The sequence below is a fragment of the Bacillus cereus group sp. MYBK222-1 genome, from assembly GCF_051916425.1.
Taxonomy (GTDB): Bacteria; Bacillota; Bacilli; order Bacillales; family Bacillaceae_G; genus Bacillus_A; species Bacillus_A paranthracis.
In genome coordinates this window covers 173015-230685 of sequence record NZ_JBQAGP010000004.1, presented here as the reverse complement: position 1 = coordinate 230685, position 57671 = coordinate 173015, and the positions used below count along the sequence as shown (strand labels likewise).

Below are 57671 nucleotides of genomic sequence, written 5' to 3'. Positions count from 1 at the left end.
GTCGTTACAATAAGCGTAAAAAATCCAATTAAAACTAGTACATATCCTATTTGCTTCTTAGATAACATAACGTACCTCCTTAAGGAAGTACATCCATTAATAAGCTAAAATCTTGCAGAGAAAAAGAACTATATTTCATAATCCCTTGTACAGCTAAAAGTAAAATAAGGCCGGTCACACACATATAATTAACGCTTTCTTCACTCTTTTTTTCAGCAACTACGCCGCCACTGATACATAGAATTCCTAACAAATGAAGCGCTAAATACATAAAGAAATAAGCTTCCTCCCAGCGAAGAATAACGTTGACTGTCGTTATTAGTACTATGCTAAGCACAATCAAATAAAAAAACTTATTTGATGATATTGTTTCATTCATATAATTTTATACATCCCTTTCAAATTTAGAATGAATGATGTTTCAAAGCTATAAAGTAAATGATTATTTTCATACTATAAAACAAAAGGAAAGACACTATTACTTTCTCGAATATTTTATGAATCCACATATACTTCTCTTCATTTTTTCTGAAGATGCGCTTCATCATTTCTTCTACAATTAGACCAAATAGTAGTAAAACCCCTAACACAATGAGAAGAGAAATAATATTTTCTTTTACATGCGTACTAGAAAATAAGTAATACTCCGGAAACACAATCGTATCTACTACAGGTTGCAGCCAATGACAAACGCTTTTATCACATATATCTGTAATAGACGTAGCATCTATAATATCTTTCAATATTTTTCAATCGTCTTTTTCATCTCATTTACTCCCCACTACGTCTGAAAAGCTTTTTTCCTGCTCTACATATATAGCGGGCATTTCTTTACTCCAATATTTGCGGTTAACAAATAAAAAGATGAGTACTAAGTTTAATCCTGTTATAAAAATAATAAGTCCTGGAAAGAACGTCGTATAATTTGAGAAATCTGTAAAACTCATTATCTCTTCTTTATTTATTAAAAAAGAAGCACCGATTACAAATGCATTGTTTAACATGTGAATAGCGATTGGCATGAGTAAACTATTCGTACGAATATATACGATTGATAGTACAACGCTAAATACAATTGCACCTAGGAAATCAACATGTAACAATGCAAACAATATTGCTACAACAATGATCGCTATACTCGTTCCCCATTTTGCTGCGAAGCGTTGCAGTAAAAATCCGCGAAAAACAAATTCCCCAATAATTGGTGCGATGAATACGACCATAATAACTTGATAAACGTATCCTCCAGTGCTATCCATAATCGGTTCGCGTAATGCGTTCATAATAAATGTCGGTGTAATCCATGCAAAGCTATACATGTACAAAATAAGATATCCATAACTAAACACGCATAACATGATCGTAATGTATAAAACTTGCACCAGGTTAAATGTTTCATTTCTATTAATAAATAATGAAAATGAAACACGGTGTTTTTTATACTCAAAATAAATCCACGTAATCGGCAGGATATAGAATATAAGAATATTTATAAAAGTAGAATTTTGCATATGAAATGTATTTTCTATCAATTCATTACTGGCTCTTGCAACTACAGTTAATAGTGCAAATACAATTAAAAAATATCTAGCTCGCATCGTTTGAAACGGATTCACACTCATCTCCTCCCCTATGTTACTTTTATCATATCATTTGATTCTTAATTTTTTGAGAAAGAAAACCTTAAAATTTCCTTAAAAATTCCATAAGTTACCGAAAGATGATATGATATTCGAGGAAATTAGGAGGGATTTTTTATGTATGAAGCAAATATTTTGCTCGTTGATGATGAAACAGCAATTTTACAATTACTAACTACCATTCTTGAAAAAGAAGGTTTTTCTCATATTACAACTGCAACATCCGCTGAAATAGCTTTATCTCTCACTCAGCAAAACGATTACGATTTAATTATTTTAGATGTCATGCTTCCTGGACAATCTGGTTTTGATATTTGTCCAATCATTCGTCAAAAAACAGATTGTCCTATCTTCTTCCTCACAGCTAAAACATCTGATTTAGATAAAATATCTGGATTTTCACACGGTGCAGATGATTATATTACGAAGCCATTTAATCCACTTGAAGTGGTAGCTCGTATGAAAGCACAACTCCGAAGACATATGAAGCAAGTTATGCCACACGAACAAAAAGCACAATCCAGTTCATTTGGTAGATTTGAAATTGATCGATATTCCGCAGAGCTTACAGTAAATGGGCGTGTTGTCGAATGTTCCGCCCAGCTATTTCAGCTATTACTCTTCTTTTGCGAGAATCCGAACTACGTATTTTCAAAAGAAGAAATATACGAGAAAGTTTGGGGAGCACCTGCCTATAATGGCGATGACAATACCGTTATGGTCCACATTCGAAAACTACGTGAAAAAATCGAACAAGACCCAAGTAAACCAGAATATATAAAAACCGTTCGCGGGCTTGGCTATAAGTTCATTACAAAGTAGGGTGACGATATGAACTTTAATAAACGACTTATTATCCAGTTTATCATGCAACACGTATTTGTTTTAGTTACATTACTGATTGCTGTAGTAGCTGCATTCACGTATTTAATTTTTCTTGTTACGAGTACTTCATACGAACCGAACATTCCAGATGCTGAAAATTTTATGATTGCAAGATACATCTCTTCAGAAGATGGCAATATTTCGTTAAAAGCTGAAGTAAAAGACTTAATTAAAGAGAAAAATGATTGGATTCAAGTTGTCGAGGAAAACGGAAAAGTTCTCTATCACTTTAATACGCCAAATGACGTACCGACATCTTATACGAAAACATCTTTATTCTCGTATATACAGAATCACATAGAAAGTCCTTATACATTTACATATTGGGAAATTGAATTAGAAGAAAAAAACGTACTTGTTATTTACGGCGGCATGTTAAAAAGCAATGCACTACTAAAAACAATTCAGAAAACGCACCCTTCTGTATCTACAGATTCATTCGCATTAACAGAAGAAGAAAAACAGTTACTTTCTAAAGAAAAGGCTACTCTTCAAATCTTTAATAGTGGCGGCGAAGAAGTATTCTCCTATCCAAACGGAAAGAAAAAAACGTTTTCTGTTATACAAGCTGCTCTTAATGAAAGGGAACCGTGGAATCATAAAGAAAACACGTCTAGCTTTTACGACACAAATAGCAATCATCTTCTCGTTGTAACTGCCAAAAATGAGTACTACTACCCAGATGATGAAATAGACGATGTATTTGCTAAAAAGTTTCTAATCGGATGCGGATTAATCCTTCTTATCGTATTTGTTTATTTAGTCATTCTTTCTATTTGGTACGGTAATAAATTTGGAAAACCGTTATTACATGCGATGCGCTGGCTTAAAAACATAGCTGGTGGAAAGTACGAAGAGCCTGTTAGTAAAAAAGGAAAACCTATCAGGTTCAGGAAATCTGGTAAAGAAAAATGGTCATTCCGCTTATTTAGTGATGTTACAAATTCACTAGAGCACCTTTCTATTACACTCAAAAAAAATGATGCGATGAGGCAAGTACTGCAGCAAACACGTGAAGAATGGATTACTGGTCTAACGCACGATTTAAAAACACCACTAAGTTCTATATACGGCTACGCATTATTACTAGAATCAAAACAGTATAACTGGACCGATCGTGACATTCAGCAATTTGGCAGCGTTATGAAAGAGAAATCTCAATATATGACCACACTAATTGATGACTTAAGCTTAACGTATCAATTAAAAAATAATAGTCTTCCTGCGCAGCATGTAAACATTGAAATGAATCAATTCGTCCAAAAAGTATTATTACAATTCATTAATAATCCGACACTTCAAAATCAAAATATTGAATTCGTACCAAGCTCAAATAAAATTCAATATTTCATTGAAGAAAAATGGTTCCAGCGTATTATTGAAAACTTACTCGTAAACGCTGTAAAACATAATAATGAAACAACTAATGTCATTGTAAAGCTTTCACAAAATGCTACTTCATTCACACTCTCTATTTCAGATAACGGAAAAGGAATGGATGATAAAACGAAAGAGCTTCTATTTGAGCGATATTACAGAGGAACAAATACAGAAGAAAGCAACATTGGAACTGGACTTGGCCTCGCTATTACAAAACAACTCGTTCATGCTCATAACGGAGCGATTTCTATTGATAGTGAACTAGGAAAAGGAACGACAATTATACTTGTGTTTCCGTTTCGTTCGTAGAAAAGGCGCTATGTGGCGTCTTTTCTTTTTTGGGAGAGTTTAGCGGCATATGAAATGATATAGACCATCTTTCTGAGTTGTTTTAGCAGTATATGAAATTATATCGGCGATTTTGCGAATATATCGGCGCAAATCAAAATATATCGGCTTATCGACAAAAAAACGACAACGCTAACCTACTTCCTCTACTATACAAAGTAAAAATAAAACTATTAACAAATACATTTCTAAACTGTTATACTATAAATAGAAGTATAAACTAACTAAGTTTTGCATAAAATGAAGTAGACGAGGTGCTTCCAACACCCCGTCACTGCAACTAATTACCGCAAGGTGGAAGGTTGCAACTAAAGCTTATTTGCGCTTAGAAGACTTCCCACGCTTCGCAGGCAGACGGGTGGTCTTCTTTTTGCGCTTTTTTGTCGTTAATTTCTTAAATCCCATAACTATACCTTCTCTAGCTATAGTTTTTGTGATTTCCAACAAAATTTGCAAAAGAAATTCCATACAATTACACCTCCTTTCTTCACCAAATGAAGAAAGGGCATAACCTTCCACCCGCAATATTTAATTGCTATTTTATTTTACCATTTTCAAATGTATTACATATAAAGCAATACAAATTTAACAATCCACTCATAAAAAATAACCTTTCATAACTCACTATGAAAGGTCACTCCATATTTCAGCTATTTTCCTACCAATACAAACACATTCTCATCAGGTGCTTCCATTACCGCAACATGTCCTGATTCTGTTGGAAATGGTTCGCGAATCCATTTTATATCTTTATTATCTTTTAAACTTTCATACGTTTGGTGCACATCTTCTACCAATACTTCGACTTCTATAAAATTAATATCCGGATGATTGCTTATTACTAACTCTGAACTTTTCTCATCTGGAAACTTCAATCCTATTAGCGTCCAAATAGCCCCTTCTTCTAATTCTCTTTCTATAACCCAGTTTTGCTCCATTCCCATTTCTTTATAAAAAGAAACGGATTTTTCTATATCCTTCGTATGTATAGATACACATTCTAGTTTTTGAAACATATCCCCACTCTCCCTTTATAAAAAAGCGAACCATTTCTCAATGACTCGCTCTCAATCTATTATTTCTTCTTCACCGGTATCCAAAGTTCAATTTGAGCGAACTCACTTTTATCTGCATGGGAACGCTCATCGTATAGCTCAAACTCATTAACGCCGCAATGTTCGTATCCTGAATGCGGGAACCACTCTGAGAATACTGCATTCCACGTTTGGTGAATAGACGATACCATTTCTTCATGAGGAACTTTCGGCGTTGTAAATACCGCATATGTTGCTGCCGGGAACGTGCGCTTTGCAATTTCATTTGGTACATTTTCAAAGTCTGTGACTTCCATTCCGATAATATAAGTGAAGTCCCCTGTTTCTAAATTAAAATCAGTACATAATCCAAGCTCTACCCATTGGCTCGTATCTTTACGATTCGGAATTGTCGTTCCAAGATCTTTTTGTAAATATTCTTGCCAAAATGCTGGAATGTCTTGATGGTTCTTCCCTTCTTTACTTGTCGTCTTCAGTTCATAACCCGCCACTAAAAATTCCGGTTTATTTACAATACGATATTCCATTTGTATGCCTCCTAAATACGGATTTAATTTTCTTTGCTTTACATTCACGCTGTAATACATCGGTGTTTCTATTTCCTGCTTTCGATATTCACTCGGTGTCATTTGAAACAATTTTTTAAAGGCTCTCGTGAACGTTTCGTGAGATTGAAAGCCATGTTCAAATGCGATATCAATAATTTTTTCATCCGTATGAGAAAGTTGATAAGCTGCCCGGGCTAACCTCCTCTTCCGAACATACTCCATTACCGTATCACCTACTAACGCCTGGAATACACGATGAAAATGCGACTCAGAAAAACCTGCAATGCGAGCTAACTTACGCAGCGTCTGTTTTTCCATTACATCTTCCTCGATATAATCAATGGACCTTTGAATTTGTGTTTCATAGCTTTCCATCTCTGTTCACCCGCCTTATATGTATTATGATAAAAGAGAATCTTATCCAATTCTTGACGTTTTTTACTATAATTCCATAAAAAATTGTAACTTTTTTATATGTTTTTCGTTGTTATGTGTGAAGGGAGGGAAATGTAGTGAAACGTAAACAATCATTAGAAGAAATTTATTCAGAACATATGCAAGATTTATTTCGCTATCTTCTCTCCCTAACCGGAGATTCCCATTTTGCTGAAGATCTCATGCAAGAAACCTTTTATCGCATGCTCGTCCATATTGACTATTATAAAGGCGAAGAAATTAGACCGTGGTTATTTACAATTGCCTACAACGCCTTTATCGATTGGTATCGAAAAGAAAAAAGATATAAAACGACGACAATTACAGAATTCCATTTACCAAACGTGCCAAGTACAGAGCACTCTTATTTCATAAAACATGAGATTGCTAGTTGGTTAGAAGGTTTATCTTCTCTTCCGCTTGAAAGACGAAATGTTCTGTTACTACGAGATTACTACGGATTCTCATATAAAGAAATAGCAGAGATGACCGGTCTCTCACTAGCGACAGTGAAAATTGAATTACACCGTGGTCGAAAAGAAATGAAAAGCATAAAGGAGTGATACGGATGGGTTGTACAGAATTTAAAAAACTATGGGAGAAGTACGCAAACGGAACGCTCACGCATGATGAACAGAAACTGTTAGAAAGTCATATTGAGACATGTGAAGAATGCGAGGCTTACTTAGATCAATTGCTTTCAAAAAGTGAAACAATAAAGAAAAAACTACCACCACAAAACCTGAAAGTTCCGTTTTGGAAAATAAAATGGAAACAACGTTGGCAAACCGTTAGCTTTGTCCTTGCCGTTTGTATTGCAATCTATTTTGTTGGTCATTTCTCATCTTCTTTTTACTTCTATAATATGAAAAAATTAGTTGAAGTAAATGAGATTCCAGCACTCGCACTAGAAGCAACAATTCCAAATAGTCGTTCCACTGGAGGCAGTACAAAGATTAAACCCTTTTTCCGTACAGAAATTGAAATGAATTTAGTTAAAACGGTCGGTAAAAAAGAAATGCCAATTGGTACAGTAACAACGCGTAGCTTCTTATCATCTGTAACTGACACAAATCAATCATGGGCAAATAAACCCTATTCCAACAAACTTTCCTTTGTTCATCCAAAAATAAAGCAAGATGATCATTTGAAAGAAATCTCTAAAAAAGTTTGGAGTACACTCGGAAAGATACATGAGGGCACCGTTGCAGAAGTAGCGATATCTTTTGACAAACCTTACACTTTACAAGAATTAGCATCCATTCTATATAGCACATTTGAAGCACAAGAAATGCCGCCCACTCCTATATGGTACGCTTTAGACACAGGGCAAGAAAGAATAGATGAAGAAGATTTCATTCTACATGGCGGAGAGGTTATCGGATTTTCAGAACATATAAATCTCCCTGATAATGAAGCAAAACGACCGAAGACAAAAGAAGATGAAGTAATCGAAATGATGCGTATTCTTTCTACACATAAAGAAACTGTAAGTAAAACTACTCGGATTTCTGAAAAAGAGCTGAACTTAGATAAACGTTATGAGTATGTAAAAGATAACGGCGTAAAAGTATATGGCATTGTCATTACTGGGCCGTCGAAAGAATTGTTAAAATTACAAAACTCACCTCACGTACGTTATGCGACTCTTGGAGATATTGAGGTTTGGAATTGGTTTGATCAGTGATGTGGAAAAAGGAGAGCATCTAGGAGTGATGCTCTCCTTTTTAATCCGAAATCACTTTCACATACATCCCTTTCACCGCTTTTTCATAAGCGCTATCACTCATCTGTCTTATGTTTTCTGACACAACAGACGACGGAACGACTTCCCCCTCACAAAGTAACGGTGGATCAATAAGACGTACTTTATTTTTCTGATACAAATCATAATCGTTTTTATCTTCTTTTACTTTTACATTCGGATGAACTTTGCTTAATAAAGCATGTACTTCTGAATCACTACATTGCTGCAATTTCGAAATTAGATCATCATCTTCAAGAAGAAAATCATCTGCATGAATAACCTTTTTGTGTAGAGCTAACTTTAGCGTTTTTGCTAACATATCATTTCCATAAATATTCATTGGTTGCATAAAGAAATCGATGACTTCTTTGTAATACGTTTCTGTAAACCATTCAGCTATTTCGATATTTTGAAGGACCATTCTCCCCTCTACTGCGATAATATCCTCTAAAAATCTATGAACCTCTTCTAAAGAAATATATCCGTATGTATACATATCTCGTAACGTATAATCCACTCGGTCTGCACATAATTCTGGCGCTGACCTTTCCAGTAACGTCCACTTCGAATCATCTAACAAAATCTCTTCATAGTTATAACCATACTTTGAAAGAATGGCTGGAATTTCTGAATTTTTCACGACAGAACTAAATATTTCTTCATGATAACTTTCATTTTTGTTATCAAAAACGTAATCAATCACATGAGAAAAAGCAGTATGTGATACATCATGCAGTAAACCTGCAATTTGTTCCTCTACTGAGCCACCGAGTTTCTTAATTAACAACATAACGCCAACTGAATGATCAAAGCGCGTTACATTCCATTTCTCATTTATTAAGTAGCTTGCGCCAGTTTGATGAATACCTTTTAACCTTTGCACAGACTTACTTACAATTAATTCTTCTACTACTGGATCCACTTCAAATTCTCCGTATAGCACATCTGATATGATCACTTATAATCCCCCTTTATCTTATAATCGTAACTCTTTTATGAAATCGACACCAACAAAAATATTAAATTAAAATATATTGATTTTAAATTATAAATATTGTATATTATACATGTCTGTTATTTGTTTTAATTCATTTATTTTTATTGAGTGCTCCTTATATGGAGCCTTTTTTATTTGTAAAAATAGAGAGCCATTAGCTCCCTATTACATAAACTTATTCAAACGTAACCTCCACCTGCACAATCTCCGACCTACTTCCAAGTCTTAATGGTGGCCCCCAAAATCCGAAACCAGAAGAAACAATTGCGTGGAATGCACCTTTTTGTACGTATCCCCAGTCTAGTTCGTACATTCTTCTCGTTACAATATGATTCGGCGCCATTTGTCCCCGGTGCGTGTGACCGGATAATAGTAAATCTACGCCAGCATCCGCTGCTTGTTTTAACTCAAAGGGTTGGTGATCCATTGCGATAACTGGCATCGTTTTATCCACTGTACTCATAAGTTTTTCAAAGCTTTGTCGATCGCGTTCTGTTTTATCTCTTCTTCCAACGAGGTAAAAGTCATCTTCAATTGTGATCACTTCATCTAACAAAATACGAATATCAATCTTATCCATCTCCTGTAAAAATTCAGGAACTGCCCGTCCATAATATTCATGGTTTCCTAACACACCATATACGCCTAGTGGAGCTGTCATTTGTTTCATAATATGTCCCATATTTTTTTGAATGAACACACCTGGATGATCATCGATAATATCTCCTGGCAGTAAAATAATATCAGGCTCCATTTCATTTACATGACGAACAAGCCTTTTCAAATGCGAAACGCCAGATAATTTACCGAAATGCATATCAGAAGCCATCGCAATGCGTAAGCTTTTACGTCCCTCTACTTTTTTCGGAATGTGCACCTCATACTTTCTTACTACCGGGCTATATGCATTAAATACTCCGTACGCAAAGATAAAAATAAATGCAGCTAACACAGCTGCCCCTGTCCAAATAATTGCCGCTTCTTTCTCTACTACAAACTGTAAAAGAAAGACTGTAATATTAGCTAACGGCAATAACATAAGCGCGTATTGTATAACCGCAAACCAAATCGAACCTATCGTTCGTAGAAATGGCAAAAACTTAAACACTTGCACGAGAATGTACGCATACGAAATGAAGCCAACAACGAAAGCGTAATATCCCCAAGACTCCCAGCCAAATACGGCATGAAGCCAAACCCAGCCGTTCCAGCCTATGTAAAGCATAAGTAGTGTGTATATAATTAATATCGTAAATATATTAAGATAACGAAGATTCTTCACAACTAGCCTCCTTATTCATTTCTTCTATTATATCTTGTTATGCACTTATAACGTAAATATTAAGCACAGCAATCTTCACAATAAAAACCATTTCTATATTTTAAGTTCATAAACTACTCCCCGACCATTAATCTATACGCACCGCTTCTTCTAATAACAAATTCAACCATTCTTCCATCGTTCCTAGGTCTCTTAAAACTTTCTTATTTCTTAAATGTAATTCTAATACTCTATTCTCTTCATTAATAGCATATATTGTGCCTAAATCCATTGAATCTGCAAAGACAAAATATGATTCAGGAATTTTTTTAGAATCATATAATTGTTGAAAACTCTTTAATTCAAACGGTTGCAAATATTCTTCCTCATCAGAAAGACCACCCACTTTCGGCTGCCCTGCTATACGAACTAAATTCGCTAAAAAGCTTCCGTTCATAAGAGATAGTAGATATTTATATGGTTCTGGAAATACAGTTTCCATCTCATCTTCAAATACTTGAATCTCTTCTTTACTAAGTGGCGGATTAACCACGTTCATCCAATTAACTTTATCTATATTTCCAAATACCCTAGTTCCCGTTCTTACATTTTTTGTGTCTTTCCCATATACAGGTTCCAATTTTTTCATAATAATATTGTGCATACTTTCAACTCTTTTCATACAAACTTAACACTCTAATACACTTAGCTTTCTTTCCATTATTCCCCTCACATATTAAGTACATCAATATAATAGAGCCTATCATCCGTCTGAAAATACATAACAGATCCACGGCTATAATAATTAACAAATTGAACCTGCTCTCCTAGTTCATTACGAAGATTCATATCATGCACATGATTATCGTTTAAATCATAAACAACCAACTTTTTATCTTGCATAATAAATACTACTTTATCTTGAGCAACCGCAAAACTTTTCGACCATGTTTCCCTAGTTAAATTTATTTCATTCCACGACATATGAAATTTTTTATCTTTCATTTGAACTAAAGGAAATTCTGAATAATAATAGAGCCAAACGTCTCCATCTAACACATTCATTGCGTAACAATCATCTATATACGGTATATTATATTTTTCTACATATTGATCATAACTATCAAAAATTAATTGACCTGTAGAATCAAAAGCAACTATACCATTTGCTCCAATTGGGCACTCTCCAAAAATCCCTTCATCACAATAACTAACCCAAATATCTTCATTCACATCAACCTGACAATCTTGAATCCCTTCTCCTGCATAAAACTTAACATATTCACTTCCATCCGGATTATAAATAACTGCATTCTCATCTTTATAATTAAATATAAGCAACCCTCTCTCTCCGATTCGTTGCATACATTGAACAGATTCAACATGAATATCCGCATTTAAATTGAAATTACTTATATTCACATTATTTTTATCTAAATAAATCATACAAGGTCGATTCTGATTGTCTTGTACTAGCAAAATTACATTTTGCTTGTAATCTAAACTCATTTTTTTAATTTGATAGGCTTCAACAATAGACTTAAAACTTATTAACTCTTTACATACGATCTCTTTCATATAGATGAAAATCCTCTCATTAATTCTAAACATATAAATAAGCGTCAAACTTACTTAATCTTAATAAGTTTGACGCTTACTCTCAATTATTATTTTAACTAATACATTTTAATCTCTTAAAGAAGTGATGCACTTCCTCTTCTCATTCAAATAAACCGTTCAGACCGCGGAACAAACTTAAGTGCTCTGCATGGAAGTTTGTATGATTAGACATTCTTTACATAGATAAAAATATAAAAAACTCTGTCCTATTTGAAAAGTTATTCCTCCTGTAAGTCCCCCTTCATTCCCATAATCCTCTCCGGTCAACATAGCCACATAGTTCATACTTTTCGAGCAACAAGGACACGTTGCCTCTATAAAATCGTCTATGTATAGAGGTGCTCCAAGTATTCTACAAATATAGTCTCTTCCCATCGCATCAAAAGCTTGGTCATTTTCATCTTCATCACAAGGGACATCATATTTCTCCATCGTTATTAATTTCATATCATATTTCGGCAAAGGAACTGGTATCTTATCAATTAATTCATACTTCCAATCAAACATCTCACTTTGAGTAATGGTATGTATAGAACGTTCCATTATATTTATTTTGAAATTTTGTATATCTTCATATAAGGAACAATTTAAACAAGTAATTAACGGCAACTCTTTTAATTCTTCTGTCTTAAGTTCCTCTAATCTCGAATCATTCAAATCAAAGGTAAATATTTGATGCGCTTGTTCATTACATTGCGGACATATAGGACCTTCCCAAGTTGCTCCACCAAAATAATGGCTATATCCCTCTTCCCCGCGAATAACTCTAAATCCTAATTTATTCATGCATTTTCCTCCACTTTATAATACGGATAAAAGTTGCTATCCTCAGTTATACTCAATTATAAAATTTCTATTATCAGATATCTCTTCTACAAACTTTTGTTTCTTTTCTAACTTGTATTCTATGCAGAAATCTATTAAATGAGCAGTAGACCAAGTCACATTTCGAACTGGGTTTTTCCTAGTGTTTTCATTTATTTCTCCCATTATTTCCATATCAACAATAACCTTAAGAGTATAATCGTCAAATACCATTCCATTAAGCATCAATGCTGTCAAAATGTTAGCATTATCGATCTCCTCCTTAGTAGGTACTGTTTTCAAATGCAAATCGAATATAACACATAAAGGAAACACGTCTTCCATCAATTCAACAATTTGTCCGAAAAAATATGTTTCATTTGGTAAAGAGATAGAAAATACATCCCCAGCTTTCCATTTTTGTTTTTTAGGTCGTTTCCAAGATTCAATGAACTGTTTATACTCTCTTTTATTCTCAAATGTAAATTCTTCGTCTATAAGCTTATTCACCAAAATCGTAACTTGTAACATTGTCTTTCCATTTGTTGAATATATCTCTACACAATCGCTCTCTGAATCAAAACGGACTTTACCTTTTATTCCCGCTTCTTTAACTTGATTTCGTATAAAAACCATTGCATCATAATTTGTCTCTAAATCTAAAAGCCCAGCTAAATCCTCAAAAATGATATATTCTTTTGAACTAAAATCTGGTATAAACATACGTATTTTTCCGATTTGTAACGTATAATTTAATTCATTGAATAGTACTGATTCCATTTATTCTCTCCTATAACACTCTAACTGTTTTTCATTGAAACTATTTTCTTCTAATAATAAAATCCTCTCATTGATTCTACACATAAAGATTGTAAAAAATGCACCCAAAAATTCAGGTGCATTTTCATTCTCAATGTAGAAACTTCATGTTTTGCTGCTTCATTCTAATCCATAATACGTTCTTCCGCATAACAAACAAATACTTGCTTTTCCGAACGTAAAGATACTAAATAACACTCATCTTCAAAATGCCCTACTATATACCCCATTTCCCCCGCCAGTTCAATTGTTTCTTTATTGAAATATACTCTTGTCCGATCAAAATTTATATGTTTTATGATACTCTCTAACTCATTATCGTTTACTTCTTTTTCAGAGAAAAGGAACATGAGGCTCCCTTCCATACATACAGGAGAAATCACATCGAAAATATCAGTTGCAGGATCATACTGGTTTATTAAAATTGTGCTCTTCACAATCGACTTCTTCCAGTTTAACTCTTTTAATTCTTTTTCCCAAATGTAATTTTGCACCTTTGTTAATTCCTCTTGAACCCCTTCACAATTCACTAAAATATATAAATGAAATTTCGACATCATTGTTTTCATAAATTGTTCCATGCTTGTATCAACATCAACTATATATCTATTAATTATTGATAACAAATTTAAGATTTTATCATTTTCAAAATTATCATGTTCATCTAACACTAGAAAATAGTCGTTCTTTTCTGTTGCAGGTTTGTGTATTTCGATGTATGTGTCCATGTTTTCTCCTTAAAAACAATTTTTATTTACGACTAAATTACCCTGGCATATATAAAGAGAGAAGAGCTTATATTCACTCTTCTCTCTAATATCTTTATCCATCCTTACTCTTTTTCTATATTTCTAAATTGTTACTAGCAATTGTTAATAATGCACCATCATATTGAATAAATGCACACGCCGATGAGGGGACTAATGTAATTTTCGGAACAAAACAATTCCCCATTACATACTCTATAATCTTATTTTGATTTAATTTTTTTAATTTAGTATCAACCTTTTCTCCCAAACAAATTATAGCTAACGTGTTTTCTATACTTACACTATAAAATAATTTGATAATATAAAGTACTTCTTTCTTTTGTATAGATTCAAAAACAAAGAAAACATTATCCCTGCCAAAGTCTAGCATCTTATAAAAAATATTTTTAGAATCGACTTCCTTTTTAAAATGTAATATTTCTGATTTACTTACATGTATAATGAATTGACGAATCCTCTGTTGAAAAAGCAAATTCAAATTATCAATATTAAAATCATCATTATTATGTAAATCCGTTTCATATATATCAGTAAAATCATTCACCCGATATATATTACTATCTTCTATACACTGAACTTTTTTGAATTCAAAGTTCATTTTAGTCCTCCTTATTCAGTTCTAAGCTATAAAGCGCAAAGTATTATTCAAGAGAATCTCCAAATATATCAATCCATTCCTCTAAAACTCTACCAAAATCATTAATATTATCCTGTTCATCAAAGCCTTTTTCAATTAACTCATCTGCCAAAATGTCTCTCAACTCATGGATGATTTCAATTTCTAACATACGAAAGTCTTTACAATCTACAATCCATAATAGTTCAGGTGCCTTTCTCCTTACTATCTGCTGCAATAATTCTTTTGTATCCTGCTTAAAATTATACAAGTTGACTTTTCCTTTCTATAAACAACGGCGAACTCCTCAAAGAGATTCCTCTTTTCATCTTATAATACGTTTCAACAATTACTAGCTATATTTTAAAATATTATGAACCTGTAATATTTAGAGGGATAGTTATAAAAAAGCATTGTGATTACTACCACAATGCTTTTTTATAACTGCAAATTTATTTTATAATATCAAATTCAATTATGCCTGTGGACTTAAACCTCTCAATTATATGTTTCTCTTTATTATCTATACAACAAAAAAACACATGAACAGGGGTTGGAAAAGTTATTAACTCCCCATATTCCCTACCTTCTGCCCACTCCATACACGTATCAGACAATATATTTATTAACACTTCAAAATTCTCATTGTCATTCACCAACAATTTATCTGTTTTACTAATCAAAATTACATATTGCTCAGATGTTAACCAACTTAAATCGTTTATACACTCATCAAAAGCATTCCAGTTACCACCGAAATAATCTGGGAAATTCATTTTCTTTGAGAATTCGCTAAATAACCCATTCATATCCATACATTTACTACCATCAATAGATATTAATTGGATATTCTCTTCTATTCTTAAATGTTTAGAATGATTAAATTCATTTATAAATAGTAAATGTATAAATGGAGGAGTTAACGATTTTATTTTATTATCAATTCGCATGATCTTATCATCCTTTTTACGTGGTAATTGAACAAAAGTTTTATAATGATTTTTTGTATAATATGCTTTTCAATTTTGACCAATTACAATCCTTTGCTAGACATACGCACCTGTAAAGTATACATATTGCCGAGGTCCATTTCCACTAATAACGGATTAATATTATCCTCTACACTATCCTATCAATAATTGACACATAAAAAAGCACACAATCCATTCACAAAAGTGAACGTTGTGCGCCTTCATTTCTCATTCTATTTCATTTATTTCTTCAACTTATCCGCCTTCGCAATAAATTGTGCTGCTTCCGCACGACTTACCGCTTTATTTGGAGCCCAGCCATTATCTGTTCCAATTGAAATCTTTTCTTGGATTAAAATATTGGCATACTTCGCACCCCAATGATTGTTTAAGTCAGCAAATTCTTTCGGTAGTTTTATATTTTCATTTCTTTCTAATTTATATGCATTTACTAACATAGAAGCCATTGATGCACGGTTAATTAACCCGCCCGGATTAAAGTTTCCCTTCTCATCACCTTTTACAATACCTGCTTTTTCAACAGCAGCAATATACGGCGTTGCCCAGTGATTTTGTGCATCAGGGAATGATGGCTTTGCATCTTTCTTAATTTCTAATCCTAAAACAGTTGCTACTATTTTTGCAGCGGAACTACGATCAATATTTTCAGCTGGTGCAAATGTACCATCTGGCTTACCGTGTACTGCTTCTTTATCTACTAAATATTGAACTGATTCTTGTGCCCATGCTGGTACGTCAGAGAATTTAGGCTTCTGTTCAATTGCACTCGCATCGATTTCAAACTGTACTTGATATGTATGATCATATTTAATTGCTGGAATTAATATATGCATTTGCATATTATATTTTTTCGAAAACTCATCAATTTCAAATTGAACAACTTTCGTACCGTTATTTGCTTTATCTTCGGAAATTACTTTTACATCATGGAATGTCCCTACTTTATTCGTATCTTCTACTCTAAGATACTGGAAATAGCTACTATCTTGAACTGTTAACGTAACGATTTTTTTATCACCTTGAATGGTTACTTTTGCATTTTTTAAATATGTAGACGCAACAGATGTATCATTCGTTTGATCTTTATAAGTCTTTAAAATAACGTCATACGTGCCATCTGCTAATTTGCTAGCTGCTTTCATTTCTACTACCGCTTCTGCTTTCGCAATCGGTGCCATCATACCGCTAAATGGAACTGCTAACGTTGCTGCTATAACAAATGCATTCATATATTTTTTCTTAATCATTATCAATATGACATCTCCCTTTATATAAATATACTTAACACAACTATCATATTGATAATGATTATCAATGTCAAATAAAAATAATACTATTATTTCCTACATAAGTACGCTTTACGCTCATTTTTAAAAAGTAAATAATGCGCGGTATGAACTTTCCTCTCTAAATAATCGATAGAATACGAGCTTGATGGATCCACTAAATCACCTATCGCTCCTGAAAGGTGATCAATGACTTGCTGCAAAATCTCTAAGTTTTTCTTCTCACTTTCCGTATTCATTTCATCCATAATGTCACAAATAAGATATTGTACTCGCCGCAAACGTAATTCCTTCTGTTCCACTTATATCTCCTCCTTATTAGTCATATTACGGTTTAAATATATGGCACCATAGCTTAACCAATGCTAAAAAATAGAAAGGCAACCATCTTCATAAAGATGGTTGCCCCTATATTTAAACTTGCATCGCTTTTTCTCTCAAAGCTCTTCTCAGCAACTTGCCTGTCGTATTCTTCGGCAGTTCTGTTAAAAATTCAATACTCTTTGGTACTTTATATTTTGCTAAATGTAATGTGCAGTAATGCATCAGTTCTTCTTCTGTTACGTTCGTTTGTTTCAGAACGACGTACGCTCGCACTGCTTCTCCTAAGTTTTCATCAGGAACACCGATTACGACAACTTCCGCCACTGATTCGTGCATGTACAATACTTCCTCTACTTCACGAGGATATACGTTATAGCCGCCAACTAAGACGATATCCTTTTTGCGATCAACGATATAGAAGTAACCTTCTTCATCCATTTTTGCTAAGTCACCTGTATACAACCAGCCGTCCTTTAATGTCGCAGCTGTATCTTCTGGTGCGTTATAATATCCTTTCATAACGTTAGGCCCGCGAACAATTAATTCGCCGACTGCTCCGACAGGTACTTCTTCCCCAAGTTCATTTACAATTTTATTTTCTACATGCCAAATATTTGTACCGATTGACCCTGGCTTACGCGGACGATCTAGTGGATTAAAACAAGTAACTGGTGATGCTTCTGATAAACCATATCCTTCTGAAACGATAACGTCAAAACGTTGTTCAAAGTTTTGCAGAAGAGCAACAGGCATTGAAGCACCACCTGAAATACAAAGGCGAAGCGTCTTCACATCTTCTGCGCTTGCTTCTTCGAATAAATATAAATAATTATACATTGTCGGTACACCGGCAAAAATCGTCGGTTCGTACGTGCGGCAAATACGGAATACTTCTTTCGGACTGAATTTCGGTAACATTAAAATGGTCGCTCCGTTCACAATTGGTGCATTGACCGCGACTGTTAAACAGAACACGTGGAACATCGGCAGTGCCGCAACGACGCGATCATCAGCCGTATATTGTAAATACGACGCCACATCGCTCGCATTACTATATAAATTTTTATGCGTTAACATAGCGCCTTTCGGTTTTCCAGTTGTGCCCGAAGTGTATAGAATAACCGCTACATCTTCTTCATCTAGTTCTGGGCCTTCGTAAGTTACATCTCCAGCCCCTATCATTGTAGTAAACGTTTTCATTTTTCCGGTTTCTGTATGGTTAAAATCTGATGAGGTTTCGCATATGATGATGTTTTCAAGTGAAGGAAGTCTTGTTGTAAGAGATTGTATAACAGGTAGAAGGACGTCGAGTACGATAATTGTTTTTACATCTCCATTTTGTAAAATGTAATGCATTTCGTCTGCTGTATAAATTGGATTAACTGGAATAACAGTTGCTCCCGCTTTCATTGTTCCGTATAAACCGACCAAAAAATGTGGTGAATTTCCAACAACTAATGCAACATTGTCCCCTTTTCCAATGCCCATTTCTGCTAAATTGCTAGAAAACCTTGTGACCATTTTGTTTAATTGGTCATATGAGACCGACTGATCCATAAATATATAAGCCGGTTTATCCCCCTTCTTTTTCGCCGTTTCAGCCAAAGATTGAACGAGATTCACACAAACCCCACCTTTATAAAATTTAGAATATTTAAAAATTCTAAATTAATTATATTAAAAGAAAATTAAAGTGGCAAGTGTTATTCCATTAACTGCATATAAACAGATCACCTCCTCTTCATTTACTTTGGAAGGATAAGGGAATTTCATTTGCAAGTAATTTATGAAACTAGACCAAAAATCATTTTAGGATAATATGCACTCATCTTTTCTCTAAGTTTAGTAAGTTCCTCTTTATTTAACGTCGTATGCTCTCCAAACAAGTTAATCGCGTCCGCTCCATCTTCATGAAAATACACCGTAACATATAGTGCCGGTAACCCTGCATTGTCTTCATCTATTGAAAAGACGACATCTGGTGTCTTATTAACAGTGCTGAATGTTTCATTTCTTTTCCACTTCTTATTTTGAAACATGTCTTGTATTTCCTGTATCTTTCGTCTGTTATCTGTATGCGTAAAATATATAACATTATCTTTCGCTGGTTTTCCAATCGATAAAAGTATGCGACTTGAGGACGTTTCATCGTTACAAGCTGCTATTCCAATAACGAAGCTGAGCAATAATACAACGTACATTACTCTTTTCATTTCGATCCGCCTCCTTTTGAATATGTATATTCTTTTATAAGAGGCAGATGTCCTGTGATTTTATCGTATATAAAATTATATCGGCGATTTTTCAGATATATCAGCGCAACTCGAAATATATCAGCGATTTTCTAAATATATCGGTCGTAATCCGGAATATATCAGCGATTTTTTAAATATATCAACTTACCGACAAAACATGACAATCTACGCAAAAAGAAAGAGGCTGCCAGTTACGGTAGCCTCCCTTATTTTTAGAAGAACAAATGTAAGAAATCTTCTGTTGTAATATTACCAAAGTAACGTGCGATATCTACGCCTTCTAAAGCTGCAGTGAATGCATCTTTATCAAATTGTACGCCTGTTAGACGTTCTTCAATGTCATGCACATCTAGTGAACCGAAGAAGTCACCGTAAATTTTACATTCTGTTACTGTTCCTTTTTTCACTTCAAGACGAACGTCAACTTGTCCAACTGGGAAGCGGTGTGAATGTTGTAAGTTGAACTTCGGAGATTTTCCGTAGTTCCAGTCCCAATTGCGGTAGCGCTCTTCAGAAAGTTTATGGATTTCTTTCCAATCCTCTTCTGTTAATTCATACGTTGGAATTTCTGTTTCTCCTTCGAAAATTGTTTCTAGAAGAAGTTGTCTAAACTCTTCTGTCGTCATTTCTTCGTTTAGGAACTCTGTAATGTTCGCAACGCGGCTACGAATTGATTTAATTCCTTTTGATTGAATTTTATCCATTTTTACTTTTAACGCTGATACGACGTGATCGATTTCAGAGTCAAATAGTAACGTACCGTGACTGAACATACGGCCTTTCGTTGAGAACTGCGCGTTACCTGAAATTTTTCTGCCTTCAGCTAAAATGTCGTTACGACCACTTAGTTCTGCATTTACGCCTAATTTACCAAGCGCTTTCGTTACAGGCTCTGTGAATTTTTTGAAGTTGCTGAAACTGTCTCCATCATCTTTCGTAATAAAACTGAAGTTTAAGTTTCCTAAATCATGATATACTGCGCCTCCGCCTGATAGACGACGAACGACATGAATACCTTTTTCTTTTACGTAATCTGCATTAATTTCTTCTACTGTGTTTTGGTTTTTACCAATGATAATCGAAGGTTCATTAATGTAGAAAAGTAAATATGTTTCGTTAATATCTAAATTCTTCACACAATATTCTTCAATCGCTAAGTTTATTCTAGGATCTGTAATCCCTTTATTATCAATAAATAACATCGTATCACCTCATGAGTTCCATACGTAGCCACTATGCGCTAGCGTAATATGGCCACTGAAAATTTGTTTTGCTTCTGTTACTAAATCAGCTGGATTGCCTGTATGCGGTAAGTGCGTTAATAAAAGTTCTTTTACATTCGCATCTTTCGCAATACTTGCTACTTCTGTACTATTCATATGCCCTGCTTTTGCAGCCTCTTGATGTGCATACATATTACACTCACAAATGAAAAGATCAGCATCTTTTGTGAATGGAATAAATTCAGGAATATAACTGGAATCTGCGCTATATACTACAGCGTCATTACCTGCTGTAATACGCATCGCAAAGCATGTAACAGGATGAACAGTTTTTAAGAATGAGATCGAGAACGGTCCAACTTGAAGTGTTTCTTCTGGATTGTACGCGATTCCTTTCGTATGCGGTTCATGCGTTAAAGAATGGAATCCACTCTCATCAAACGTATGACCGTATATTGGTAGTTCCGGTAGTTGTCCCTTTGTCGCACTCGTAATTAATCTCGCATATTGCAATACCCCAATGTCTGCAACATGATCGTGATGATAGTGCGAAAGTACAACTGCATCTATATCAGATGGTGTTATATATTTTTGAAGCTGTGCTAATACACCACTACCACAGTCTACAAGTAAACGAAAACCATCGTGTTCAAACAAATACCCCGACGTTGCTTCTCCCGCTTCTGGAAAGCCGCCCCAAAAGCCGACAACAGTCATTTTCATATGTATCCATCCTTTCTAAAACCGAGTAGAAATGCATGTTTCACTTACATTCTACATTGTTAACTATAATCCATTTCCTAAACTTTTTCATTAATTTTCAATTTTGTTATAAAACAGTTGTTGACTTTTGTTTTTTGTACTAATACAATGATAGTAAGAAATGGAAATGGAGGGATTGACATGATCGATCAACCAATGGAGTTTTTCAGAAATTTACCGACGAAAACTTGTGCGCACTGTGGGAAAGAAATTGATGAGCAACACGAAGCATACCATAACAAATGTGATGACTGCGTTCACGAAGAATAGTAGTTTGTGAACAGAAAAAAACCTAGCAGACATAGTCTACTAGGCTAATAACATCGTATCCTTCATCGTTGAACCTTTCACCAAGAGCTCCAGTTCAAACTCATACAATTCTTTTTTTCGATAATTTTTCGTATGGATTTTATCCATCATCAGGTCGACAACTTTTCGGGCCATCTCATCGATTGGCTGTTCAATTGTCGTAATACCTGGCTCTGTAATCTGTGATAAAATTTGATTATCAAAACCGATAACAGCGAGATCATCTGGAATGGTCCAGTCATGGCGTTTCGCCTCTGAAATAATTCCAGCTGCTACCTCATCGCCTCCTGCCAAAATCGCGGTAGGATTTTTTTTGTCCTTTAATACTTCATGGAATATTCGTTTTCCATCTTCCCAAGAGAAAGCGTTTTCAAGAAAATCAATCGCTTCTACTTGGCGGCTCTTCTCCGTTATTGCACGTAAAAAGCCCATTTTTCGCTGTTGGCTAACCACTTTGGTTTCGTTACCACGGCAAAAAATAAGATTACGATATCCTTGTTCTAACACATGCTTAGCAGCTATGTATGCTCCTTGCGCATGATCAAACTTCACTGTTGGAATATTTGCTTCCTCAATATATTCATTACATAACACGATTGGACCGTGTTGTAAGTATGGCTCTACATCTTCCCACGGATTTTCTAGTGAACATAGAATAATCCCATCTACTTGTTTCGTAGATAATAATTGTAAATACTCCATCTCTTTTTCCGGTAAATATCTTGTTTGACAAATAATCAGTTTATATTTATGTTCAGAAGCAGCAATCTCGATTGCTTCAATAAATCTACTGAAGAAAGGATTTGTAATCCTTGGAACTAGCACCGCAATTGTTTCCGTTTTTTGTTTACGAAGCCTTCTCGCCGCAGAATTAGGAACGAAGCCTAAATGCTTCATTGCTAATTGAACCCTTTTTTTCTTCTCATCTGAAACATATGGATGATTATTAATCACCCTAGAAACCGTTGTCCTTGATAACCCCGCTAATTTCGCCACGTCCTCTATAGTCGACACGAAATTCTCCCCCTTTGCATGAAAACGTTTTCTTAAATTGATTATATAGTATATTATTGGAAACTGCAATACGGCTTCTTATGATTTTACTATATTAATATTATACATAGGGAAAAGTATGTTAATGGGAGGGGATTTTATATTACTTTTAGAAGTTTACAGGAGGCATATTTATTAAAGATAAAAGGAGATATTTCATGAATCGGACCGATCGTTTATTAGCTATATTAATTGAATTACAAAGAAGACAAACTGTTACAGCACAAAGCTTAGCGGAAAAATTTGAGACAAGTATAAGAACGATTTATCGAGATATGGATGCACTTAACGAATCGGGTGTTCCTATTTATTCAATGCCTGGTCACGGTTATTCATTAATGGATGGTTATTTCTTGCCCCCCATTCAGCTTACGCCTGAAGAGGCTGTTACTCTTTTACTAGGCGGTGATTATATCGAGAAAACTTTCACTTCTTCTTTTTCTGTACATGCACGATCAGCAAAAGAGAAACTTGAAATTGTTCTCCCTGCTGATCAACAAAAGAAAGCCCAGGAATTACGAGAAACTTTTCGTTTCCTTTCTCCTATATTTTCACATCAGCAATCTGAACAAGAAAAACTAGAAAATCAACTTCTTCTATTGCAAGAATCTATTCAAAAAGAACAAGCTATCTCTTTTTCTTATCGGAAACCGAGAGAAACTACAAAAATAAAGCGGACCGTTCATCCTTATGGCTTAGTCAATATTTCAGGAATTTGGTACATCGTTGCCCACTGTTTACTTCGAAAACAAATACGCAATTTTCGTTTAGATCGAATGGATACATTACAGCAAGAACAAGAATTCTTTACAAAGCCGAAAGATTTTTCTTTACAAAACTATAAACCTGAAAGCAATCGGACTGTTACGGTTCATTTATTGTTTCCATCTCATATTGCACATAAGATTATTGAGTCCCGCTACTTTTTTATAGATTCATACGAGCATAGAGATAACATTTTTCACGTTTTTTTGAAATCAAGAAACATAGACGAAGTATTTCAATGGGTATTTAGCTGGGGGAGCCAAGTGCAAGTACTTGAGCCAAAAATTCTTTCTGAGAAAATCCGTGATGAAGCAAAAAAAATGTTAAAACTTTAATTTCACTACTGACATAATGTTGTCAGTAGCCATCCTTTATATTAGGTATTAGCAAATACATTTTTATAAAAAGGGGTTAACAATATGAAGAAATTTGAGGAATTAGCAACGTATTACATAGAGGAATTAGAAAGATACTCTATAGAACAATTTAGGACGAAGCCGTCTAGCGAAGAATGGTCCCTCGGTCAAATGTATAGTCATTTAATTGCCTCTACATATATGCAGTTAGATGCAATTGCGAAATGTAAAACTGAAACACCATCAGCAACTAACAAGAAAACGGACATGGGTGAAAAAGTATATAAACTTGGTTCTTTCCCGGATATACAAATCAAAGTACCAAATCATCCTGGATATACACCTGAAAATCCCTCTAATAAAGAAGACATACAGAAACAGCTTCTAGAATTAATTACAATTGTTAAAGACATTGAGCCAACACTTTCTTCTATCCCAAGTGATTGTAAAGTCGAACATCCTGGGCTTGGTTACTTACATGCAGCAGAATGGTTTCAACTTATTTCTATGCATTTTGCACATCATCTTCGTCAGAAAGAGCGATTAGAGAACGCAATTTCATAATTTCTCATAAAGGGAAAATGGAATCCTCCCACCAATATAGTGGGAGGAAGAATAAAATGTTTTAAAGATGGCTCAGATATTTACCTGGCCATCTTTTTAATCATGACTATTAAAATGGAACTATACAAAGTAAACTACTACTTTGTAAGAACCCTCGTTGAAAAACTGAATTGAGACAATTATATACATTACTGAAAGTGAAAGTTCAAATAAAGTACTATTTTTATTTCTCAACAAAAAAACGTAGGGAATATAACAAATTACGAATATCACGTATTATAACAAATGGTACGACTAAAGAATAATTTTTATAAAGCCCGCCATAATCATTCCCTCCTTTTATTCCTTAGACAAATATTCACACAAACTGTATTATACATTTCCATATAATTTATCTACACTTAAAAACATAATAACCTTATTTTTCAAACCTATTACAAGCCAAACTTTCTCAACAATTAATTACTAAAATACGATTTACAGCTATAAAACTATCACTTATCATTAAGGATAATTTTACCATTTGAATAAAATACAGGTAAAATTCCCAGAAAAAATAAATTGCACAAAGGGGATGGATTATGAAAAAGCTACATGCATTAACATTAACAATGGGGTTACTAGCTTCTACTGTGATTGTACCTACTGCTTCTCTGGCAAAAAGTGATGATTTACCTTACTTAAATGAAATCAAAAAAATGCAGCCCGATGTAAGTACACAAGAGCTAATATCTAGTATTAATGAATTAGCAAACAACACTGGGAATACAAAAGAAGCTGTTTCTGAACAGATTTATAAAGAGCTAAAAGCAGATGAAGAACAAGGCAAAAAAGAAGCAAGTAAAAAAATGAATACTTTAGGAGCTAGTGGTGGTACAGTTTCAGTTGGGAACAGCAATATGGGGGATTTCTTCTATACCGGTTCATACACTGCATACTTAAATCATGGACATGTTGGTATGTATTATAGTTCAAATACAATTGTAGAATCTGTACCAGGTGATGGCGTTCGTACAATTAGTACTACATCCCGTAAAGTAGATAAAGGAGATGCGGTAGTAAAATCCGTAAATACATCTTGGCAAAACAAAAATGATGCGGCATGGTGGGCAAAAGATCGTGTAGGTAAAGATTCATATTCTTATAATTTTGCTACAAATAGAAGTACAACACATTATGGGGCTAAAAACTGTTCTAAACTAATTTGGTCTGCTTATCAACTTCATGGCGGACTAGATTTAGATAAAGATGGCGGTGCTGGTGTATATCCACGGGATGTTCGTGACGCAAAACAAACCTCAACAATTCGTAATATTTAATACTGAAGAAAAAGTGCAACAACTATATTTGTTGCACTTCTTCTTATAAAAGGAGCTCATAACAGTGAAAAAAATAATTGTTCTTATTCTAAGCATAATTTTAATTGTAGCACTCATCTACTTTTTCTTCTTTAAAAACAATAATGTAAATTCAATATCTGAAGAAGATATTGAGAAAAAAGATTTTTTGAAAGATAAACAAGCTGTTATATATCTCTCTTCGACTGCCGATCAAGATATGGATGGCAACGGGATTAGTTATGCGATATTCATCGATAAAAATGCAAAAGCACATGGATATAAAATGAATGGTTTAGAACTCGGAGGAATAGGTGTATCTGATAACAAAAAAGAAATCGTACTAGAAAGTAAAGATAATATTAAATTTATTGGAGATGATTTTAAAAATTTTAAAATGAAATACCAACATACAGGAGATCAAAGGATATATTTAAAAAAACAAGGCTTATTTGTTAACATTTACAATTCAGGTAGTAACTCATCTACTGGAAATTATGATTCGAATGTAATTTTTGGTAATCAAAAACAGATTCATAAAGGAAATATTCCTCATTATCTTATTAGCTCTGGCGTCAATACAGATGAAGTCTTAGTCTTAACTCAAGATATAGATAAAAATGAGCATAGTTTAAAAAAATTACTATTTAATGATTCAACTATGCACCTTGAAGATGTTACAACAATTAATCTTAATAAAAACATGTCGTATTCTAGTTACTCATCTATTTTAAGTGACTCAAATTTTTATTATACGATTTTAATTGAGAACGATAACTCCATTAAAGGCAAAGTATATTTATTACGCATTGATAAAAAATCATTAAAACAAGATTTAATTTTACTTTCTTCCGAGGAGAATTCCACAGCTTCCATACCATTTACAAAAAATAATTCCGCTTATCTACATAACAATGAATTATTTTTTATAAATGGACTAGGTGAGGTCATAACTTTTAATACCGAAACAAATGCAGTCAATCCTAAATTCAAAATTGATTACCATGTAACGGATGGCGTTAGATATAATGAACAAACATATTTTGAAAACGATCAATTATATGTATTACGTTATAATGAAAAGCAAGAACATAAATATTCTATAGAAACATACTCTCTAACAACCGGTAAAAAAATTAAAACTACTAAAATTAAAGATATGGATCAAATTATTACATCTGTTAAAGGTGGTAAATCCATTTACGCCTACGATTTTAAAATTTTACATCCGAATAAATAATAAAAAGCTCTGTTTTCCATAACAGAGCTTTTTATTTTAACTCCTCCCACTTCGTCCACATTTCTCTCCCATTTATACGGTACATATTATCCTCTCTGTCCATAAACCCCTGCACAATAAACTCGCGTCTAATCGTACAAAAATCGTCATGATATTGTTTGATGAATGCATTGATTTCTTTTTCCGTATACTGATTCTCCGCATTTAACTTGCTAATTAAATACTCTAACAATACTAACTTTTTCTTCTTTTGACCTGGAATTGATTTTAGGCGGTCCTCTTTATCAAAAAAGTTACGAATAGTTGTATCTCTGAATTTGATTTCATTTTCGGTCATGTTGTTATCCTCCATCGGTTTTTATGTAATAAAACTCTTTATTTTTCTTTACCGTTTTTCTTCATTCTTTTACTTACAACATCCATAAAGTAATACCCGCTAATAAGCACATAGTAAACTACAAGTATTCCTAGTGCATCTTTCATATTTATATATTTTTCTTTATGAAACAAGATAGGTGAAAGGGCGTAAACAAGAAAGATGATTAGCGGATTTAAGATAAAATAATAAGTAAGCTTTCCTTTCATCATATCAACTCCTCTATTCTATTTTTCTCTGTAAATTGTTGTAATTCCTTTTCTTTCGTTTAGACTGCAATTAGAAATTAAAAGCAAGAGCTCCAAGGACAAATTAATTGAGCCTCTGGAATAGCTGAATTAATACAGAAAATAAAAAATCTATTTTCTAAAACATTGGTGTTATTGCAAAGGAATTTTGTATTATTAATGTATAGTAAAAAATTTATAGGAGTATAAGTAAATAGAATACGAAATTGTTGATGACGAAAAAATCCCACGAAACATTCGTTTCCATTTATGAAGAGGTTCAAATTTCGAGTTAGTTTTAAATATAATGAATGGAGAATACATAATGGACAATTTATTTAATCAAATTGCAACTTTTTTTAACATATCATTACCTCAAGAAATGATGAATGCTTTCAAAAATCCAATCTATTTGCAGCACAAGAATGACTTTTTAATACGCTTATTATCCTTTGAAGAAGCCATGGAAGTGTATTTATACCTACATGAAGATGTTAATATTTCAGAAGTGTTCCCATTATGGACAGATGATAATTCCAATTATGTAGGTGTTTACATGTTAGGGCCACTAACAGGAAAAGTTTGTTTTATAGACCATGAGGAAATAGATTTATCTCCAGTATATCCTCATGTACAAACGTTAATAAAAGCTCTATTAGAAAGTCCTGAAAGCGATTGGTATGAACTTCCAAGATATTATCCTTGTTCCAAAGAAAATACGGATAAACTGCAACTAAAGCAAGATGTACAAACCATTAATGAATTGAAAAACCTTCTTAAAAACGATGAATTAAATGAAGCTAAAAGAACTCAATATTTATTTTCAATTATGGCTTTAACTCCTCGCGCACAATTACATGAAATACTTCCCCTCTTGGACGATTCGGATATGTGGGTACAAGAGAGAGCCGCTGAAATTCTAGGTTTCCATAGATACGTGCCAGCTAGCGAAAAACTAAATTGGGTTAAAGAACATGGCCAACATAACGGGAAATTAGCAGCTGAATTAGCATTAAAAAGAATAGAAATGGAATGAAAGAACGAAAACAAAAAGTAACACTAACATAGTAGACTACCTATAGAAACGATAAGTTAAAAGAAAAAAGCACCGAAAAGGTGCTTTTTCCTATGCTTCAACCGATTGATTTTCAGCAATATTTTTAAACTGTCGTTTATGCATCCACGTTAATGATGCAATTGTTCCAAGTGATAACACAACGATGAAAATCATGAGTACTCCTACGTTTTGCCACATGAAGTCAAAGTCTCCACTTGATACGACTGCTTTCAATCCTGATACAGAGTATGTCATCGGTAACCATGCATTGAATGGTTGTAAAAACTTCGGAATCAATTCTAGTGGGAATGTTCCAGCACTTGTTGTAAGCTGAATAATTAATGTGATGATGGCGATGAAACGCCCTGCATCACCGAATGCTGTTACTAAACATTGAATTAATGCGATAAACGCTAAACTTGTAACAATGCTAAAGAGTATGAAATAAGGAATACTTTGTACTTCTACACCTAATCCAAACAGTAATATAACATCAGCTACTACTGCTTGAATAATACCGACTGATAGTAATACGCCGAACTTACTAATAAACCAACTAAATCCTGATTTCGGAACACCAACTGTGTCACGTAATGGATATACGATAGATAATAGTAATGCCCCAACGAATAAACCGAGTGATAAGAAATACGGTGTGAATCCAGTTCCGTAGTTTGGAACTTCCGCCATTTTCTCCGTCTTCACTTTTACAGGACTTGCAAACATATCATACGTTTTATCCGTTCCTTTTACTTCACCAGTTTTCTCTGCCCCTTCGCCAAGTTTCTCAGCAAGTTCACCTGAACCGTCGTTTACTTTTACAAGGCCATCCGTTACTTTCCCGGAACCGTCTGCTAGTTTATTAACGCCGTCGATTAGCTGGGTTGAGCCGGTTGACATTTTATTTAGACCACCATTTAGCGTACCTATGCCAGTTGTTACTTGACCAGAGCCATCTGCTAGTTGATTTACACCACCTGCCATTTGGTTCGCTCCTACAGATAATGTACCTAAACCGCCTGTTACTTGGCTTGAGCCATCTGCTAGTTGATTTACACCACCTGCCATTTGGTTTGCTCCTGTAGATAATTCGCCTAAACCGCCTGTCACTTGACCAGAGCCATCTACTAATTGAGTTACACCACCTGTCATTTGGTTTGCTCCTACAAATAATTTCCCTAATCCTATTGTCACTTTTCCAGATCCACTTTGTAATTGAGTTGCGCCATCAATTAATTGAACTGATCCCTCTTTTAATTTATCAGCACCTCTTTTTGTATCTCCTAACCCTTCACCAAAATCCTGAAACGTACTAACAAATTTCGCTTGTTCATTCGTTAGTTTCTCAATACCCTCCGTTAAAGCTTTCACCCGTTTTGGATTTGGTAATTCGCTTTGTACTCCACTTGTCGTTTGTTGTATTTCACCTTTTAATTGTTTTACTTCTGCATTTAATTTATTTGTTCCACCTGCAACTCCAACAGCTTTTTGTTGCACTGTCGCTGTACTTTTTGCCGCACTTGTTATAAAGGGTTGCAACTGATCTTGATATTCTTTTGGTAAACTCTCGATTTGCTTTTGCAAATTTGCTACATCTTGCGCTGCAGTTTGTGCATCCTCTGCTGTTGATTGCGTGAATTCATTTAACTGATTTACTTTTTCTCCAGCCTCATTTATTTTCTCATTTACCTTATTTAATGTAGAAGGAGCTTTTGACTGCATTTCCTCTAAACCTGCAATAGAGTTTTGTACGTTACTATTTAACTCCTGCAATCCCTTTTGAATCCCTTGAGACCATTTCTCTAATTGACTTTGTCCCTCAACAACTTTTCCCATACCATTTGATAGATCGGTTGTTCCTGCTTTTAATTCGCCAGATTTACTTACCAATTTGTTCAAACCACCAGTCACTTGCTCAGATCCATCACGTAATTCGTCAATTCCTTTTTTCATTTCATCCGTTTTTCCATTTAACGTATTCAAACCTGCTGTTACTTTCTGAGATCCATCTTGTAATTTCTCTATACCTACCTGCATTTCACCCGTTTTGCTATTTAACGTATTCAAACCTACTGTTACTTTCTGAGATCCATCTTGTAATTTCCCTATACCTACCTGCATCTCACCCGTTTTGCTATTTAACGTATTTAAACCTGCTGTCACTTTTCCGGATCCATCTTGTAACTTATTAGATCCATCTGCTAATTTCTGAACTCCATCCTTCATCTCCCCAGACTTCCCTTGAAGTGTATGCAGTCCATCCGTCACTTTACTTGAACCATCATGCAGCTCATTTGATCCGTCATGTAGTTTACTTGCACCTTCCGCCCCATCTGCTAGTCCTTTTGAGACGTCTTGAATGGAATCAAACATTTTCTCTGCATATGTTTTCGTTAACGTACTTGCTACTTCACCTTTAATTTTTTCAATGGCTGTTCCGCCAATTTGGGAAGATAAGAAGTTTAAGCTTTCGTTTGGAATGTATTCTAAGTTTAATGGCTTCGGATCGTCTTTTAATAACGTTGTAGCGTTACTTGAGAAGTCATCTGGAATGCGTACTAACATGTAATACTTTCTGCCTTCCATTCCTTTTTTCGCTTCTTTTTCACTTACAAATTCCCATTTAAAACTGGTATTATCTTTTAAATTATCAACAAGCCCTTTTCCGACCTCAATTGGTTTTCCGTCAAATACTGCACCTTTATCTAAATTGACTACCGCAACTGGTAAATCATCTAACTGTTTATATGGATCCCAAAAGGCCCATAAAAACATACCTGCATATAAAATTGGTACGAATAGAACCGCGATAATTGGAATTAATATTTTTTTACTTTTTATAATTTGTGTGAACTCTTTACGAAGTAACTGATTTCCTTTCATCATTTCTCCCCCTTTTCAAAATGACCATATTGTTCAATTGGTCATTTTTACCCAAACAAAAAGGCTATACTGATTCATACATATGCCTTATCCCCGAATTTATACTATGCAACTGTTCCTTACTATGAAGTGAATATTTCTATTATCCCTCCTAAATTAAATATATGACCACCTTGTTCAATCGGTCACTTTTTTATAATAATAAAAGGATTATCTTAGTTTGACAATCCTTTTAATAAATAAAATTCAAATAATTCTGCAATTTTCTCTTTTTCTAGCGGTTCATGATTTTTTTCCCAATCAAAAATAAGCGATACATATAAGCGAAGCATAATAAATGCTGTAATTTCTGGATCACATTTGCTAATTTCACCTTTATCAATCGCAATCTTTAAATAGGATTGAATGACAGAAACGATTTCCACATCTACTTGTTGCATCACTTCTTGTACTTCTTTCGTTCCCATATCGCGCTCTTCTTGAATTAACTTAATCATGAGCTGATGTTCTTTTCTGAATTCTAATATGCTATATAATGCTCTATGTACATTTTCAAAAAATGAAACATCTGAACGAATTGCATTTTCTGCAACTTGCTTCATTTCTGTAATTAAATTAGAAATAATCTCGCCAAATAGCTCTTCTTTATTTTTGAAAAAAGTATAAATCGTCCCTTTTCCTACATTCGCTAACTTCGCTACTTGATCCATCGTTGTTGCTTTATAACCGAATGCTGAAAAAGACTTTGTTGCAGCCTCAATAATAGAACGTTTTCGATCTATCGCCACATCGTCACCTCCAAAAATGACCAATTGGATAATATAGTCAATTAGTACATCTTTGATATTACCACACGCTTACATTCTATACAAGTTCTCTTTTTTATTATTTCCAGTATAAAAAATTCCAGTCAAATTGTATCATACTGTCCATAGTTTATCAGAAGAAAAGAGAAAAGGAAAAGGTGTTCTTGAGATATACAGCTAAACCTTACTTCCCAACAACAAATTTCTCTTTTTTTAAATAATCAAATAAAAAAACAAGAAAATCTTTACATTTAATAGTAATATAGAAAATAGACAAGTTTATCCGACTTTAACGGGCAGTAAGACCCTACCTCAAAATTCAGCGAAAGCAAAGAATTTAGGTGGGGATCGGGCTGTCCATAAAAGTCCGATTGGTGAAGACTAATAATCAGTGGGGGCTTTTTCAGTCATGATGCGTGCACTTCGTTTAAATATAAAGCAAGCTTTTTGTAATCGTGTTTCTTTAATTATTATGTTTAGTGGATTCGTTCTTATTTGTATTTATCATTATTATTATGTCATTCGTTATTTAGGGGACGCTGCAAGCGGACCTATATCAACAGATATAAAATGGATTGGATTTCGTGACAATGAAATGGATGTTTATTTATTATTAATGCCAATTATTGCGAGCCTTCCCTTTAGTACAAGTTACAACTCGGATAAATCTGATGGCTTTAAACAGTTTGTAAGTAAAGGAATTAATTTATTTTCTTATTCAATAACGAAATATATTGTTACATTCTTTTGCGGCGGACTTCTTTATACGCTTCCATTTATCTTATCTTTATTATTTTGCAAATTAACCATTCCAGACGGAGAAACGCCGGCTGGTTCAGGCATCATAAATGTTAATGGGATGTTTGCAAACTTATATGAGGCTTCTCCCATTATTTACATTACTGTATATATTGGAATTAACTTTTTATTTGCAGGTTTAATGGCTCTTTTAGGACTTGCTGCATCTGCATGGTCACAAAAAGATTATATGTCGCTTCTATTTCCATTTGCAGCTACCTCCATCCCTTACGTCCTGCTAAATACCGTCTTCCCTACAATAGGCGGAGCACCAATTCATTTATATGATCCAAAACAACCATTGGATGGAATGTCACCGTACATTTTAACGGTGCAATGTGCTTTCTTTCTTTTCGTTAGCTTACTTATGTATATACGAGGGGTAAAGCGGGATAGAAAAAAATATAGAAGAAGATTGCAAAGAAGAGATCGGTGTAGAAAATCATTTCAAGTATAATAAACCTCTAATTTCCTTACTATCTTGAAAATTAGAGGTTTATTTACTATCCTTTTATGGCGTGCCAGCCAATCCCCATAAAATAACGACCCCTACAAAATAAATCGCTTTAATACCTACAACTAAACATAATGAAATAATTGCATATTTATTTAATTCTCTCCTTGCGCCAATTAAAGTAAAAATAACTGCTAAACTAAACGTTATATAAGATGCTGCTGTATGTATTAAGTTATATGTAATATCTAAATTTTGCGTAAGTCCTATTACCTCCGCTACAAATTGAAGCATGACGATTGTACTAAAAAAAATTGCAAGCTGATTTATTAATTTTCCATTTAGTTGTGCTTGCATCATTGACCCTCCTTAAAAACTAAATATTCAACCAATTTTACCATAAAACTGCAGAAGACCAATCTATATCATTCTAAAAAATCGCTTATACACTATCCTTATCTATTTTTATCAAATAAAAGAACGCTTAGTTACCTAAGCGTTCCCCTACTTTAAGATGCCTTCTTCAAATCAATTTGAGCAAGTACTGGGTCGTGATCACTTACACGTCCGTGCTCTTTCATAATGTTTGTGTTTAAGTGTACTGGATCTACGATTGTGTGCGGTGCGATGTTGTTTGTTACTAAAATATGATCTAGCACTTGTGCATTTCCTTCATGAATATACGTGTAGCGATTTTCTTTCGGCACTGTATTTAACATATTTTTCAAGATTGTTCCTTCTAGTGCTTTTAGTGGTTTAGCAAACTCAAAATCGTTCATATCCCCTAACACAACAACTGGTGCATTCGTGTTCTTTTTCTGAATTCCTTGTACGAAATGATTGACTTCTTGTGCTAATTGAACTCGTTTTTCTTCACTTTTTAATACGAGCGGCTGTACTTTTCCAAATGGTGTTGCATCTCCTATTTTTGAGTTTAAGTGATTTGCAACAACAACTAAATTTTGTCCTTGGAACGTAAATTCTGCCGCAAGCGGTTTACGTGTACTTTCAAACAATGGATTTTCGTCTCCAATACGGACAACGTTTTTATCAAGCAACTTCGGTACTGTTGCTAATTTCACGCGTGATGGGTTATAGAAGAAACCGACGCGAATGTTAGCGCCTGGTGCTCCTCCGTCTAAATTATTATTCGGAGCAATTTCTACATACTCATACTTTGGCCCGCGAATTTCTAGCACTGCATCAATGATACGTTTTGCGCTTAACGAAGCATCTGTTGTACCGTCATTAACCGTTCCGTTATTATCTTGCATTTCCTCTACACCGATAATATCCGGCATTTTTAAATTGTATTTAATAGAATACGCTAACGCTTTTACTTTTTCATCTGTTGTTTCTTTTTTATTCGCCGAGAAGTTTTCAATATTATATGTAGCAACCGTTAACTTATCAAGACGCGGCTGAATATTTGCTCCTATTTGCTTAAATCCACCGTCTACTACAGATGGTAATTCCGTTATTGGCGCAATGCGGAACGCACCGTAATCATATCCGACTACTCCTGTTATATCTCCAGTGAAAGTATCTCCTACTTTTGCTACATAATTACGAGGTACTTTTACAGAAAGACGCTCTGGGTTTAATTGATTTTCATCTAATACAGGTGTGCCATATTTCGTTACGACTTTATTTCCGCCATTTTTCACTGTTACATATAAATTCCCGTTTTTCTGAGGTGCAATAATTTTTGGCGTTGGCATCGTAACGCGCATACCTTCTATACTTTCATAAAAATCGATTGCATCTTCATTTGGATCAAATAAACCAAATGCATCATTATCGATAATTTGATCAGGAATTTTCACACCGTTTTCTCCAAGTACAATCGGTGCTGGTAAAACTTGATCTTTTGCGATTACAGCAACGCGGCTCGCTTTAATTTCCGTCGTCGTTAAGTCTGTTTCAAACCTTTCTGCATATCCAGGTCCAACATATTCTTCTACTACTCCATCAACTTGAATAAGATCTCCTACTGCTACATTCGCATCCTTTTTGTACACATACATACCTTCTGAAGTAGCTGGATCATTATCTGGCTGATTATCTTCTATATAAAAACCATTTTTATCAAGCGCTGTTACAACGCCTTCCACATTGTATACTTTCTTCCCGTTGTAAGGAGAAAGATGTGATTTTCCTTGAATATCATGAATACGAACCTGTTCATTGTTTACGATAACAAATGAAAATGTTGAAATCGCTGAAGAAGTAAGCCCTTCTTTCTCTGCAATTGCTTTAATCACACTATTTTCATTCACGATAATTTGTCCGTTATAACGAACGCTTTTATTTGTAGGGTTAGAGCCATCTAACGTGTAATAGATTGTTGCTCCTTCTGTATTCGTTGTTAACGTTACTGCTGTTCCTTTCGCAACTTCTCCTCCATTCGGTGAAGCTACTACATCACTAACACGGTTTTGTTCTTCCCCTTGAAACTTATGAGCTGTTACTGATTTTAAACCTGGGCTACTAAAATATAATTCAAGCGTCCCTGTTAAACTAACTTTCTTCCCGATATTTTCAGGATGATCTTTCACGTTTACTGCCGCTCTCACATCGCCTTTTGGTAACTGAACAGGCATGATTTTGTCTGGATTCGTTTCATTTGGCGAATCAGCAATTGCTACGTTTGTATCATCAAACTTAGCCGGATCTTTCGTGTATTTCGAAGGACTTTGCGTATATCCGACGATATACCCTTCCACTGTCCCCTTCGTTTTCCCTTGCTGCTTAAATACTTGAATTGCTTTTTCTACTGACATAGAAGTCGTTTCTTCTGCTTGTACTAAAGTTCCAGTAAATGAAAGCAATAGTATGAATGATAAAAAGATACTTAACAATTTCTTCACAGCCATTTTCCTCTCCCTATTTCATATTTTCTCAGCATGTCTATCATATCAAATGATTCGTTATATAGAATGATATTTCGACAAGTTTTACAAAAAATTAATCTAATTTACTCGTTTTCAAACTATAATACAAAATAATAATTTTACACTTTCTACGAATGCACTCTATAATGTTAGAGAGAGAAAACAGAAAATATCGATATTTCATTGGCATGTAAAATGGATTCATTTGAATAGGAGTGATTGGATGGAAGTACAGACAGAAACATACCGCGCAGCTATGAATGGAACATTAGAACGTCATTTTTCAGATATGATTGCTGTTATACCGACTAGAATTACAATTGAGCAGTTAAAACAACGGCTAGAAACTATCGCTACTAAAGTTGATGAGTTAAAAGTTGTTTATAGTGATGAGACAAGCCTTATTGTTGAGTTACATATGGATGAAAATGTCATACCGTATGAACTGCATATTGATGAAACGGATGATCCAGAAGAATACAAACTATACAATAGACAAGATTCCACAATCGTAGACCGTACTTTTGAAGATGCGGCTTATGGTACTGAAATTTTCACCCGTACGCTATTTGTAGGCGATGTGCTGGACTGCTTTTTCCAGCAGTTACAGTTTTTATGGAACCTTGCGCCAGATTTGTTATTTGTAATTGATTCAAGTGCAGCAATGAAGGTAATATCTAGAAGCTATATTGAATATCACGTTGAAAATGAATTATTACCTGACATTCCTGACTTGTACGTTATTCATTCCGTTTATGAAGACGATAAAGAAGGCGAGCCTACGCAATATTGGTTTCATACACACGGCCTTTTAAGAGCGGGCGTAACAGAAATAGAATTAATTATTCCAAATCGCATTCCTTCCTACTATGGCATTGGTGACCTCTTTCAAACATTTGCGAATAATGCCGTTGAAAATGGACAAGTCCCTATGAATGAGCCTATCGTTATCGCACATAGTCAGCAAGGTTCTATACATACAGTAGCTGTGCCGTGGGAAAAAGGTTTATCTTATATTGGGCATAAAACGAGTATAGATCAATTATCTTCAATTGAGGATGAAGAAGTGAAGCTACAACCAATAGATGCACAAAACACATTCTTAGGCGGGATGGATGACCGAGATGAATACCATCAATCGCCATCTGTTCTCTTGTTCAAATTTGATACTTCAGAAGAATGTATCGAAAGCTTTTTCAAAGAACACGAGGAAGCTACAGGGCTCATGTTCTATAAAACAAATAGTGAAACGGCTCGTATGGCTTACAATGCAAAAAATACTTTCGGGTATTTCAGCAACATTTTTCAAATTGAACAATCAAATGAGGAGTTTCGTTTTCTCGCTAAGTTTGGCGTTTCCTATGAAGAGGGTAAAAGCGAGCATATGTGGTTTGAAATGCAACATATTACAGAAGACTTTATTCAAGGAATACTCATTAATGAACCATATTTTATAGAAGATATGAGTGAAGGAAATAGTTATCATTTAGATTTTGATGACTTAACAGAATGGGTTATTTATGCAGGAGATGCCGTTATAAAGCCAAATAACTTATATATGTTTATTGGTGAATAAGTAACAAAACGCCTTCAATATGATTGAAGGCGTTTCTCTTTATTGTGCGATTAATTCCGTATTCATTACTTTCTCCAAATGAGAGAGTACACGTTTTGCAGCCTTCTCACCTTGGTCAATACAGTCCGGCAGACCAGAACCAGCGTAAGAACTACCTGCCAAGTATATACCTGGCAACTCTTTCTCCATAAATGTTGTGAGTTTCTTCATTCGCTCGTTATGGCCTACTGTATATTGGGGCATTGCTTCTTTCCAACGGCTTACGACTGTAAACTCTGGATTCTCTGTAATATCCATCGTCTTTCGTAAGTCTTCTAGTACGAGCTGAACGAGTTCCTCTTCTGTTTGTTCTACAACTGCTTCATCACCAGGTCGTCCAACGTAACATCGAAGAAGCGTTTTTCCTTTTGGCGTTGTATGTGGCCACTTTTTATGCGTCCACGTACATGCTGTAATTGTGTAATCACTATTTCGAGAGACAACAAATCCTGTACCATCAATATCTCGCTGAATGGCTGATTTCGGGAAAGCCATTGCTACATTCGCAACTGATGTGGACGGAATGTTGCGAAAGAAACGAAACTGCTTGTACTGTGCAAACATAGATGGCAATACTTTATGTGAACTTGCCACTACGACCGCGTCCGCTTCTATTTCTTTTCCGTTACTAAGAGTAATCGTATAGCCATCACCCTGTTTTGTAACTTTTTCAATGCGAGTTCCCTTTATTATCGTACCTTCATGCATCTTTGCTTCAAGAGATTCTACGATAGATTCTAAACCTGTTTTCACTGTTTGGAAGATTCCTTTTTTCGGTTCAGCTTTCTCTTCTTTCGGAGCGAGCGTACGCATACCGAGTGAAATACTGCGATGTTTCTGCTCAATTTGATACATTTGCGGGAATGTTGACATTAAGCTCATTTCATCAATATCCCCTGCATAAATACCAGATAGTAATGGTTCTATTAAATTTTCAACCACTTCATTTCCGAGGCGATGTCTGAAAAAGTGCCCGAGTGATTGGTCAGATACTGGTTTTGATCTTGGCATTAATAGATCAAAACCAGCTCTTAGTTTCCCAATTGGGGAGAACAGCCCGGAAAATAGAAACGGCGTAATTTGCGTTGGAATTCCCATCATTGATCCATTCGGCATTTTATGTAACCGATTGTTTACGAGGATAAATGATTGACCGGCCTCATTATTTACAAGTTCATCGCCAAGACCTAATTCTTTCACTAATCTAGCTGCACTTTCTTTTCGTGCTAAGAAAGAATCCGGTCCGCGCTCAATTGTAAATCCATCTTTTCGAACGGTTTGAATTTTTCCGCCAAGTTTACCCGATGCTTCTATCAGTAATGTATCAATCGGCAAGTTTTTTTCATGAATATTTTTTTGTAAGTTATACATTGCTGTTAATCCAGTGATGCCTCCGCCGATGATCACAACTTTTTTCCTCAAGCAGGCTCCCCCTTTCTTCTTACAGTACAGATTCTTTTTTCTTTACTACAACATCTGTTAAGCAGTCAATAAATGCGTCCGATGCGTTTGGCATTTCTGGACGATAATATTTCGCGCCAATTTCATCCGTTACCACTTTACACTCAAAGTCGTTGTCATATAAAACTTCTAAATGTTCCGCAACAAATCCAACTGGTGCATATACGAATGAAGTATAACCGTGCTTTTCATTTAGTTCTCTCGTTAAATCTTGTACGTCGGGACCAATCCAAGGATCTGGTGTGTTTCCTGCACTTTGCCAACCTACTGCATAGTTTGCTACTTCAGCGCCTCTTGCAATATAGTCCGCTGTTTCATTTAATTGATCTGGATATGGATCGCCCATTGCGATAATTTTTTCTGGTAAGCTATGAGCTGATACGATTAATACTGCTTTTTCACGTTCTGCGTCTGACATACCGTTATATATACCTTTCACTGCATCAACCCAGTACTGGATAAATTTCGGTTCTTTATACCAGCTATCGATGCCATGAATTGTTAAGTTTCCAAGTTTCTCAGCTTCTTCTTGTGCTCGTCCAACGTATGATTTTACGCTAAACGTAGAATAGTGCGGCGCAAGAACAAGTGCGATTGCATCTTGTATACCGTCGTTATGCATATCTTTCACCGCGTCTTCAATGAACGGTTCAATATGTTTTAAGCCAAGATACATATGGTACTCGACTTCATCTTGTACTTCATTTAAACGCTTCTCTAACTTCTTAGCTTGCTCTAATGTAATAGTAGCTAAAGGAGAAATACCACCAATTGCACGGTAACGCTCTGTTAAATCTTCTAGCATTTCAGGACTTGGCTTTCTTCCTCTGCGAATATGTGTATAGTAACGTTCAATATCTTCTTCTTTATATGGCGTTCCGTATGCCATTACAAGCAAACCAATTTTCTTTTTCATACAGCAATTCTCCTTTACTTCGCTAACTGCCCTTTAGAGTATTCATGAATAAATGTAGTTAAACGTTTTAATGTATCTGGATTTACTTCTGGGAATACACCGTGACCTAAGTTAAAGATATAACCCGGCTGTTTCATCCCTTGATCTAAAATACCTTTTACATGTTCTTCAATAACAGACCATGGCGCAAGTAAGAACGAAGGATCCATATTACCTTGTACCGCCTTGTGAACGCCGCGTGCACGTGCTTCTTCAATTGGTAAACGCCAGTCTAAACCGACTACATCAAGCGGTAAGTCGTGCCATTCATTTACTAAGTGTGCAGCTCCTACGCCGTGCATAATCATCGGTACACCCATCGTGCGAACTTCTGCAAAAATACGCTCCATTGCTGGTTTAATAAATACGCGGTAATCTGCTACGTTTACTGTTCCAACCCAAGAATCGAAAATTTGAACTGCTTTTGCCCCTGCGTTAATTTGCGCTTTTAAATATGTAATAACCATATCTGCTAGCTTATCCATTAAAGCGAACCAAGCTTTTGGCTCTGCATACATGAACGCTTTCGTATTATGGTAGTTACGAGATGGACCGCCTTCAATCATATAGCTCGCTAATGTAAATGGAGCTCCTGAAAAACCGATTAACGGTACATCTAGCATTTCAGTCGTTAATAAACGAATTGTATCTAATATGTACGGTACGTCATCTTCTGGATTGATTTCCCCTAGTTTTTCTACGTCTTGTAAAGAACGGATTGGATTATCAATAACTGGGCCAATACCTGATTTAATTTCTACATCCACACCAATTGCAGGTAGTGGTGACATAATATCTTTATAAAGAATTGCTGCGTCTACGTTATACTGATCAACTGGCAGTTTTGTAACGTAAGCACATAACTCTGGATTATGTGTAATTTCAAATAAAGAATACTTTTCTTTTATCTTTCTATATTCCGGCTGCGAACGACCTGCTTGACGCATATACCATGCTGGTACATAATCAGTACGTTCCCCCCTACATGCTTTTAAAAATGTCTCATTTATAGTTCTTACCAAGACCCTAGCTCCCTTCCTTACCACAATGCTTCGAATACGTTCGATATTTATCTTTTTTTACTATACAGCTTGTAAAAACAAAATGCATAATATTATGTACGTTGTTCATTAAATTGACACAAACATTCTTAAAAACGCTTACTATTTTCACAACATTCTTATTATAACACAGAGAAAAACTATGGTTTAGCTACTTTTGACTTTTCTCCTTCGCGATTCGTTTGTGTGTTATATGGTACAACGTAAAAACTCGGTTTTGAAAAGATGTTAACGAACTTTTCCTCATATTCCCCGGCACCATTTACAGTACCTACATGCGTATGAATTCCATTTTCCACTCTATAAATACGATACATAATTCTTTCATCTGGGAGTGGTGTCCAGCTTAATTTCGCTTTAAATAAACCGAAAGGGCTAAATGCTAATTTCATTTTCACATCTTCAATCTTGCGCAGCCGAATTGGAGCACCGATTGTTTCCACACCTTCTGGTTTCCTAAACTGCTCTTTCTGTTCTACATTTGCTTTCGTTAAAATTTTCTTAAATAATTTTGTTGCTGACGCACTTTCTCCTTGCAACTGATGCTCTTTATCTATGCGGTCATAACCAATCCAAACAGCGCCTACTAAATTTGGCGTATAGCCAACGAACCACATATCCCTCGCCCCATTATCGTCATTTGGTAAGGAAGTTGTACCTGTTTTCCCAGCTAACGCTCCGTTATATACACCGGCTTTCGCTGTCCCTTCCTTTACAACTCCTTCTAACATTTTTGTCATATACCATGCCGTTTGTTTCGAGAAAATTTTCGTTTCTACTTTTGGTGATTCTCCAATGACTGCGCCGTGTCTATTTAACACTTTATCAATAACGTGCGGCTCAATAATATCACCATTTGCTAAAAACGCACGATACATTTTCACAAGATCAAATGTTGAAACACCATTTTTCAATCCGCCAAGCGCTGTGCTTAAACCAGCATCGGCAATGTGAACATTCCCTTTCTCTAAATATTGCTTTCCTTCTTCTACCCCCAACTCGTTTAATAAAGAAACTGCTGGTACATTTGCTGACTCTAAAATCGCATCGTACATCGTTATTTCTTTCGAATATTCACGGTTATAGTTCCGAGGCTCATAACCTTCAAAAGAATGTCTTTCATTCGTCAATAAAGAATACGGATTATACTTTTTCGTTTCGAGTGCTGGCGCATAGACGATAAGTGGTTTTAGCACAGAACCGGGCTGTCTTTTTGCAAAAACGCGATTAAATCCTCTCGGGACGTACTTTCTTCCGCCAATCGCAGCTTTAATCCCGCCCGTACGATTATCCATTAATAAAAAAGCACCTTGCGCCCCCTCTTCTTTCCCAGGGAAATTCCTTGCATCTTGAAACTGGTTATACGCTACCTTTTGAATTTTTTCATCCATCGGTACGACAAACGTATATCCTCCGCGAAGCACTTCTTGATGAGACAATCCGTATAAACGAGCTGCTTCATCTATAACCATATCAATATACGGCATATATGCGAGTTCATTCTCATCTAAGTTTTTATATAGTGCAATTGTCTTTCCTTGATAACGTACGCTTTCTTCGGCAGTCAAATAGCCTTGTTTATGCATAAGTGACAATACGAGATCGCGGCGTTCTTTACTCTTCTCTGGAGAAAAATAAGGTGAATAACCGTTTGGCGACTTCGGAAGACCTGCAAGCATTGCTCCTTCTTCTACTGTTAAATCTTCTACATTTTTATTAAAATATAACTTTGCTGCTGCTTGAATACCGTAAGCTCCATGGCCAAAATAAATATGATTCATATACATTTCAAGAATTTGTTGCTTCGTATATTTTTGCTCTAATTGAAGGGAAATTGCGACTTCCTTCAACTTGCGCGTAAATGTTTTTTCACGAGTTAAAAAGACGTTTTTAGCAAGTTGCTGCGTAATCGTGCTACCGCCTTCGACCTTCTCTCCAGCTAACGTGTCTTTATAAAGAGCACGAAATATAGACGGGTAATCAATTCCTTGATGCTCATAAAAACGAGAATCTTCCACCGCAACGAACGCCTGCTGCACATATTTCGGAATTTGCTCGATTGGTACGAGGTCTCTATTTTCTACGTATAATTTCGTAATTTCTTTCCCTTTCTGGTCAACGATACGTGATGAAGAGTGGAAAACGAGCTGCTTTTCATCCATCATATAGCCACCAGCTAACACAATTAGTTTATAAAGGACAATCGCTAATAGTAGCGTTGCTAACCCACCTAATAAAGTCCACTTTACTTTCTTCATACATCGGCCTTCTTTCCAAATGATGGTACATTTATTATTTGAAAAAGAGGTATCTTTATGTATATAATCTTCGAAGTTTTTTAAGAGAGTTGATATAATAGAAACAAATAAATAAGGGGGCATTAAAATGAAGGCTATTATTTCATACGAAACACCTCTAGAACAAGCACATTTCACTGCAAAAAATGATGAAAAAAATATGTTTTATAAAGAAAATACAGAAGAATCTGTAGAAGGATCACTTCAGTATGACGTACTAGACGCTGTTGGAGAATTTAAAGGACAACCTGGCTACATCGTTTGTAACAACATTTCTGTAACAGATGAAGGTCGCCCAGTATTTGAAAACCGTTTTAAAAATCGCGCAGGCCTTATTGAAAACGAACCAGGATTCCAAGCAATCCGCGTTCTACGCCCATTAAGTAACGATACATATGTCATCTTAACGATGTGGGAAACAGAGCAAAACTTTAAAGACTGGACAGAATCACGTTCATTCGAAAATGCTCATAAAAAACGCCCCACACAAGCAGAAGGACAAGCTCCGGCGCATCCACATGCAGAACAGCAAAAGAGTATTTTCTCTCGTCCGTCATTTGTAACTACTTTTGATGTGTTAGTTTAGTTTTTTTGTATTGTGGTTTCTCCAAGGATGCGGTACATGAAATTATATCGGCGATTTTTCGAATATATCGGCGCAACTCGAAATATATCAGCGATTTTTAAAATATATCGGCGCAACTCAAATTATATCAGCGATTTTTGAGATATATCGACTTATCGACAAATCACGACACAAAAAGGAAACACCGTTACACACCGGTGTTTCCTTTTTCTTTGTACCAATTATATATACGAAGCGCATCTTCTTTTTGCATATGTTTCACTTTATAACGATGCCCCGCTACTGATACGACAGCTGCACATAGCTCGTCTTTCTTTTGGAAATACGACTGACTGTATCCGACTGCTTGCACATGCCTTCTTCGCATGATTCCTGTATATTTCGCGAGTCCTCGGTATACCATGACTAACTGATTGTCCCGTATCATATAACCACTACTTGTATACCGCGCGTATGCAAGTAACGTAAATATAATACATAATGGTATGAGAGTGAATAACGCGATATTTTGTTTAAAATATATACTCGCACCTATGATTGGCACAGCGAGTACGGCACTTGTAATCCAGCCCATGATGACATAACGACGTAATGCTGCTTTCGGTAAATGAACGATTTCCGCTTCCATTTCATACGGCAACTGTAAATATGCGAGTAACTGCTGCACATCTTTTTTCTTCATAAAAGGATGTAACATCACTTCATTTCCTGCCGCTTCTATACTTTGAATGACTTCTACTTCGACAGAGCAATATCCGAAAGGCTGGCGGAGAATGCCTTCTTTCACCGTAATCGCTTGAATACGGTGTAATTTTAAAACAAACTCTTTCTTATCAAATAAACCTTGCACGATGCGAACTTCATTTCCGTTTCGCTCAATTTTAAAGTTCGCATATTTTAATGCATAACCTGCTGTTGAAATGACCCACGACACTGCCATTAAAATCGCCGCCATAACAATTAATTCATATACACCGTTATCCATCACATACGTTTCTACTTTATTGATAAGCCATTCTGGTAGAAATTGATTAAACTCTGTGTAAAGGATGACTAACATAGAAAACACTAATCCGAATCTACCAGATGTAATAGATGCTGCTAAAATCTCTTTCGTTGTTAACTGATATACCGTCTTACTTCCTTCTTCCGCAGGCCCTTCTTCACTCACAACACTTCTTTCTTTATGTAATAAAGCAATGAGTTCCTTCGCTTCTGCTTCTCTAATACCCGCCAACATCACTTCTGGCTCAGTACCGCCGCCTGCCACTTCAATATTTAATTTCGTCAGTCCAAATATTTGATAGATGATGTTAGAAGACGTACTAATATTTTGCACACGTTCTTTATTTAAGTAACTTTCTTTCTTTACAAAGACGCCATGTTTAATATGTAAAATATTATTTTCAACCCAGTACACTTTAAAATACCATTTTATAGCTGAGAAAATAGCCATAATGAATAATACAAACAAAAGAACAAGATGCAAGAAATACCATGGTTCTACTTCACCATCTGATCGAAATAAAACAAGAAAAATAAAAGGCAACAAAGTCGCAACTCGAATCCCTAATAAAATCGTGATCGGATGTTGCCTCTTATACATCCTCATCACTCACTTTCGCAAGTTCTCCAATTTGTCTTTTCAACTGCTCTGCTTCTTCTTTCGTTAAACCTGGAATACTATGAGAAGTTGCTGCTGTTGAAATATGTAATTCTGCTAAATTGTACTTTCTCATAATCGGGCCCTGTTCAATCGTTACGTGCTGCACACGAATCATCGGAATAAGCACGCGTTTTACAACGAACATTCCCTTTTGAATCTCAATCTCTTCTTCATTTAATCTGTAACTATAATAGCGCTGACGTAAATTTGGAAATACAAAATAATCGAGCGGAATAAATAGAATAGCTCCTGTGACTAACAAGCCAAACAACCAACCCCACCAATTAAAATTGATCATAAAAAAGAAATACGCAATTACGACTGCTAGTATAACTGCCGCCCCAATTAAAGCATGAATTCGCCACACTTTCAGCATATTAGAATGAATCTCCCTTTCTAACGGCTGCATCTCATCACTCCAATTATATGAATTTATTACTTATATATTAGTTGGTATATACATTTTTGTAAAATTATAGTTTTTTACATCGTATCGAGAACATCTTTAAAATTCCCTTCATTAATGGAATACACTTGAAACTGAATGTAATCTATCTCATTCGTATCTGGCTTAGCAAATGGCAAAATGTTAAATCTAGAAGCCGATCTTCCTAGCATATCTACAATCATAAGAGAAACGTCAATATATTCGAAGTCTACACAGAATACGACTGCTTCTCCCGTACATTCATACTCTTTAATCGCATCGTAAGACTTATTGGCACTAATTAACATTACTTTTAATAGTTGGTTCAAATTTTCTGGTTTAAAATTAATCATATACGTGGCTCCTTTTTCAACAAAACACTACAAAAATAGTGTAATCTTATACTTTCATAGCTTCACACATCAATTATATTAAAAATAAAGCTAGTTTTTTATAAATTTTTTGATATAATTACTTACGGGAAAAGGGAAGAATTTTGTCTTCCCTTGTGTTTTTATTTGCATCTAGTACTTTTGCTAGATGCTTTTTTTACGCTAAAAAGGTATCCTCAAACACTTTGAGGATACCTTTCCATTAATTTAGTGCACTTCAACAATCGTACCATCTTCAAATACTTTAAATACGCCAGTAAATCCTGATCCAGCTGCGCCTTCTATTTTATATGTCGTACGCACTCTAATTTGATAATATTTCTTTCCATTCTCTACTTGCGTATTTTCTAGCGTATAATCATAGTCTTCTTTATATTCATTTTTAATATATTCTTTCGCTTTCTCAAAAGTAAATGCATCTTGAGTCTTTCCTGTTTCTACCTTTTGGTTCTTCTCTGTCGTTACCTTCTGGTTCTTTTCTGCTTCTACTTTTTGAGTCTTCTCTGTCGTTACCTTTTGGTTCTTTTCTGTCTCTGCCTTTTGAGGCTTCTCTGTTGTTACCTTTTGATTCGTTGCTACATTAGTTTTTTCTGCCTTCGCTACCGTTGCATTCTTTTCTGCTTCACCAATTTTAGTAATTAATCCTGAAGCCTTTTTATTATATTCTTCAAGATTTTTGTTATCTTTTGTTTCTGAAACTAGCTTATTTAATATATCTTTCGCTTCTGCGTAATTTTTCTTATTTATTAACTCTTCACTTTTCACTAGTTGCTCGCTATACTTCTTTTTTTGTTCGACGATAGCTAATAATGCTGTTCGTTCTTCCTTCGCTTGTTTTACTAACGTACTATTTCCATCCTTCATGTTCTCTACTTTTTCAAATGACTTGATTGATTCTTCTACCTTTGTTTCTTCTTTTAACTTCACAGCTTCAATCATTGCTTTTGTTTGTTCTACAAGCACCTTTGCATCTGAATCATCTTTCTTCTCATCTAGTGCTTTTTCAAATGATGATAAGGCATTTTTATATTCTTTATTCGTTAACGCGGTCTTTCCTTCATCCATTACTTTGTCAAAATTCCCATTACTACATCCAGCTAACATTAAAAGTGTAAGTCCAATTACCATTAATAACTTTTTCATTTTTTCTCCTCCTATATATCCCCTAAAACAATAGCTTTATATGTATAAAAGTCTGTGTAGTAATTAGACTGAGCGTAAATATGTACTTTATGTGCGGGAAAGGAAGTACATTTCATTTAACTATCATTACTTAAAACTCCTAAATAGTTGGTTTTCTTCTTTTAAAGACAGAAAGGAATTTTAATAATGTGCGCAAAGTTCTCACCAAGCTCTTTACTACACACACTCTTATACACATAGAAAAACTTTTTGAACTTCATATATCCTCTGACGATTTGATACACACTCCGATTTGTAACATACCGAAAAACAAAAAGAAAACAAACTGTAATATAAGTTACAGTTTGTAGCTATTTTGTAACACAAATGTAACACATGGTTTTTAAACATACAATAGTTTTTTTACATTATTTTCCCCACCTTCTATATTTTAAAGCGTTAATCCGGTTCTAATCCTTAATGTAATACGTATTTTCATAACAATCGCGCTAAAAAAAGAATTTACATTTTTGATTAAATTGAAGGATATACCCCCTTAAAAAGAAAAAATACGCTATTCTTTCCTATGAGCCTATAGGAAGAAAGAATAACGTATTTTTCAAAAATGAGTTCTTTTATACAAACGCTTTAGTTCTATATCACAATTAAAAGGGCAATCAACGCTAATATAGCTGGAAGTCCTTGTTTTACAATAATTGATTTATTAGATGTGAAACCGCCAAACAGAGCTGCTACTACCACACACATTACAAAGAATAATTGAACCATATAACCAATTGAATTGAGACCAAGTATAAGTCCCCAAATGAGACCAACGGCTAAAAATCCATTATATAAACCTTGGTTTGCAAACATAATGGCTACGTTTCGATCTCCTTCTAAATGCTCGGGTAATTGAAAAGCACGTTTTGCCACTTTTGAATTCATAAAAAACATTTCGAGGATCATGATAAATAAATGTTCTAATGCTACGATCCCGACTAAAATAGCTGCGATTATTTCCACAGTATTGTGCCCCCTCTATCTTCGCTTTAATCTTATAGCTTATATAAAAATCCGACATCGTCTGAATAATACGTTTTCGAAAATTCCTTCTTCTTACTTATTAAAACATTAATTGATACATCAATATTTGATGCATCAATTAATATACAACTCCTCTTTTAGTTTTGCAAGTTTTTTTGCTCTATTCGTTTTATTTTGTTCCGTCAACTTCAAATCAATTCAAAACCCCTGTTCACTCTCTAGAAACTATGGTGTTTTTCAATAACTACAAAAAAAATCAGCTAAATCATCAAATTAATAATTAGTTGTCTCCAAAGACGAAAATTTTATTTCTTTTTTATTTGATAAGGCGGCGTTCATTCTTTCATCATGGCATAAAAAAATGTTATTACTCTTGTTAAATTGAGTAATAACATTTTTATTTAAAGCTATTTAACAAATTTGCTTCCAACTAGCATCCTTCACATCTTCACTAGTCGGCTTTCTAACCAATTCAATACATCGCTTTTCACAGGCACCAAACACAATGAAATTTTCCTGCGCTTGTCTTAACGAAACTTCATTTGCCCCGCCTTCATAGTCAGGCTCTTTAAATTGAACAGAATCATCTTCCCAAAAACATATGTTACAAATTTCATATGTACCTGGTGGTTCTTCTTCTAATGTTTTATATCCGCAGCATGGACAAGTGTATTTCATATAATCACCTTATTTTCCTTCATATGTAGTCCTACTTACTAAAAATGTAATAGAGCAAATTATAGTTAATCCCATAAAGTACATCATTTTAATAATACGAGTATTTTCATATGTTGTAGGAACCCCGTCAGATATAATTTCATAGCAAAAAACAATACTTATGGCTAAAAGAATATATAAAATTAAGGATGGGATAAAATGTAGCTTTATAGGTAAAATAACGCACCTAAACAATATCTCTCCAAGAAGACATCCAACTAAAACAACAGGGACTCCAACTATTAAAGTAGCGACCAACATTTGGGCCATAGCAATAAAAAGATTCGTAAAAATAGAAAATAGCTCTCCTTCAAAAATCCCCTTCTCATCGTATATTTGAATTATCGTCATTGAAATAAATAAGCTTAATAAAGAATGGGAATACGGAATTAAAAATTTCCCCAATCCTGCTCACCTCACTTTTTTTTGCGTCACATATATTATTCATTATTTCCTATCATTTTTACATAGAAAAATAACTCGCCTTCCGCAAAAGACGAGCCATTCCATTTAATTCTCACTTATTCTCTTCTTATACCAATCCTGCATTCTCTCCGCATCTTCTACTCTCGTATGCTCTAATTTATAACTCGATGATGCGCTAGAGAACTTATACGTACATAAATCCGCGCGGCGCTGGAAATAGGATTGCGTCTTTTCCATTGATTGGACGTGTCTTCTTCTAACAAGTCCTGTATATTTTCCAACACTGCGATATACAAGCGTAATTTGCTCTCCATTTACACTGTAACCATTTGTTTTAAATGTTGCGTATCCAAGTATAAAGATGAGGATCGCAAGCGGAATGAGTGCCCACATAATGAAGTGCTTTTCAAAGTATATACTTATTCCAATAAGCGGGATAGCTAGCATTGCGAAGAAGATGAAGCTATCAATGAGATAGCGGCGTAATGCTGCTTTTGGTAATGAAATAATATTTGTATTCAGTTCGTATGGTAATTGTAAATGTGCGAGTAACTGTTGTACTCGGTCTTTTCGAATGATTGGATGGAGTGTAACTTTTTCTTTTTCGTCACCCGTTCCCTTACTTTGAATCACTTCTACTTGCACAGCACAATAGCCGAATGGCTGACGTAAAATACTTTCTTTTATCGTAATACCTTGAATACGGTGCAATTTTAGGACGAGTTCTTTTTTCTCAAGTAATCCTTGTGAAATGCGGACCTCATCATTTCTTCGATTCACTGTGAAATCTCCATGTTTTAGCGCATAACCGATTGTCGATATAATCCATGAAAGGACGATCAAAATGGCTATCATGAAAATCAAGCCATATATATCGTGGTCCATTACATACGACTTTACGCCATTCTCTATCCATTTCGGAATGTACTCATCTACTTGGTGGTACACGAAAAAGATTAATGAGAATAATAGTCCAAACTGACCAGATGTAACAGAAGCTAATAAAATCTCTTTCCAAGTTAACTTGTATTCTGTCGATTGTTTTTCTTCTGTAACGATTTCTTTTTCTATTGCATGTTCCGCTTTTTCGTCTAGCGTTCCTTCTGCTTTCACTTCTGGAGTTGGCTCATTTAGCAAAGCAATAAGCTCAGTTGCCTCTTCTACTGTAATACCGGCTAAGCTAACCTCCGCTTCATCGCCCCCACCAGCTGTTTCGATTTGGATTTTCTTTAAGCCAAGCATTTGATATAACACGTTAGAACTTGTATTAATCGTTTGAACACGTTCTTTATTTAAGTAGCTCTCCTTCTTCACAAAGAGGCCTTGTTTTACATGTAATACGTTATTTTCAACCCAGTATGTTGTGTAATACCATTTTTCAAACGCTGAAAAAACGGTGAGTAAACCGAATGCAGCGGGAATTAAATACCAAAACGGGAATTTTCCATTTAAGCTAAACATGAAAATAAAGAGTGGTATAAAATCTGTTATTTTTAATTCCAGTAACATCGTGATTGGATGCTGCCTCTTATACATCCTCATCACTCACTTTCGCTAATTCTGCGATTTTCGTTTTCAACATTTCCGCTTCATACATCGTTAAACCTGGGATGCTGTGAGAAGTTGCTGCTGTTGAAATGTGTAATTCTGCTAAACTGTATTTTCTCATAATCGGCCCTTGTTCAATCGTCACATGCTGTACACGAATCATCGGTACTAATACGCGCTTTACGACGAAAAGACCGTGTTGAATTTCAAGTTCTTCTTCATTTAGTTGGTAGCTGTAATAACGCTGACGTAGTTTTGGAAATAAAAAGTACGAAAATGGTGCGAACACAACTGTTAGCCCAATCATCACATACAAAATCCACGCCCACCAATCAAACTTTATCATGAGGAAAAGGTAAGCTAAAATGACAAGAATACCGATTCCTTCTTCAATTACAGCCCGAACTTTCCACACCTTGACCATGTCAGGGTGAATTTCATTTTTCAATGGATCCATGTAACCACTCCAAATCTAGTAATCTAATATATGAATAGTCTCAATCTATATTTTACATAACCTTACAGAAAATTGAAATTCAATCTTCTTTCTTCTCAGGAATAAAATATCCGAACCAAAGTAGCCAAATGAAACCGATTAACTTCATCCAATTTCCATCCGCTTGAAAAGCTTCTATCATGCCTGGAATTTTATACACCCCAATAAATCCAAGAAAACCGAGCCACCAGTTTTTTTGCATTTTCATCTTTACTCCTCCTTCATGACGTTTTTCACATTTCGAATCCAAATTTCCTTATACTTTAACTGAAATCCCATGAGTATGTAATTGCTCATATTATCAATTACGAGCGCTAGCGTATGAGCGTTTTCTTCCGTTGCATCTTGTGACACAACGCCCAGTCTCGCGCCTTTCTTCAATAATTCGTGGAAACCATTTAAAAACTCTTCTTGTATTTCAAATAAGCGTTTCTGATACTTTTCATTTCGCGCCGCAGTTACGATAAATTCATTTATGACGCGCAGTATTCCTTCTTGTCCTTCATACTCAGAGAGCATATGTAAACCATCTGTGATTAACTTTTCTGCAAAATTTTCTCTCGTATATTGCTCTTTATCAAAATAACTCACGAAATGATACCCAGAAAAAATTTCTTCAAATAAAAAGTCCACTAACGCTTCTTTAGAAGAAAAATGATAATAAATAGCCGGTTTTGAAATACCTACCTCTTTCGCAATCATGGAAAGACTCATCTTCTCAATGCCGTGCTCTGCCATAAGTTTAAATGATGCCTCTACAATGTTTTGCGATGTTTGTAAATTCTTTGTCATACTGTACCTCACTTATTTTTACTTACCGGTCGGTAAGTAAATTATAAAATGAAACGAAATGATTTTCAAGTTAGTTAGCGCTCCAGGAGGAATTTATTGGTAAATGGAGAAGAATATAAAACAAAAGCAATATATAACAATAAGGAGGATATCATATGGGACTTGGTGGTAAAGGCGGTAGTGGTGGTAATGGCGGCGGTGAAGCTGGACAAGCTGGCAAAAGTGGATTTTCATTACTCATTGTACTTTTTGTCGTATTGATTATAGTTGGAGTTAGCTATATTGGGCTTGGCTTCTAAGAAAAGGCGTCCTACATTACACATGTAGGACGCCTTGTTTTTAATCCTTATTCAACAATCGCATACGATAACAATTCATCGTTACTTCTCCAAGTCTTTGCAGTAATTGATAGTTCGCATATGCGCCGACTGGGGCACCGATTATCGGTACGAGCTGAAGCATTTTCGCTAAATCGATATAGTCTCGGTACTCTGTTTGGAACTTTTCCCAGTCCATATGATTTTCTTCTTCTGTATCCCACGTTTCGATTGCTTTCCATATTTCTTTTCGGTGTTCATCACTTGAAAAGGCAAGTTGGAAAACGTGAAGGATAAAAAGGCGCTCTTCTTTATCGCTCGTATCAAATCCGTACAATGTTGCTGCATCGAATAAAAATTTAATTTTAATGCCGAGCAACAGCGGAAAGTCAGCAAGGCCAAGGAGAATACCGCCTGCTCCCGTCCCCGCTCCTTCTGCCGCTGCTATTTTTTTATACTCATCCATTTTTTTACGTACTTCATCATCTCGTCTTTGCAATGACCAGTTCGTCTCTTTTAATTTCGGCTTTATAAAGTTTGATCCGGCACTAATTGTTTGCACCATCATCCGAATCGTTTCTGTTAATACTTTTTGCACTTTCGCCGGAATAAGCTGCTGTACTTTCGTCTGCACTTTCTTTGAGAACCGTGTCATCATAGAAGAATCTTTCATGAATGTAGCTTTCCACTGCTCCAGTTCTTTTATAACCTTTTCTTCATATGTAATCATAGGTTCATTCCCTTCAATTTAAACGCTCAATACGTTTTACCCCGTATTGATAAACGAAACCGATACTAAATACTATGCTTACGACTAGTAAAATTCCTGTCATCATGAAATCTTTCGTAGCAAGTGCAAATATGATTGTAAATACAACGCTGCCAATAATGAGAATTGCATTTAATAAAGTAAGAAAATCTTTCTTCTTCTCTTCTCCGCCTACTGGGTACAAATCAAGCCAAATTTTCATGCGGTGATGTTTCCATAAAGTTAATAGCTGATAACCGATTAAGTATAGGAAGATAAGGCTTACGATAAATCGTCCATATAAAAACGGAATGAAGTAAAGAATAACTCCGCCAAGAGCGAGCAGGCGCACATATAAGCCAAAATAATTACCAGATCTTAAGAACGTTCTCGTATATAAGTATAAATAGGTACGCTTTTCACCGATCATCGAAAGAATGAAATCAAGCCATTTTCTACGTGCTACTCTCTCTTTTAATGCTGGTACATCAACGAACATGTTCGCGATGCGGTACAGCAGCATCATCTTCTTACCTTCTTCAGAAATTAAATACTCCCAGTTTAACGGCTTTCCCTTCACCATTTGATGCAGAATAGCGAGGTATAACACCATCAGAAGGATGATTCCGGCAATAAACATAACGGAAGTACGTTCCACAAGGAAATAAACAAATAAGGCGTTTAAAATAAATCGAATGAACCAATCGGCTCTTTGTATATTTTGATCTGTTAAAAATGACTTTTCCCACGCGACGAATAAGTTCCACGCTTTTACAATAACAAACGCGATTACAATCCATATATACGCCGCTCCTGTTTGCTTCATTTGCTGGAAGTATAACGGAGCAAGCGCTGCTGCTACGATTGCAATTATGTATAACTGAATCATAAACGTAAAAAGAAATGCCTTTGTGAAGTACGGTTTTAACTTTTCTTCCACTGGCAGTAAGTAAACGAGATCCGCTTCTTTTAACAACGTTTGAATGGATCCGGCCGTTAATATGAGTCCAAGCAACACTGCCATAACGAGCGCAGTCGGAAACGAAGGTGTTAACGTTTGTAACCATTGCTGGTAATAATACGCTCCTGCGCCGATGATGAATACGAAAATAAATTTTAAATGATCATTAAATACGTATTTACTATATGTACGAACTTCTTGTAAAAAGTAACGAAATCGTTCTTTCCATAACGCTGTGCTATTCATAATCTTCTTCCTTCGTTAATGCAATATAAATATCATCTAACGTTGCACCTGGCATATGAAACTGTGATTGCAGCTCAGATAATGTTCCCTTCGCTCTCACTTCGCCTTGATGCAAAATAATGAACGAATCACAATAACGCTCTGCCGTCGCTAAAATATGTGTGCTCATTAAAATACCTGCACCACTCTTTTTCATTTGGTCCATCATTTGAAGGAGTGATTGGATTGCTAACGGATCAAGCCCAACGAACGGTTCGTCCACAATGTAAAGAGATGGCTCTACTAAAAACGCACTCATAATCATTACTTTTTGTTTCATCCCTTTTGAGAAATGAGACGGAAACCATTTCAAACGATTTTTCATACGGAATTCTTGTAATAATTGTCCTACACGTTCTTCATATTGTTTTTCATCAACACCGTAAGCCATCGCTGTTAACTTCAAATGTTCTTCTAGCGTTAGCTCATCATATAATACTGGTGTTTCTGGGATGAACGAAAAACTAGAACGGTACGCTGTCATATCATCACGAATTGTTTTCCCATTAATCGTGACAGTTCCTTTTTTCGGTTCCATTAAACCGATAATATGTTTAATCGTCGTACTTTTACCTGCTCCATTTAAACCGATTAAGCCGACAAGTTCACCTTTATTCACAGAGAACGAAACATCTTTTAATACAGGTCGTTTCGTATATCCTCCTGTAACATTTTCTACACGCAATAACTCGCTCATACGACACCACTTTCTTCATTTATATTCGTTCTATATTCATCTTACCAAAAATTACGCTGTACTACATAGTATCGATGCGTTCAAAAAAAATTTAAATTTGTTCGCATATATTATTACGAAAGCGGACATCATAATTATTGAAGAAGGAACACATTGAAAAAGCGACCACCTATTGATGAGTACAACAACATAGTGAAGTCATCATGAAATGGGGTGTCCATGTTGGACAAAGGAATTTACACATAACCAGATTATTTGTTTTATTTTCGAAACGGGGTGTCTCCGAAAGAGCATATACTGTTTTAAAAAGTAAACAATTTCATTTAAAAAGATTGCAATTCATTTCACTTGAAAATGGGGTGTCTACGGCAGAAACTTTAGCCGATTTACCGTGCATTTCTTAAAATAAATGAGGTGTCTGCGAAACGTAAATTACGATAATGCTTTTTCAATCCCTCTTCAGAAAACAGGAAGCTGAGTCAGCTTCCTGTTTTTCGTGTTTGTTCTCTTATGTAATTATGGTAAAATACGGCTAAGGATATTTGAAAGGATGAGATCAATGAATCATACAGCGGATAATTGTATTTTTTGCAAAATCATTGACGGGCAAATCCCTTGCTCAAAAGTATACGAAGATGAACATGTGCTTGCATTTTTAGATATTAGTCAAGTGACAAAAGGACATACTCTTGTTATTCCGAAAGTTCACAAACAAGACATTTTTGCGTTAACGCCAGAAATCGCATCACATATTTTTTCTGTCGTTCCAAAAATCGCAAATGCGATTAAAGCAGAGTTTAATCCAGTTGGCTTTAACCTACTTAACAACAACGGTGAAAAAGCTGGACAAACTGTGTTCCACTTCCACCTTCATTTAATTCCACGCTACGGTGAAAACGATGGTTTCGGTGCTGTTTGGAAATCACATCAAAATGAATACACAATGGAAAATTTACAAAACATCGCAAGTACAATTGCAAATAGCGTGAAATAGTGACACTATAATAAGTAGTCATACATAACAAGCCACTTTCCTAAAGTGATTAAATATGGCACGGCTTGTTTCTCCACTTAAGATGCCAGGGACTGCACACTTTCCTTTCCCTCGTCTTAAAGATATGCATATTTTTTCACATCATGAATACGAACAAAAAATAAGGAGGTCTCCT

Annotated in this window: 63 protein-coding genes (1 of these 63 cut by a window edge); 15 read left to right on the top strand and 48 right to left on the bottom strand. The window is 35.1% G+C overall.

The genetic code is table 11. The features are described 5' to 3' along the window. The 4 genes in view from ACTFR9_RS19895 to ACTFR9_RS19880 are tightly spaced (at most 25 nt apart) and all read right to left on the bottom strand, a layout consistent with a single transcriptional unit that may run on beyond the window. Positions 1-68: the 5' portion of a hypothetical protein gene (locus ACTFR9_RS19895; protein ID WP_000949420.1), read on the bottom strand. Its footprint begins 121 nt before the window's first position; 68 of the gene's 189 nt are visible here — the first part of the coding sequence; it begins with the start codon at positions 66-68; its stop codon lies off the left edge, out of view. Positions 69-79: 11 nt separating this feature from the next. Then, complete coding sequence (locus ACTFR9_RS19890; protein WP_001006054.1) at positions 80-379, bottom strand: hypothetical protein; 300 nt, start codon at positions 377-379, stop codon at positions 80-82. A gap of 25 nt (positions 380-404) precedes the next feature. Then, entirely contained in the window at positions 405-743 is a 339-nt protein-coding gene (locus ACTFR9_RS19885; RefSeq protein WP_000651700.1) for a hypothetical protein, read from the bottom strand. Positions 744-767: 24 nt separating this feature from the next. Further along, positions 768-1616 (bottom strand): CPBP family intramembrane glutamic endopeptidase, encoded by an 849-nt coding sequence (locus tag ACTFR9_RS19880; RefSeq protein WP_001067975.1) that lies wholly within the window; start codon positions 1614-1616, stop codon positions 768-770. 141 nt (positions 1617-1757) lie between these two features. On the opposite strand from ACTFR9_RS19880, the gene ACTFR9_RS19875 reads away from it, so the two are divergent. Both ACTFR9_RS19875 and ACTFR9_RS19870 read left to right on the top strand, forming a co-directional pair. Next, positions 1758-2462 (top strand): response regulator transcription factor, encoded by a 705-nt coding sequence (locus ACTFR9_RS19875; RefSeq protein ID WP_000272687.1) that lies wholly within the window; start codon positions 1758-1760, stop codon positions 2460-2462. Between the two features lie 9 nt (positions 2463-2471). After that, positions 2472-4214, top strand: coding sequence for a sensor histidine kinase (locus ACTFR9_RS19870; RefSeq protein ID WP_229136463.1), 1743 nt, complete (start codon positions 2472-2474; stop codon positions 4212-4214). 354 nt (positions 4215-4568) lie between these two features. Here ACTFR9_RS19870 and ACTFR9_RS19865 read toward each other — a convergent pair whose 3' ends face one another. From ACTFR9_RS19865 to ACTFR9_RS19855, 3 genes are all read right to left on the bottom strand, one after another. Further along, positions 4569-4721 (bottom strand): hypothetical protein, encoded by a 153-nt coding sequence (locus ACTFR9_RS19865; RefSeq protein WP_000394952.1) that lies wholly within the window; start codon positions 4719-4721, stop codon positions 4569-4571. A 182-nt stretch (positions 4722-4903) separates the two neighbouring features. After that, positions 4904-5269, bottom strand: coding sequence for a VOC family protein (locus ACTFR9_RS19860; protein ID WP_002157379.1), 366 nt, complete (start codon positions 5267-5269; stop codon positions 4904-4906). Between the two features lie 59 nt (positions 5270-5328). After that, the gene (locus ACTFR9_RS19855) at positions 5329-6231 is read right to left on the bottom strand and encodes an AraC family transcriptional regulator (protein WP_000446820.1); all 903 of its coding nucleotides are present in this window, start codon (positions 6229-6231) and stop codon (positions 5329-5331) included. 137 nt (positions 6232-6368) lie between these two features. On the opposite strand from ACTFR9_RS19855, the gene ACTFR9_RS19850 reads away from it, so the two are divergent. Together ACTFR9_RS19850 and ACTFR9_RS19845 are read left to right on the top strand one after the other, a co-directional pair. Further along, positions 6369-6854 carry an RNA polymerase sigma factor gene (locus tag ACTFR9_RS19850; protein ID WP_229136461.1) on the top strand — a complete coding sequence of 162 codons (486 nt, stop codon included), beginning with the start codon at positions 6369-6371 and terminating at the stop codon, positions 6852-6854. 5 nt (positions 6855-6859) lie between these two features. Next, positions 6860-7978: an anti-sigma factor gene (locus ACTFR9_RS19845; RefSeq protein ID WP_229136459.1), complete on the top strand. Its 1119-nt coding sequence runs from the start codon at positions 6860-6862 to the stop codon at positions 7976-7978. Between the two features lie 40 nt (positions 7979-8018). Here the strand turns inward: ACTFR9_RS19845 and ACTFR9_RS19840 are convergent, their stop codons facing one another. From ACTFR9_RS19840 to ACTFR9_RS19765, 16 genes are all read right to left on the bottom strand, one after another. Next, positions 8019-8996, bottom strand: a complete 978-nt coding sequence (locus ACTFR9_RS19840; RefSeq protein ID WP_229136458.1) for an HD domain-containing protein — start codon at positions 8994-8996, stop codon at positions 8019-8021. 214 nt (positions 8997-9210) lie between these two features. Next, on the bottom strand, positions 9211-10317 hold the full coding sequence (locus ACTFR9_RS19835) for a metallophosphoesterase (RefSeq protein ID WP_229136456.1): 1107 nt from the start codon (positions 10315-10317) through the stop codon (positions 9211-9213). Positions 10318-10444: 127 nt separating this feature from the next. Then, entirely contained in the window at positions 10445-10960 is a 516-nt protein-coding gene (locus ACTFR9_RS19830) for an SMI1/KNR4 family protein (protein ID WP_229136455.1), read from the bottom strand. Positions 10961-11025: 65 nt separating this feature from the next. Continuing rightward, positions 11026-11874, bottom strand: coding sequence for a hypothetical protein (locus tag ACTFR9_RS19825; protein WP_229136454.1), 849 nt, complete (start codon positions 11872-11874; stop codon positions 11026-11028). A 177-nt stretch (positions 11875-12051) separates the two neighbouring features. Continuing rightward, complete coding sequence (locus ACTFR9_RS19820) at positions 12052-12702, bottom strand: hypothetical protein (protein ID WP_001037223.1); 651 nt, start codon at positions 12700-12702, stop codon at positions 12052-12054. A 42-nt stretch (positions 12703-12744) separates the two neighbouring features. Then, positions 12745-13500, bottom strand: coding sequence for an Imm26 family immunity protein (locus ACTFR9_RS19815; RefSeq protein WP_000446713.1), 756 nt, complete (start codon positions 13498-13500; stop codon positions 12745-12747). 164 nt (positions 13501-13664) lie between these two features. Next, complete coding sequence (locus tag ACTFR9_RS19810; protein WP_229136453.1) at positions 13665-14267, bottom strand: hypothetical protein; 603 nt, start codon at positions 14265-14267, stop codon at positions 13665-13667. A gap of 115 nt (positions 14268-14382) precedes the next feature. After that, positions 14383-14907, bottom strand: a complete 525-nt coding sequence (locus ACTFR9_RS19805; RefSeq protein ID WP_001008521.1) for a hypothetical protein — start codon at positions 14905-14907, stop codon at positions 14383-14385. Positions 14908-14950: 43 nt separating this feature from the next. Further along, positions 14951-15196, bottom strand: coding sequence for a hypothetical protein (locus ACTFR9_RS19800; protein ID WP_000282232.1), 246 nt, complete (start codon positions 15194-15196; stop codon positions 14951-14953). Positions 15197-15377: 181 nt separating this feature from the next. After that, the gene (locus tag ACTFR9_RS19795; RefSeq protein ID WP_048557258.1) at positions 15378-15875 is read right to left on the bottom strand and encodes a barstar family protein; all 498 of its coding nucleotides are present in this window, start codon (positions 15873-15875) and stop codon (positions 15378-15380) included. Between the two features lie 263 nt (positions 15876-16138). Then, positions 16139-17164: an S-layer homology domain-containing protein gene (locus tag ACTFR9_RS19790; protein WP_229136452.1), complete on the bottom strand. Its 1026-nt coding sequence runs from the start codon at positions 17162-17164 to the stop codon at positions 16139-16141. 89 nt (positions 17165-17253) lie between these two features. Next, positions 17254-17505 carry a hypothetical protein gene (locus ACTFR9_RS19785; protein WP_000435479.1) on the bottom strand — a complete coding sequence of 84 codons (252 nt, stop codon included), beginning with the start codon at positions 17503-17505 and terminating at the stop codon, positions 17254-17256. Positions 17506-17617: 112 nt separating this feature from the next. Beyond that, positions 17618-19150 carry a fatty acid--CoA ligase family protein gene (locus tag ACTFR9_RS19780; RefSeq protein ID WP_193635090.1) on the bottom strand — a complete coding sequence of 511 codons (1533 nt, stop codon included), beginning with the start codon at positions 19148-19150 and terminating at the stop codon, positions 17618-17620. A 161-nt stretch (positions 19151-19311) separates the two neighbouring features. Beyond that, positions 19312-19740 carry a hypothetical protein gene (locus ACTFR9_RS19775; protein ID WP_000832616.1) on the bottom strand — a complete coding sequence of 143 codons (429 nt, stop codon included), beginning with the start codon at positions 19738-19740 and terminating at the stop codon, positions 19312-19314. 254 nt (positions 19741-19994) lie between these two features. Further along, positions 19995-20984 carry a lipoate--protein ligase gene (locus ACTFR9_RS19770; protein WP_000897258.1) on the bottom strand — a complete coding sequence of 330 codons (990 nt, stop codon included), beginning with the start codon at positions 20982-20984 and terminating at the stop codon, positions 19995-19997. 9 nt (positions 20985-20993) lie between these two features. After that, a complete protein-coding gene (locus ACTFR9_RS19765; RefSeq protein ID WP_000784661.1) occupies positions 20994-21728 on the bottom strand; it encodes an MBL fold metallo-hydrolase in 735 nt (244 codons plus the stop codon). 180 nt (positions 21729-21908) lie between these two features. On the opposite strand from ACTFR9_RS19765, the gene yhfH reads away from it, so the two are divergent. Next, a complete protein-coding gene (gene yhfH / locus ACTFR9_RS19760; RefSeq protein WP_000567010.1) occupies positions 21909-22037 on the top strand; it encodes a protein YhfH in 129 nt (42 codons plus the stop codon). Between the two features lie 39 nt (positions 22038-22076). On the opposite strand, the gene ACTFR9_RS19755 is transcribed toward yhfH, so the two are convergent. Further along, positions 22077-23090, bottom strand: a complete 1014-nt coding sequence (locus tag ACTFR9_RS19755; protein ID WP_048557260.1) for a LacI family DNA-binding transcriptional regulator — start codon at positions 23088-23090, stop codon at positions 22077-22079. Positions 23091-23287: 197 nt separating this feature from the next. Here ACTFR9_RS19755 and ACTFR9_RS19750 point away from each other — a divergent pair, with 197 nt between their 5' ends. The 4 genes from ACTFR9_RS19750 (at position 23288) to ACTFR9_RS19735 (ending at position 27391) form a co-directional block, all read left to right on the top strand. After that, a complete protein-coding gene (locus tag ACTFR9_RS19750; protein ID WP_193635089.1) occupies positions 23288-24229 on the top strand; it encodes a helix-turn-helix transcriptional regulator in 942 nt (313 codons plus the stop codon). A gap of 84 nt (positions 24230-24313) precedes the next feature. Continuing rightward, positions 24314-24814, top strand: a complete 501-nt coding sequence (locus tag ACTFR9_RS19745; protein ID WP_193635088.1) for a DinB family protein — start codon at positions 24314-24316, stop codon at positions 24812-24814. 581 nt (positions 24815-25395) lie between these two features. Then, the gene (locus ACTFR9_RS19740; RefSeq protein WP_000733102.1) at positions 25396-26133 is read left to right on the top strand and encodes a hypothetical protein; all 738 of its coding nucleotides are present in this window, start codon (positions 25396-25398) and stop codon (positions 26131-26133) included. 64 nt (positions 26134-26197) lie between these two features. Continuing rightward, entirely contained in the window at positions 26198-27391 is a 1194-nt protein-coding gene (locus ACTFR9_RS19735) for a hypothetical protein (protein WP_000721064.1), read from the top strand. Between the two features lie 31 nt (positions 27392-27422). On the opposite strand, the gene ACTFR9_RS19730 is transcribed toward ACTFR9_RS19735, so the two are convergent. Further along, complete coding sequence (locus ACTFR9_RS19730) at positions 27423-27728, bottom strand: DUF2087 domain-containing protein (RefSeq protein ID WP_000138195.1); 306 nt, start codon at positions 27726-27728, stop codon at positions 27423-27425. Between the two features lie 38 nt (positions 27729-27766). Beyond that, positions 27767-27979: a hypothetical protein gene (locus tag ACTFR9_RS19725; protein ID WP_002163726.1), complete on the bottom strand. Its 213-nt coding sequence runs from the start codon at positions 27977-27979 to the stop codon at positions 27767-27769. 340 nt (positions 27980-28319) lie between these two features. Here ACTFR9_RS19725 and ACTFR9_RS19720 point away from each other — a divergent pair, with 340 nt between their 5' ends. Next, entirely contained in the window at positions 28320-29030 is a 711-nt protein-coding gene (locus tag ACTFR9_RS19720) for a hypothetical protein (RefSeq protein ID WP_078417591.1), read from the top strand. A gap of 90 nt (positions 29031-29120) precedes the next feature. On the opposite strand, the gene ACTFR9_RS19715 is transcribed toward ACTFR9_RS19720, so the two are convergent. Both ACTFR9_RS19715 and ACTFR9_RS19710 read right to left on the bottom strand, forming a co-directional pair. Then, complete coding sequence (locus ACTFR9_RS19715; RefSeq protein WP_193635087.1) at positions 29121-31934, bottom strand: YhgE/Pip family protein; 2814 nt, start codon at positions 31932-31934, stop codon at positions 29121-29123. Positions 31935-32149: 215 nt separating this feature from the next. Then, on the bottom strand, positions 32150-32722 hold the full coding sequence (locus ACTFR9_RS19710) for a TetR/AcrR family transcriptional regulator (RefSeq protein ID WP_000963374.1): 573 nt from the start codon (positions 32720-32722) through the stop codon (positions 32150-32152). Between the two features lie 427 nt (positions 32723-33149). Here ACTFR9_RS19710 and ACTFR9_RS19705 point away from each other — a divergent pair, with 427 nt between their 5' ends. Continuing rightward, positions 33150-33995 carry a membrane protein gene (locus tag ACTFR9_RS19705; protein WP_000984154.1) on the top strand — a complete coding sequence of 282 codons (846 nt, stop codon included), beginning with the start codon at positions 33150-33152 and terminating at the stop codon, positions 33993-33995. Between the two features lie 54 nt (positions 33996-34049). Here ACTFR9_RS19705 and ACTFR9_RS19700 read toward each other — a convergent pair whose 3' ends face one another. After that, complete coding sequence (locus ACTFR9_RS19700) at positions 34050-34349, bottom strand: hypothetical protein (protein WP_193635086.1); 300 nt, start codon at positions 34347-34349, stop codon at positions 34050-34052. 152 nt (positions 34350-34501) lie between these two features. Then, on the bottom strand, positions 34502-36868 hold the full coding sequence (locus tag ACTFR9_RS19695) for a DUF6359 domain-containing protein (RefSeq protein ID WP_193635085.1): 2367 nt from the start codon (positions 36866-36868) through the stop codon (positions 34502-34504). A 241-nt stretch (positions 36869-37109) separates the two neighbouring features. On the opposite strand from ACTFR9_RS19695, the gene ACTFR9_RS19690 reads away from it, so the two are divergent. Next, positions 37110-38462, top strand: coding sequence for a DUF4026 domain-containing protein (locus ACTFR9_RS19690; RefSeq protein WP_000453738.1), 1353 nt, complete (start codon positions 37110-37112; stop codon positions 38460-38462). 39 nt (positions 38463-38501) lie between these two features. On the opposite strand, the gene hemY is transcribed toward ACTFR9_RS19690, so the two are convergent. The 4 genes from hemY to ACTFR9_RS19670 all read right to left on the bottom strand — a co-directional run bounded on the left by hemY (position 38502) and on the right by ACTFR9_RS19670 (position 44236). Next, positions 38502-39923 (bottom strand): protoporphyrinogen oxidase, encoded by a 1422-nt coding sequence (gene hemY, locus ACTFR9_RS19685; protein ID WP_001228066.1) that lies wholly within the window; start codon positions 39921-39923, stop codon positions 38502-38504. Positions 39924-39942: 19 nt separating this feature from the next. Then, entirely contained in the window at positions 39943-40878 is a 936-nt protein-coding gene (hemH, locus tag ACTFR9_RS19680; protein ID WP_000726777.1) for a ferrochelatase, read from the bottom strand. A 14-nt stretch (positions 40879-40892) separates the two neighbouring features. Continuing rightward, the gene (gene hemE, locus ACTFR9_RS19675) at positions 40893-41939 is read right to left on the bottom strand and encodes a uroporphyrinogen decarboxylase (RefSeq protein ID WP_000252614.1); all 1047 of its coding nucleotides are present in this window, start codon (positions 41937-41939) and stop codon (positions 40893-40895) included. 179 nt (positions 41940-42118) lie between these two features. Continuing rightward, entirely contained in the window at positions 42119-44236 is a 2118-nt protein-coding gene (locus ACTFR9_RS19670) for a transglycosylase domain-containing protein (protein WP_000756250.1), read from the bottom strand. A 127-nt stretch (positions 44237-44363) separates the two neighbouring features. Here ACTFR9_RS19670 and hmoB point away from each other — a divergent pair, with 127 nt between their 5' ends. Further along, entirely contained in the window at positions 44364-44861 is a 498-nt protein-coding gene (gene hmoB / locus ACTFR9_RS19665; protein ID WP_000644062.1) for a heme-degrading monooxygenase HmoB, read from the top strand. Between the two features lie 187 nt (positions 44862-45048). On the opposite strand, the gene ACTFR9_RS19660 is transcribed toward hmoB, so the two are convergent. From ACTFR9_RS19660 to ACTFR9_RS19610, 11 genes are all read right to left on the bottom strand, one after another. Then, a complete protein-coding gene (locus ACTFR9_RS19660) occupies positions 45049-46467 on the bottom strand; it encodes a PH domain-containing protein (RefSeq protein WP_000278159.1) in 1419 nt (472 codons plus the stop codon). Beyond that, positions 46460-46936 carry a PH domain-containing protein gene (locus tag ACTFR9_RS19655; protein ID WP_001182705.1) on the bottom strand — a complete coding sequence of 159 codons (477 nt, stop codon included), beginning with the start codon at positions 46934-46936 and terminating at the stop codon, positions 46460-46462. Before ACTFR9_RS19655 ends, ACTFR9_RS19660 begins: the two co-directional genes overlap by 8 nt. A gap of 74 nt (positions 46937-47010) precedes the next feature. After that, positions 47011-47307, bottom strand: a complete 297-nt coding sequence (locus ACTFR9_RS19650) for a protoporphyrinogen oxidase (protein ID WP_193635082.1) — start codon at positions 47305-47307, stop codon at positions 47011-47013. Positions 47308-47553: 246 nt separating this feature from the next. After that, positions 47554-48489 (bottom strand): hypothetical protein, encoded by a 936-nt coding sequence (locus ACTFR9_RS19645; protein WP_193635081.1) that lies wholly within the window; start codon positions 48487-48489, stop codon positions 47554-47556. A 633-nt stretch (positions 48490-49122) separates the two neighbouring features. Next, positions 49123-49494, bottom strand: a complete 372-nt coding sequence (locus tag ACTFR9_RS19640; protein WP_000402491.1) for a DUF1304 domain-containing protein — start codon at positions 49492-49494, stop codon at positions 49123-49125. Between the two features lie 432 nt (positions 49495-49926). Beyond that, positions 49927-50193, bottom strand: a complete 267-nt coding sequence (locus tag ACTFR9_RS19635) for a CPCC family cysteine-rich protein (protein ID WP_000877827.1) — start codon at positions 50191-50193, stop codon at positions 49927-49929. 9 nt (positions 50194-50202) lie between these two features. After that, positions 50203-50637 (bottom strand): hypothetical protein, encoded by a 435-nt coding sequence (locus ACTFR9_RS19630; protein WP_193635080.1) that lies wholly within the window; start codon positions 50635-50637, stop codon positions 50203-50205. A gap of 105 nt (positions 50638-50742) precedes the next feature. Continuing rightward, entirely contained in the window at positions 50743-52194 is a 1452-nt protein-coding gene (locus ACTFR9_RS19625; RefSeq protein WP_109630818.1) for a PH domain-containing protein, read from the bottom strand. Next, positions 52187-52663: a PH domain-containing protein gene (locus ACTFR9_RS19620; protein WP_193635079.1), complete on the bottom strand. Its 477-nt coding sequence runs from the start codon at positions 52661-52663 to the stop codon at positions 52187-52189. Before ACTFR9_RS19620 ends, ACTFR9_RS19625 begins: the two co-directional genes overlap by 8 nt. Positions 52664-52742: 79 nt before the next feature. Beyond that, on the bottom strand, positions 52743-52910 hold the full coding sequence (locus ACTFR9_RS19615) for a hypothetical protein (RefSeq protein WP_000783813.1): 168 nt from the start codon (positions 52908-52910) through the stop codon (positions 52743-52745). A 2-nt stretch (positions 52911-52912) separates the two neighbouring features. After that, complete coding sequence (locus ACTFR9_RS19610) at positions 52913-53494, bottom strand: TetR/AcrR family transcriptional regulator (protein WP_193635078.1); 582 nt, start codon at positions 53492-53494, stop codon at positions 52913-52915. A gap of 155 nt (positions 53495-53649) precedes the next feature. On the opposite strand from ACTFR9_RS19610, the gene ACTFR9_RS19605 reads away from it, so the two are divergent. After that, positions 53650-53793 (top strand): YjcZ family sporulation protein, encoded by a 144-nt coding sequence (locus tag ACTFR9_RS19605; RefSeq protein WP_000522746.1) that lies wholly within the window; start codon positions 53650-53652, stop codon positions 53791-53793. 40 nt (positions 53794-53833) lie between these two features. Here ACTFR9_RS19605 and ecsC read toward each other — a convergent pair whose 3' ends face one another. From ecsC to ecsA, 3 genes are read right to left on the bottom strand one after another with little or no spacing between them, the layout of a single operon-like run. After that, on the bottom strand, positions 53834-54541 hold the full coding sequence (ecsC, locus tag ACTFR9_RS19600) for an ecs operon protein EcsC (RefSeq protein WP_000634130.1): 708 nt from the start codon (positions 54539-54541) through the stop codon (positions 53834-53836). A 13-nt stretch (positions 54542-54554) separates the two neighbouring features. Next, positions 54555-55766 (bottom strand): ABC transporter permease EcsB, encoded by a 1212-nt coding sequence (gene ecsB, locus ACTFR9_RS19595; RefSeq protein WP_076856169.1) that lies wholly within the window; start codon positions 55764-55766, stop codon positions 54555-54557. After that, positions 55759-56502, bottom strand: coding sequence for an ABC transporter ATP-binding protein EcsA (gene ecsA / locus ACTFR9_RS19590; protein WP_001292602.1), 744 nt, complete (start codon positions 56500-56502; stop codon positions 55759-55761). Before ecsA ends, ecsB begins: the two co-directional genes overlap by 8 nt. Positions 56503-57061: 559 nt before the next feature. Between ecsA and ACTFR9_RS19585 the strand changes: the two genes are divergently transcribed. Further along, positions 57062-57496 carry an HIT family protein gene (locus tag ACTFR9_RS19585; RefSeq protein WP_001016840.1) on the top strand — a complete coding sequence of 145 codons (435 nt, stop codon included), beginning with the start codon at positions 57062-57064 and terminating at the stop codon, positions 57494-57496. Positions 57497-57671: the final 175 nt, after the last annotated feature.

What these genes read in the sequence shown, in the direction of transcription:
- ACTFR9_RS19670 (WP_000756250.1), bottom strand. Translation starts at nt 44,236, where the DNA reads ATGAAGAAAGTAAAGTGGACTTTATTAGGTGGGTTAGCAACGCTACTA.
- ACTFR9_RS19660 (WP_000278159.1), bottom strand. Translation starts at nt 46,467, where the DNA reads ATGTATAAGAGGCAACATCCGATCACGATTTTATTAGGGATTCGAGTT.
- ACTFR9_RS19635 (WP_000877827.1), bottom strand. Translation starts at nt 50,193, where the DNA reads ATGAAATACACTTGTCCATGCTGCGGATATAAAACATTAGAAGAAGAA.
- ACTFR9_RS19810 (WP_229136453.1), bottom strand. Translation starts at nt 14,267, where the DNA reads ATGGACACATACATCGAAATACACAAACCTGCAACAGAAAAGAACGAC.
- ACTFR9_RS19730 (WP_000138195.1), bottom strand. Translation starts at nt 27,728, where the DNA reads ATGACCGAAAATGAAATCAAATTCAGAGATACAACTATTCGTAACTTT.
- ACTFR9_RS19655 (WP_001182705.1), bottom strand. Translation starts at nt 46,936, where the DNA reads ATGCAGCCGTTAGAAAGGGAGATTCATTCTAATATGCTGAAAGTGTGG.
- ecsC (WP_000634130.1), bottom strand. Translation starts at nt 54,541, where the DNA reads ATGATTACATATGAAGAAAAGGTTATAAAAGAACTGGAGCAGTGGAAA.
- ACTFR9_RS19620 (WP_193635079.1), bottom strand. Translation starts at nt 52,663, where the DNA reads ATGGATCCATTGAAAAATGAAATTCACCCTGACATGGTCAAGGTGTGG.
- ACTFR9_RS19770 (WP_000897258.1), bottom strand. Translation starts at nt 20,984, where the DNA reads ATGTTATTTATTGATAATAAAGGGATTACAGATCCTAGAATAAACTTA.
- yhfH (WP_000567010.1), top strand. Translation starts at nt 21,909, where the DNA reads ATGATCGATCAACCAATGGAGTTTTTCAGAAATTTACCGACGAAAACT.
- ecsA (WP_001292602.1), bottom strand. Translation starts at nt 56,502, where the DNA reads ATGAGCGAGTTATTGCGTGTAGAAAATGTTACAGGAGGATATACGAAA.
- ACTFR9_RS19825 (WP_229136454.1), bottom strand. Translation starts at nt 11,874, where the DNA reads ATGAAAGAGATCGTATGTAAAGAGTTAATAAGTTTTAAGTCTATTGTT.
- ACTFR9_RS19795 (WP_048557258.1), bottom strand. Translation starts at nt 15,875, where the DNA reads ATGCGAATTGATAATAAAATAAAATCGTTAACTCCTCCATTTATACAT.
- ACTFR9_RS19720 (WP_078417591.1), top strand. Translation starts at nt 28,320, where the DNA reads ATGGACAATTTATTTAATCAAATTGCAACTTTTTTTAACATATCATTA.
- ACTFR9_RS19870 (WP_229136463.1), top strand. Translation starts at nt 2,472, where the DNA reads ATGAACTTTAATAAACGACTTATTATCCAGTTTATCATGCAACACGTA.
- ACTFR9_RS19890 (WP_001006054.1), bottom strand. Translation starts at nt 379, where the DNA reads ATGAATGAAACAATATCATCAAATAAGTTTTTTTATTTGATTGTGCTT.
- ACTFR9_RS19610 (WP_193635078.1), bottom strand. Translation starts at nt 53,494, where the DNA reads ATGACAAAGAATTTACAAACATCGCAAAACATTGTAGAGGCATCATTT.
- ACTFR9_RS19830 (WP_229136455.1), bottom strand. Translation starts at nt 10,960, where the DNA reads ATGCACAATATTATTATGAAAAAATTGGAACCTGTATATGGGAAAGAC.
- ACTFR9_RS19750 (WP_193635089.1), top strand. Translation starts at nt 23,288, where the DNA reads ATGAATCGGACCGATCGTTTATTAGCTATATTAATTGAATTACAAAGA.
- ACTFR9_RS19860 (WP_002157379.1), bottom strand. Translation starts at nt 5,269, where the DNA reads ATGTTTCAAAAACTAGAATGTGTATCTATACATACGAAGGATATAGAA.
- hmoB (WP_000644062.1), top strand. Translation starts at nt 44,364, where the DNA reads ATGAAGGCTATTATTTCATACGAAACACCTCTAGAACAAGCACATTTC.
- ACTFR9_RS19845 (WP_229136459.1), top strand. Translation starts at nt 6,860, where the DNA reads ATGGGTTGTACAGAATTTAAAAAACTATGGGAGAAGTACGCAAACGGA.
- ACTFR9_RS19875 (WP_000272687.1), top strand. Translation starts at nt 1,758, where the DNA reads ATGTATGAAGCAAATATTTTGCTCGTTGATGATGAAACAGCAATTTTA.
- ACTFR9_RS19815 (WP_000446713.1), bottom strand. Translation starts at nt 13,500, where the DNA reads ATGGAATCAGTACTATTCAATGAATTAAATTATACGTTACAAATCGGA.
- ACTFR9_RS19700 (WP_193635086.1), bottom strand. Translation starts at nt 34,349, where the DNA reads ATGCAAGCACAACTAAATGGAAAATTAATAAATCAGCTTGCAATTTTT.
- ACTFR9_RS19820 (WP_001037223.1), bottom strand. Translation starts at nt 12,702, where the DNA reads ATGAATAAATTAGGATTTAGAGTTATTCGCGGGGAAGAGGGATATAGC.
- ACTFR9_RS19615 (WP_000783813.1), bottom strand. Translation starts at nt 52,910, where the DNA reads ATGAAAATGCAAAAAAACTGGTGGCTCGGTTTTCTTGGATTTATTGGG.
- ACTFR9_RS19625 (WP_109630818.1), bottom strand. Translation starts at nt 52,194, where the DNA reads ATGTATAAGAGGCAGCATCCAATCACGATGTTACTGGAATTAAAAATA.
- ACTFR9_RS19585 (WP_001016840.1), top strand. Translation starts at nt 57,062, where the DNA reads ATGAATCATACAGCGGATAATTGTATTTTTTGCAAAATCATTGACGGG.
- ACTFR9_RS19865 (WP_000394952.1), bottom strand. Translation starts at nt 4,721, where the DNA reads ATGGAATTTCTTTTGCAAATTTTGTTGGAAATCACAAAAACTATAGCT.
- ACTFR9_RS19645 (WP_193635081.1), bottom strand. Translation starts at nt 48,489, where the DNA reads ATGAAAAAGTTATTAATGGTAATTGGACTTACACTTTTAATGTTAGCT.
- ACTFR9_RS19725 (WP_002163726.1), bottom strand. Translation starts at nt 27,979, where the DNA reads ATGATGAAAGGAAAGCTTACTTATTATTTTATCTTAAATCCGCTAATC.
- hemH (WP_000726777.1), bottom strand. Translation starts at nt 40,878, where the DNA reads ATGAAAAAGAAAATTGGTTTGCTTGTAATGGCATACGGAACGCCATAT.
- ecsB (WP_076856169.1), bottom strand. Translation starts at nt 55,766, where the DNA reads ATGAATAGCACAGCGTTATGGAAAGAACGATTTCGTTACTTTTTACAA.
- ACTFR9_RS19855 (WP_000446820.1), bottom strand. Translation starts at nt 6,231, where the DNA reads ATGGAAAGCTATGAAACACAAATTCAAAGGTCCATTGATTATATCGAG.
- ACTFR9_RS19605 (WP_000522746.1), top strand. Translation starts at nt 53,650, where the DNA reads ATGGGACTTGGTGGTAAAGGCGGTAGTGGTGGTAATGGCGGCGGTGAA.
- ACTFR9_RS19690 (WP_000453738.1), top strand. Translation starts at nt 37,110, where the DNA reads ATGGAAGTACAGACAGAAACATACCGCGCAGCTATGAATGGAACATTA.
- ACTFR9_RS19650 (WP_193635082.1), bottom strand. Translation starts at nt 47,307, where the DNA reads ATGATTAATTTTAAACCAGAAAATTTGAACCAACTATTAAAAGTAATG.
- ACTFR9_RS19775 (WP_000832616.1), bottom strand. Translation starts at nt 19,740, where the DNA reads ATGAAAAGAGTAATGTACGTTGTATTATTGCTCAGCTTCGTTATTGGA.
- ACTFR9_RS19705 (WP_000984154.1), top strand. Translation starts at nt 33,150, where the DNA reads ATGATGCGTGCACTTCGTTTAAATATAAAGCAAGCTTTTTGTAATCGT.
- ACTFR9_RS19695 (WP_193635085.1), bottom strand. Translation starts at nt 36,868, where the DNA reads ATGGCTGTGAAGAAATTGTTAAGTATCTTTTTATCATTCATACTATTG.
- ACTFR9_RS19765 (WP_000784661.1), bottom strand. Translation starts at nt 21,728, where the DNA reads ATGAAAATGACTGTTGTCGGCTTTTGGGGCGGCTTTCCAGAAGCGGGA.
- ACTFR9_RS19790 (WP_229136452.1), bottom strand. Translation starts at nt 17,164, where the DNA reads ATGATTAAGAAAAAATATATGAATGCATTTGTTATAGCAGCAACGTTA.
- ACTFR9_RS19715 (WP_193635087.1), bottom strand. Translation starts at nt 31,934, where the DNA reads ATGAAAGGAAATCAGTTACTTCGTAAAGAGTTCACACAAATTATAAAA.
- ACTFR9_RS19745 (WP_193635088.1), top strand. Translation starts at nt 24,314, where the DNA reads ATGAAGAAATTTGAGGAATTAGCAACGTATTACATAGAGGAATTAGAA.
- ACTFR9_RS19805 (WP_001008521.1), bottom strand. Translation starts at nt 14,907, where the DNA reads ATGAACTTTGAATTCAAAAAAGTTCAGTGTATAGAAGATAGTAATATA.
- ACTFR9_RS19740 (WP_000733102.1), top strand. Translation starts at nt 25,396, where the DNA reads ATGAAAAAGCTACATGCATTAACATTAACAATGGGGTTACTAGCTTCT.